Origin of the sequence: Denitromonas ohlonensis (genome assembly GCF_007625205.1) — a bacterium.
Lineage (GTDB): Bacteria > Pseudomonadota > Gammaproteobacteria > Burkholderiales > Rhodocyclaceae > Nitrogeniibacter > Nitrogeniibacter ohlonensis.
Window position 1 is genome coordinate 1 of the sequence record NZ_VMNI01000022.1, and the last position, 57,671, is coordinate 57,671.

48 protein-coding genes (1 of these 48 running past the window's edge) are annotated in these 57,671 nt (G+C 67.6%); 10 read left to right on the forward strand and 38 right to left on the reverse strand.

Annotated features, from left to right (window positions below):
* Together FHP89_RS19100 and FHP89_RS19105 are read left to right on the forward strand one after the other, a co-directional pair.
* A partial coding sequence (locus FHP89_RS19100; protein ID WP_144176057.1) for an IS3 family transposase occupies positions 1-112 on the forward strand: 112 nt, incomplete at its 5' end.
* Between the two features lie 85 nt (positions 113-197).
* Complete coding sequence (locus tag FHP89_RS19105) at positions 198-1,385, forward strand: hypothetical protein (RefSeq protein ID WP_144176058.1); 1,188 nt, start codon at positions 198-200, stop codon at positions 1,383-1,385.
* Between the two features lie 220 nt (positions 1,386-1,605).
* Here the strand turns inward: FHP89_RS19105 and FHP89_RS19110 are convergent, their stop codons facing one another.
* The 24 genes from FHP89_RS19110 to FHP89_RS19225 form a co-directional block, all read right to left on the reverse strand.
* Positions 1,606-2,106 (reverse strand): hypothetical protein, encoded by a 501-nt coding sequence (locus tag FHP89_RS19110; protein ID WP_144176059.1) that lies wholly within the window; start codon positions 2,104-2,106, stop codon positions 1,606-1,608.
* Between the two features lie 10 nt (positions 2,107-2,116).
* Entirely contained in the window at positions 2,117-5,284 is a 3,168-nt protein-coding gene (locus FHP89_RS19115) for a DUF6519 domain-containing protein (RefSeq protein WP_144176060.1), read from the reverse strand.
* Positions 5,285-5,420: 136 nt separating this feature from the next.
* Positions 5,421-7,490, reverse strand: coding sequence for a hypothetical protein (locus FHP89_RS19120; protein WP_144176061.1), 2,070 nt, complete (start codon positions 7,488-7,490; stop codon positions 5,421-5,423).
* On the reverse strand, positions 7,487-10,291 hold the full coding sequence (locus tag FHP89_RS19125) for a putative baseplate assembly protein (protein ID WP_144176062.1): 2,805 nt from the start codon (positions 10,289-10,291) through the stop codon (positions 7,487-7,489). Before FHP89_RS19125 ends, FHP89_RS19120 begins: the two co-directional genes overlap by 4 nt.
* Entirely contained in the window at positions 10,291-12,867 is a 2,577-nt protein-coding gene (locus FHP89_RS19130) for a putative baseplate assembly protein (protein ID WP_144176063.1), read from the reverse strand. Before FHP89_RS19130 ends, FHP89_RS19125 begins: the two co-directional genes overlap by 1 nt.
* A 148-nt stretch (positions 12,868-13,015) precedes the next feature.
* Complete coding sequence (locus FHP89_RS19135) at positions 13,016-13,384, reverse strand: GPW/gp25 family protein (protein WP_144176064.1); 369 nt, start codon at positions 13,382-13,384, stop codon at positions 13,016-13,018.
* Positions 13,385-13,829: 445 nt separating this feature from the next.
* Entirely contained in the window at positions 13,830-14,150 is a 321-nt protein-coding gene (locus FHP89_RS19140) for a hypothetical protein (protein WP_144176065.1), read from the reverse strand.
* Between the two features lie 352 nt (positions 14,151-14,502).
* A complete protein-coding gene (locus FHP89_RS19145) occupies positions 14,503-15,012 on the reverse strand; it encodes a phage baseplate assembly protein V (RefSeq protein ID WP_144176066.1) in 510 nt (169 codons plus the stop codon).
* Between the two features lie 298 nt (positions 15,013-15,310).
* Positions 15,311-16,453 (reverse strand): hypothetical protein, encoded by a 1,143-nt coding sequence (locus FHP89_RS19150; protein ID WP_144176067.1) that lies wholly within the window; start codon positions 16,451-16,453, stop codon positions 15,311-15,313.
* Positions 16,446-16,808, reverse strand: coding sequence for a LysM domain-containing protein (locus tag FHP89_RS19155; RefSeq protein WP_144176068.1), 363 nt, complete (start codon positions 16,806-16,808; stop codon positions 16,446-16,448). The genes FHP89_RS19150 and FHP89_RS19155 overlap by 8 nt, the downstream gene beginning before the upstream one ends.
* Positions 16,805-17,461, reverse strand: a complete 657-nt coding sequence (locus tag FHP89_RS19160; RefSeq protein WP_144176069.1) for a hypothetical protein — start codon at positions 17,459-17,461, stop codon at positions 16,805-16,807. Before FHP89_RS19160 ends, FHP89_RS19155 begins: the two co-directional genes overlap by 4 nt.
* Positions 17,462-17,470: 9 nt before the next feature.
* On the reverse strand, positions 17,471-20,092 hold the full coding sequence (locus tag FHP89_RS19165; RefSeq protein ID WP_144176070.1) for a proprotein convertase P-domain-containing protein: 2,622 nt from the start codon (positions 20,090-20,092) through the stop codon (positions 17,471-17,473).
* A 124-nt stretch (positions 20,093-20,216) separates the two neighbouring features.
* Positions 20,217-21,581 carry an eCIS core domain-containing protein gene (locus FHP89_RS21100; RefSeq protein WP_222105448.1) on the reverse strand — a complete coding sequence of 455 codons (1,365 nt, stop codon included), beginning with the start codon at positions 21,579-21,581 and terminating at the stop codon, positions 20,217-20,219.
* The gene (locus FHP89_RS21105; RefSeq protein WP_222105449.1) at positions 21,578-23,164 is read right to left on the reverse strand and encodes an eCIS core domain-containing protein; all 1,587 of its coding nucleotides are present in this window, start codon (positions 23,162-23,164) and stop codon (positions 21,578-21,580) included. Before FHP89_RS21105 ends, FHP89_RS21100 begins: the two co-directional genes overlap by 4 nt.
* Positions 23,161-25,182 (reverse strand): eCIS core domain-containing protein, encoded by a 2,022-nt coding sequence (locus FHP89_RS19180; RefSeq protein WP_222105450.1) that lies wholly within the window; start codon positions 25,180-25,182, stop codon positions 23,161-23,163. Before FHP89_RS19180 ends, FHP89_RS21105 begins: the two co-directional genes overlap by 4 nt.
* Positions 25,179-25,433: a hypothetical protein gene (locus FHP89_RS19185; protein ID WP_144176071.1), complete on the reverse strand. Its 255-nt coding sequence runs from the start codon at positions 25,431-25,433 to the stop codon at positions 25,179-25,181. Before FHP89_RS19185 ends, FHP89_RS19180 begins: the two co-directional genes overlap by 4 nt.
* The gene (locus FHP89_RS19190) at positions 25,430-27,346 is read right to left on the reverse strand and encodes an ATP-binding protein (protein ID WP_144176072.1); all 1,917 of its coding nucleotides are present in this window, start codon (positions 27,344-27,346) and stop codon (positions 25,430-25,432) included. The genes FHP89_RS19185 and FHP89_RS19190 overlap by 4 nt, the downstream gene beginning before the upstream one ends.
* A 7-nt stretch (positions 27,347-27,353) precedes the next feature.
* Complete coding sequence (locus FHP89_RS19195; RefSeq protein WP_144176073.1) at positions 27,354-28,664, reverse strand: DUF4255 domain-containing protein; 1,311 nt, start codon at positions 28,662-28,664, stop codon at positions 27,354-27,356.
* On the reverse strand, positions 28,661-29,455 hold the full coding sequence (locus FHP89_RS19200; protein WP_144176074.1) for a hypothetical protein: 795 nt from the start codon (positions 29,453-29,455) through the stop codon (positions 28,661-28,663). The genes FHP89_RS19195 and FHP89_RS19200 overlap by 4 nt, the downstream gene beginning before the upstream one ends.
* Positions 29,452-30,162, reverse strand: coding sequence for a hypothetical protein (locus tag FHP89_RS19205; RefSeq protein WP_144176075.1), 711 nt, complete (start codon positions 30,160-30,162; stop codon positions 29,452-29,454). The genes FHP89_RS19200 and FHP89_RS19205 overlap by 4 nt, the downstream gene beginning before the upstream one ends.
* A 4-nt stretch (positions 30,163-30,166) precedes the next feature.
* Positions 30,167-30,691 carry a phage tail protein gene (locus FHP89_RS19210; protein ID WP_144176076.1) on the reverse strand — a complete coding sequence of 175 codons (525 nt, stop codon included), beginning with the start codon at positions 30,689-30,691 and terminating at the stop codon, positions 30,167-30,169.
* Between the two features lie 15 nt (positions 30,692-30,706).
* Positions 30,707-32,296 (reverse strand): phage tail sheath family protein, encoded by a 1,590-nt coding sequence (locus FHP89_RS19215; RefSeq protein WP_144176077.1) that lies wholly within the window; start codon positions 32,294-32,296, stop codon positions 30,707-30,709.
* Between the two features lie 667 nt (positions 32,297-32,963).
* Entirely contained in the window at positions 32,964-33,557 is a 594-nt protein-coding gene (locus tag FHP89_RS19220) for a DUF3306 domain-containing protein (RefSeq protein WP_186300244.1), read from the reverse strand.
* Positions 33,538-34,038 carry a DUF3305 domain-containing protein gene (locus FHP89_RS19225; RefSeq protein WP_186300245.1) on the reverse strand — a complete coding sequence of 167 codons (501 nt, stop codon included), beginning with the start codon at positions 34,036-34,038 and terminating at the stop codon, positions 33,538-33,540. The genes FHP89_RS19220 and FHP89_RS19225 overlap by 20 nt, the downstream gene beginning before the upstream one ends.
* A 98-nt stretch (positions 34,039-34,136) precedes the next feature.
* Here FHP89_RS19225 and FHP89_RS19230 point away from each other — a divergent pair, with 98 nt between their 5' ends.
* Together FHP89_RS19230 and mobA are read left to right on the forward strand one after the other, a co-directional pair.
* Positions 34,137-35,015 carry a formate dehydrogenase accessory sulfurtransferase FdhD gene (locus tag FHP89_RS19230; RefSeq protein WP_144176080.1) on the forward strand — a complete coding sequence of 293 codons (879 nt, stop codon included), beginning with the start codon at positions 34,137-34,139 and terminating at the stop codon, positions 35,013-35,015.
* A complete protein-coding gene (gene mobA, locus FHP89_RS19235) occupies positions 35,012-35,608 on the forward strand; it encodes a molybdenum cofactor guanylyltransferase MobA (protein ID WP_144176081.1) in 597 nt (198 codons plus the stop codon). The genes FHP89_RS19230 and mobA overlap by 4 nt, the downstream gene beginning before the upstream one ends.
* Positions 35,609-35,653: 45 nt before the next feature.
* Here mobA and FHP89_RS19240 read toward each other — a convergent pair whose 3' ends face one another.
* The 12 genes from FHP89_RS19240 to def form a co-directional block, all read right to left on the reverse strand.
* Positions 35,654-36,649: a formate dehydrogenase subunit gamma gene (locus tag FHP89_RS19240; protein WP_144176082.1), complete on the reverse strand. Its 996-nt coding sequence runs from the start codon at positions 36,647-36,649 to the stop codon at positions 35,654-35,656.
* 10 nt (positions 36,650-36,659) lie between these two features.
* Positions 36,660-36,884 (reverse strand): hypothetical protein, encoded by a 225-nt coding sequence (locus FHP89_RS19245; protein ID WP_144176083.1) that lies wholly within the window; start codon positions 36,882-36,884, stop codon positions 36,660-36,662.
* Positions 36,881-37,510, reverse strand: a complete 630-nt coding sequence (gene fdh3B / locus FHP89_RS19250; RefSeq protein WP_144176084.1) for a formate dehydrogenase FDH3 subunit beta — start codon at positions 37,508-37,510, stop codon at positions 36,881-36,883. Before fdh3B ends, FHP89_RS19245 begins: the two co-directional genes overlap by 4 nt.
* Positions 37,511-37,522: 12 nt before the next feature.
* Positions 37,523-40,423, reverse strand: coding sequence for a molybdopterin-dependent oxidoreductase (locus FHP89_RS19255; protein ID WP_144176085.1), 2,901 nt, complete (start codon positions 40,421-40,423; stop codon positions 37,523-37,525).
* A gap of 11 nt (positions 40,424-40,434) precedes the next feature.
* Positions 40,435-40,671, reverse strand: coding sequence for a formate dehydrogenase (locus tag FHP89_RS19260; protein WP_144176086.1), 237 nt, complete (start codon positions 40,669-40,671; stop codon positions 40,435-40,437).
* Between the two features lie 46 nt (positions 40,672-40,717).
* The gene (locus FHP89_RS19265) at positions 40,718-41,350 is read right to left on the reverse strand and encodes a TorD/DmsD family molecular chaperone (protein ID WP_144176087.1); all 633 of its coding nucleotides are present in this window, start codon (positions 41,348-41,350) and stop codon (positions 40,718-40,720) included.
* Positions 41,347-43,437 (reverse strand): 4Fe-4S binding protein, encoded by a 2,091-nt coding sequence (locus FHP89_RS19270; protein ID WP_144176088.1) that lies wholly within the window; start codon positions 43,435-43,437, stop codon positions 41,347-41,349. The genes FHP89_RS19265 and FHP89_RS19270 overlap by 4 nt, the downstream gene beginning before the upstream one ends.
* Before the next feature lie 203 nt (positions 43,438-43,640).
* The gene (locus tag FHP89_RS19275) at positions 43,641-45,749 is read right to left on the reverse strand and encodes a sensor histidine kinase (RefSeq protein WP_144176089.1); all 2,109 of its coding nucleotides are present in this window, start codon (positions 45,747-45,749) and stop codon (positions 43,641-43,643) included.
* Complete coding sequence (locus tag FHP89_RS19280) at positions 45,728-47,098, reverse strand: sigma-54-dependent transcriptional regulator (protein WP_144176090.1); 1,371 nt, start codon at positions 47,096-47,098, stop codon at positions 45,728-45,730. The genes FHP89_RS19275 and FHP89_RS19280 overlap by 22 nt, the downstream gene beginning before the upstream one ends.
* Before the next feature lie 108 nt (positions 47,099-47,206).
* The gene (gene htpX / locus FHP89_RS19285) at positions 47,207-48,043 is read right to left on the reverse strand and encodes a zinc metalloprotease HtpX (protein ID WP_144176091.1); all 837 of its coding nucleotides are present in this window, start codon (positions 48,041-48,043) and stop codon (positions 47,207-47,209) included.
* A gap of 69 nt (positions 48,044-48,112) precedes the next feature.
* Complete coding sequence (gene fmt / locus FHP89_RS19290; RefSeq protein ID WP_144176092.1) at positions 48,113-49,051, reverse strand: methionyl-tRNA formyltransferase; 939 nt, start codon at positions 49,049-49,051, stop codon at positions 48,113-48,115.
* A gap of 19 nt (positions 49,052-49,070) precedes the next feature.
* On the reverse strand, positions 49,071-49,574 hold the full coding sequence (def, locus tag FHP89_RS19295; RefSeq protein WP_144176093.1) for a peptide deformylase: 504 nt from the start codon (positions 49,572-49,574) through the stop codon (positions 49,071-49,073).
* Between the two features lie 171 nt (positions 49,575-49,745).
* Between def and FHP89_RS19300 the strand changes: the two genes are divergently transcribed.
* The 5 genes from FHP89_RS19300 to FHP89_RS19320 all read left to right on the forward strand — a co-directional run bounded on the left by FHP89_RS19300 (position 49,746) and on the right by FHP89_RS19320 (position 55,578).
* Complete coding sequence (locus FHP89_RS19300; protein WP_144176094.1) at positions 49,746-50,774, forward strand: LysM peptidoglycan-binding domain-containing protein; 1,029 nt, start codon at positions 49,746-49,748, stop codon at positions 50,772-50,774.
* 8 nt (positions 50,775-50,782) lie between these two features.
* Entirely contained in the window at positions 50,783-51,886 is a 1,104-nt protein-coding gene (gene dprA / locus FHP89_RS19305) for a DNA-processing protein DprA (protein WP_144176095.1), read from the forward strand.
* Between the two features lie 15 nt (positions 51,887-51,901).
* The gene (locus tag FHP89_RS19310) at positions 51,902-52,366 is read left to right on the forward strand and encodes a DUF494 family protein (RefSeq protein ID WP_144176096.1); all 465 of its coding nucleotides are present in this window, start codon (positions 51,902-51,904) and stop codon (positions 52,364-52,366) included.
* A 115-nt stretch (positions 52,367-52,481) separates the two neighbouring features.
* Entirely contained in the window at positions 52,482-54,980 is a 2,499-nt protein-coding gene (locus FHP89_RS19315) for a DNA topoisomerase III (RefSeq protein ID WP_144176097.1), read from the forward strand.
* Between the two features lie 7 nt (positions 54,981-54,987).
* A complete protein-coding gene (locus FHP89_RS19320) occupies positions 54,988-55,578 on the forward strand; it encodes a DUF924 family protein (protein ID WP_144176098.1) in 591 nt (196 codons plus the stop codon).
* A gap of 50 nt (positions 55,579-55,628) precedes the next feature.
* On the opposite strand, the gene FHP89_RS19325 is transcribed toward FHP89_RS19320, so the two are convergent.
* Both FHP89_RS19325 and FHP89_RS19330 read right to left on the reverse strand, forming a co-directional pair.
* Positions 55,629-56,099, reverse strand: a complete 471-nt coding sequence (locus FHP89_RS19325; protein ID WP_144176099.1) for a Dps family protein — start codon at positions 56,097-56,099, stop codon at positions 55,629-55,631.
* A 105-nt stretch (positions 56,100-56,204) separates the two neighbouring features.
* Entirely contained in the window at positions 56,205-57,143 is a 939-nt protein-coding gene (locus tag FHP89_RS19330; protein ID WP_144176100.1) for a hydrogen peroxide-inducible genes activator, read from the reverse strand.
* Between the two features lie 223 nt (positions 57,144-57,366).
* Between FHP89_RS19330 and FHP89_RS19335 the strand changes: the two genes are divergently transcribed.
* A protein-coding gene (locus FHP89_RS19335) for a DegQ family serine endoprotease (protein ID WP_144176101.1) crosses the window boundary here: on the forward strand, positions 57,367-57,671 show its start. The gene runs 1,171 nt beyond the window's last position; the window shows 305 of its 1,476 coding nt (coding positions 1-305); the start codon lies at positions 57,367-57,369; its stop codon lies off the right edge, out of view.

Consider the following 57,671-nt stretch of genomic DNA (forward strand, 5'->3'; position numbering starts at 1 on the left):
ACGGGATATCTTCAATTACATCGAGATGTTCTACAACCCGAAACGACGTCACGGATATGCAGGCGACGTTTCTCCGGTAAAGTTCGAAATGCAGTATTTCAACAGGCTGTAGGGCGTCTACTGGAGCCGGGGCGATTCAGTCTAAGTGGATAGATAAATTCAACACGCACGCTCTGGTAGGCGTGTGGGCAAATTTGATGGCGGTAGTTCAAGATGAAAGTCTTGATGAAGGCGCCACGGAGGACGCCATTGAAGACATTGCGAGACTGAGGAAGGTCATTCTGTATTTGCAAGGCATATATGAAAACATCGATCCAGAAGTAACTCCTTTTAGTCATTTGCCGACGATTCAGAATAGCGCCCAAAATTTAATTAATGAAATCAATGCATACATAGGAAACAAAAACCCTGGGCATTTAACAAACGCGAATAATCACGCAGACTCGCTTCTTCTCCAGTTTCAACAAACCCCAGCATCAATATACGCCGCCAGCGCCGAAAGCATCAAAGATACTGTAACCGCATATTCTGAAACCATCGGCACTTATATATCAAAATACAGAGTAGAAACCGAACAATCTGTCGCCGATCTTGCTAGTCGCATTAAGAACTTAAACGATGTCATCAATGAATTTGAAACCAAACTTATAGAACTGAGGTCACAAATCGGGACCGTCGAACAAACAATCCAAAAACAAACCACAGAATTTAATACTCAGTACCAGGCAAGTGAAAAAACGCGGTCAGACAAGTTCGACAAAGAACTAGATGACTATTCCAAGCAGTCAGAAAATAACATAGAAAAATATTCACACAAGGCAGATGAAGAGTTCAAAAACCTCTTCACAAAATCAGGAAAAATAATTGAGGTATTAACAAAACTCCAAGATGATGCCTCGAAAGTCTACGGCGTTACAATCAATACGCTACAAGCTGGCGCCTACTCATCTTATGCAAACGACGAAGGGAAAGTCGCAAACAAATATCGATCGTACGCTTCGATTTTGATGTTAATTGGCGTTTCTTTCTTGGTTTTCCCTGAGCTACGGCTAATAATTGGAAATGGAGACTACACTTTTGACTGGTTAAAGGTAGTTGGTCGAATCCCACTTTCTCTAGTTGTTTTCGTTCCTGCATTCTATTTTGCCAAAGAGTCTGGAAAGCACCGCACGAACGAAACCAGTAATAGGCGGCGCCAACATATTCTCACAACTCTTGATCCATATATTGAATTAATGGATCCCGAAAACGCAGAGACCCTGAGAGTTCATGTAGCCAAAACAGTCTTTTCTGAGAGCCTTCCGTCTTCGGAGCATAAAGACAATGAAACAGGAAATATTCTGTCTCAGCTTGCAAACCTGGCAAAACAAATAAAGGGAAACTGAACTTAGAACTCGTAGATTGGGCTGGCGAAATTGGGTTAAGCAAGCGTAGGTTGGGCTGACGAAGGAAGCCCAACACTCGGCGTTCCACAATTGCGCGGCTGAATGTTGGGCTTCGCTGCGCTCAACCCAAGCTACATGATGCCGTCGCGCACTTGCGGGAGACGGGGTCGGGTCGAAAGGCGTCAGCCACCCCATCCGCGCAAGCTCACTGCCACCTGCCTTAACGCTTGCCCACATCCAGCGCTGCAACCGCCTGCTTGATCGCCGCATCAACCGCCTTCTGACGGTCACCCAGGCCGGCGGCGCGGGCGTCGAGCGCCTTGGCTGCCTCTTCGGCCACGGGCTTGAGCGCCGGGGCTTCGTCCATGGCCTTGCGCAGTTCGCCACTCTTGAGCACGGCCATCTGCGCCTTGGTGTCTTTCTGAACGGTCTTGAAGCGCTCGCCGAGCCGATTGCCGTAGCTCGACACCGCGTCGGCGATGTTGCGGGCGATCTGGGCGTCGGGGTTTTCGAGGCTGCGGTTGGTTTTGGCGCGCAGTTCGGGGAGGTCGGGCACGCGCAGGATGGCGCCTTCGCGCACCGCACTGAGTTCGCGTAGCTGCGGGTTCTCCTTGATCAGCGCGGCTTCGGCCTTTTCGCGCTGTTTGGGTGTGAGTTTGACGAAGAGTTTGTCGGCAATGGCGGACACAGACTTTTCGCCACGGAAGGTTGCTATAGCCATGATGGGGTCCTCACATTCCGATGATGTTGGTCAGACTGATGTCGGCGGGCACGGGCGCGCCGCTCTGCACGCGGATGTTGCCGGTGCTGGTGTTGCCCATGACGATGGCGAGCTTCTGCTGCGGGTGCAGGTGCAGGGTGTCGAGGTCGCCGAGTGCGATCAGCCGGTTGTTGCTGACGTTGAGGGTGCGCCCGCCGAACTCGCCGAGCAGGGGTTCCTTGCCGCCTTCACCCACCGTCTGGCAGTGATTGTTGGCAAACAGCAGGCTATCGACGCCGCCGCACTGGTTGAGGGGCGCCGCCGTGGCCTGCCCACGCAGCTGGTTGCCGCGGATCGACACCGCGGCCGGGCGCAGCAGCACGGCAAAGGCGCGGCTGGCGGTGAGCAGGTAGGCGGACTCTGCCGCGGCAAAATAGCCGGCGGCGACGAAGCCCGGCACCGCGCCGGCCGGGTCGGGCGCGATGTTGATGGCCCGCCATTCGATCACGATGGGGTTTTGCCCGGCCTCGCCGATGCGCTCGACGCTGTTGTCGTCGATGGCCGCGCGGTCGAAGGGCGGCAGCACGCGGATGGCGGCGACCGGCGCGCTGAGGCGATCCGGCCCGATGCCAAAGAAGCGGTTGCCGGCGATGCGCACCTGCCCCACGGCGGCGCAGCGCAGGGCGTCGATGCCGGGGCTGGTGAGTGCCGAGCGGGCGACCTGGGCGATGACGTTGTCGAGCACATCGCCGCGTTCGACGCGGATCAACTGCACGGCCACAAAGGCGGCATTGTCGTTGCCCAGCACCTGGCCGAGCCGCTGGCACTGGTTGCCGGCAAAGCGCAGCAGGCCGGCGCCGGCGCCTTCGCCCATGATCAGCGCGCCCAGGCCAATGCTGTCGAGCTGGTTGTCGGTGATGATCGCCTCGTCCACCTGCTGGGTGACGAGGATGGCGTTGCCGCGCAGGCCGAGCAGGCGGTTGGCGTGGATGCGCACGCGGTCGATGGCGACCGGGTCCAGCCCCTCTTCGAGCACGATGCCGTGGCCGCTGCGCTCGCCGAAGCCGAAGATCTCGTTGCGCTCGACGGCCAGCCCATCGACCCCGGCCCGCACGCCGTCGCTGGCGGTGTAGATCACGTTATCGGCCACCGCAAAGCTGGAGCCCGCCAGCACCGCGCCGGTCGCGGTCACCGCGGCCTGGGTGCCGACCAGCATGAAGTTGCCGTCGATGCGGGTGTTGCCGTAATGCAGGCTGGTGCCGTCGAAGCTGACCGCGCGCTGGCTGCAGAAGAACAGGTTGCGCGCCATGCGCAGCTCGCCGGTCAGCACATAGTTATTGTCGCCGCCGGCCACCGCCGCCACGCCGCGCTCGGCGACGATGGCGCAGTCGCTGATGCTCACGCCGAGCATGTTGCCGCTCAGGCCAATGCCCACACTGGTGCCGTCGCCCACCGCCAGGCCGAGCACATTGATGTGTTCGGTGCGCAGGTCGGTCACGCCGCGCGCGGCGATCATGGCGGTGCTGCCCGAGGTGGCGGCCGAGCCGATCACGGTGAGGTTTTCGAGCGCCACGCCGGCGCTGTTCTGAATCTCGAACACGCTGCCCGGCTCGGCGCCGACCAGCAGCGTCGCCCAGCCCTGCCCGCGAAAACGCAGCGAACGCGCGCCATCGACTACCAGCGGCGCGCCGATGCTGTAGTTGCCGATGCCGAGGCAGATGGTGCCGCCCTCATCCTTGATGCTGTCGATGGCCTGCTGAATGGTGGCCGTGCCGTTGTTGTGGTTGTCGGCGCTGACGCACACCGTGCAGTCGCAGCCCTCGCCCTCGGCAATCGGCGGCCACAGGGTGCGGCAGTCGGTTTCGCCGTCCGGAAAATTGACGATGGCCAGCCGCGCATAGTGGTGGTGGATGCCCAGCGGCGGCGCGTTGGTGAGGATCTCGACGCTGGCGTCGACCGTGCGCGCGGCGAACACCCAATAGTCGCCGGTCTTGAACTCGCCGCCGGCCGGGTCGAGGCTGAAGTCGACCAGAATGCCGTGCTCCAGAAACAGCCGCGTGGTGCCGCCGGGGATGGGGATCTCGCCGGTGGTGCTGGTGTCGAGGTTGGTGGCCACCGTGCCGCTCTCGCGGCGCACCTGGCCGGACTGGTCCCAGCGGCGCACGCGGGTGTTGCGCGCCGGCAGCGTGGCCTGCTGCGCGTCGGTGGGGAAGAGGCCGGCCGACAGCGCGATATCAAAGCTCAGCGTGCGGGCGGTGTCGTCCACCCCGCCGGCCACGCGGATGCGGCGCAGCTCGCCGGGCAGGCCGTGCAGCTCGCGGTGGTCGTCGGTCACCTCCACCCAGTCGCCGTCATGAAAGCGCAGCACGTCGTCGCGCCCCACCGATTCGACCGTGATGCGGTCGCGCGCGGGGTTGATGTGGCTGACCCGCGAGGCCACCGTGGCGTTGTCGCGCGACCACTTGAAGGTGGCCGTGCCAATCGGCCCGCCGGTGTGCACCTCCACGCGGTAGGTCTGGTTCTCCAGCCCGCGATAGCCGGCGGCGGGCGGCACCTGGCAGGGGTTGGGGTCGAAGGCCGGGTCGCCGGTGTCGGTGCTCAGGCGGCCGGCCGAGGGGGCGATGACGGCCTGCCAGCCGGCGATGTCTTCATCGTCGGTGGCGCAGGTGGCGTTGCCGACGTTGGGCAGCACCTTGACCTGCCACACGGTCTGCAGGCGGCCGGTGGTGTCCACGCCCACGGCGGGTTCGATAAGGCCGGGGTCGTTGATGGCACTGATGTCGCGCTGCCACACGTCCACATACACCAGCGCCGCGCCGCTGGCCGGCAGGGCCGGCGGGTTGGGATAGTAGGGCTGGGCGGTGTAGGCCAGCGGCGTGGTGCCGGTGAGTTCGGCCAGGCGCGGGTCCCAGGCGTCGGGCGTGCCGCCGTGGTTCTCGGCCAGCAGGCCGTCGACATAGATGCGCCCCGGGCCGATGCTCAGCGCGCCGCCGGCCGCCTCAATGCGGAAGCCGTCCGGCGTGATGCGCGGCACCACGTTGCCATTGAAGGTATCCAGCGTGCCGGCCTGCAGGCGCCGGCCAAGCTGGGCGACCCACTCGTTCCATTCGGCGTCCAGCTGCACGCGGCCCTGCTGCACGACCAGTCCGAAAAAGTCCTTGCGGGCGTCGAAGCGGATACGGCTCAGATCGAAACTCATGATGTGGACTCCCTCGCGTGTTCGTTATGGACGGCGGCGGTCGTAGGGCGGGTTTCAAACCGCCTCGTGATTACGGTGTGGCGGGTTGAAACCCGCCCTACGGGGTGCGTCCGTCTTTCGGTTGTCGGTTGGTATTTCATGATTCGTAAAAGATGCCGGCGCGCAGGCCGACCCGCAGGTATTCCGCAAGGCGGATCCGCAGGTTGGTTTCGCGCTGGGCACCGTAAAGGTGATGGAACACGCCCATTTCGCTTTCGTCGTCCGCGCCGCGCAGGATCTCGACCGGCGTGGCGGTGGTGAGCTGGCCGTAGGCCGGCGTGCCGTAGTGCAGGGACGTGAAGCGGGGCGCGATGTGGCGGGCAGCCTGGGCCGAATCGGGCTGGCAACGGTGGCGGGCCGGCACGATGGATTCAAACGGCAGCCACGAGAAACGCACGCAGCCCACCTGCTTGCGCGCCGCGCGCACCGGCGCGACGCCAGCGGCCGCCGTGGCGAGCAGGATGCTGTTGGAGATCAGCCCCACCTCGGCGGTGTGAACGGTGCCGACCACGGTGCAGGCCACCAGCGACAGCGCGGCGCCGGGGGCGACACCGTCCATGGCGGCAAAGGCCACGCCCTCGCGCGCGGTGGCATCGATCAGGCTGTCGGTGGCGCGCAGCGTGCTGCGTTCATGACTGCGGATGCCGCCGAGGATGCAGCGGTCAATCTCGACCTCCAGCCCGGCGATGGCCATTTGCAGGCTGGGCACGGCCGGTTGGGTGGGGCTGCCGTCGGGGTTGAGGGCGATGCCGGGCACCAGGGTGCAGTGGATCAGGTTCAGCCGCGCCAGTGCGTTGCTCACTGCATCGGGCACGGCCAGCGGCGCGCCGGTGATGAGCAGGCCGTTGAGCGTGCAGGCGGCGTTGGCGGCGCCGGTGACGGTGAGCCCGCCCAGCTCGAGCACCGGCCGGCGGCCGTTGGCGGCGCGGATCTCGACCGCGCCATCGGCAATCACGTTGATGCTCAGGGTTTCACTGTAGCGGCTGCTGTCGGTGATCTCGACCACGCCGTCGCCGGCAATCGCGGTCAGCGCGGCGGCCAGCGTGGCGTGGTCGTCGGGCACCTGCACCACGGTGACGCTGGCCGGCGGCACCGGCAGGGTGGCGCCGCGCTCGTATTCGCCGCCGCCGATATCGGCCGAGAAACCTTCGCGCCAGCTGAGGCGTACATCGGCCGGGTCGGGCGCGTCGGCGGGCAGCGCGATGCGGCCGAGCACCGGGTCAATCGCGTAGATGCCATTCGGCGGCGGGGTGTGCGCCCAGCTGCCGGCCTCGTCGCCGAGGTGGCAGATGTGGATCTGGTCGCGCTCGATGACGGTGCCGTCCACAGCCAGGATCAGCGCCGGGTCGGGGTTGTCCAACGGCGCGCCTACCGTGGCGCGTTCGCCATAGTGGCGGGCCAGGTGCGTGGCGAGGCGGCGGCGCGACAGCGGCCAGGGCACGTTGTCCGGCTCGGCCAGATGGATGATGTCGTCTTCGGCCAGTGGGCGGTTATAGAGCGGCAGGTCGTGGCCCAGCGGGCTGGCCCGGTAACGGCGCACGCCGGCGCGGGTGGTGGGCGATTCGCGGTGCGGATAGGCCTGGATGCGCCACAGGTGCAGGCCGATGTTGGGGATGTTGTGCCGCCCACGGCCGGACTCGATACGCCGCACGTCCACGGTGCGGTTGGCGGTCTCGAAGGCGGTACCGATCCATTCCAGCGGCTCGGCGCGGCGCAGATCGGGCGTGTGCAGGTTGGCCGGGCGCAGGTGGTTCATGTACTGCGTGGTGCACAGGCGCTGGAAGTATTCGACCGCGCGGGCGTCCCAGCCGGTCACGTCGCGCGCCAGCTGTTCGAGCACCAGCGCCGTGCCCTTGCGCCGGCGCAGGGCGATGGTGTGCGCCACCTCGGCGCGCGCGCTGGCGGCCTCGGGCGCGGCCTGGTGCAGGGCGCGATAGCCGATCAGGTCGCCGATATAGGGCACGGCCCACTCGGCGCAGGTCTCGATGAAGAGGTCGTCGTAGAGCTGTTCCAGGCTCTCGTCGGCCACGGCCAGCTGCTCGGCCAGCACACCGATGAGTTCTTCGAGCGGGCCGCGATCCAGCCCGTCGGCGGCGGCCTGCTCGGCGTCGCGGATGCGGTGGATGGCCGGCAGCAGCTCGAACAGTTTCTGGGTATCGGCACTCATGGCAGCACCTCCAGTTCGATCGGGTCAGCGGCCAGCGTCAGCAGCTCGGCGGCCAGCGGCACGCCGGTGAGCGAGGCCACCGGCAGCGCCGCGAACAGGCGCGGCACCACCACGGTCGGGCTCTGGCCGACGCGGTAGAGGCGGGTCACGTGCACCGCGATCACCCCCGGCACGCCTTGCGCCACGGCGGCTACTTCGTCGATGGACACGGTCTGGCCGAAGGCGCGGCGCGCAAAGCTGAAGGCCTCGCGCAGCGCCGCCTCGACCGCCGCCAGCACGGCATCGAGCTCGTAGGCCTTGTCGCGCTTGATCGACAGCCGGCAGCGGAAGCGCGCGTCGCGGAAATTGAGCAGGCGCAGCGGCACCAGCGGGTCGCCGTAGGTGACCAGCGCGTCGCGCAGGTTCTTGTAGGTGTCGTCGCTCTCGGGCACCAGCGCGCCATCGATGCCGGCGATGCTCAGGAACACGCCGCGCGCCGGCCCGGCCGGAATCCACAGCGCATGCGCCTTGTCGATGCCGGCGAAGGCGCGGGCGAAGTTGGCGTAGTCGTCGATGGACACCGCGCGATCGAGCGTGAGCACGGTGAGCGGTGCGTTGTCGCGGGCGCGGGCCAGGGTTTCGGCGTCTTCGCCGCCGGTGGCCGGCGAGGGGTTGACCGCGCCAGTGACGCCGAGCGGCCGGCTGAGCAAGGTGGTGAGCTTGCCGGCGGCCAGATTACCCGCCGCGCCCAGGCCCTTGCGATAGCGCACCCGCAGGTTGGTGCTGCCGCTGGGCAGGCGCGCGCCTTCGGTGCCGTCGCCGAACAACACGGTGCTGCGACCCTCGTCGTCTTGGGTGGTCTCGTACACCCGCGCGTCGGGCGCGGCGGCGTGCAGGGTCGGCACCTCGGTCCACAACACGTCGTTGACCCGCAACTCCAGCGACGAGGCCCGACCGCTGGTGGTGTTGGCGCTCACAAAGGTGAGCGGCGCCTGGCCGAGCGCAAAGCGCTGGTTGGCCGTGCTGCCGTCGCCGCTGCCGAGGATGGCCTCGACCGTTTCGCCGTGCGTGGCCGGGGCGACGTTGGCGTTGATGCGCAGCGCGTCGCGCGCATACACCTGTTGCAGCGGCGCTTTGAGCTTGAGGTGGGTGTAATCGCGGTCGAGGATGATCGGGTCGTTGGCGGTGCCGATGAAGGCGATCTCGCTCACCGGCGCGTCGTCCTTGCGGCTGTCGGCCAGGCGCAGCTCGCTGCCCTTGGCGGTGAGCGTGCCGGTGCGCCCGTCGCGGTCTTCGAGCGCCAGACGCAGCATCACGCTGGCCTTGCCCAACAGCGCGGCAAAGCTCTCGGCGCTGAGCGCCACCGGCGTACTGCCAAACAGGCGCACGGCTGGCGCACGCATAAAGAGTTCATCGCCCTCGGTCAGCGCCACGCTGCCGCCGCCGTCCACACTCAGCGACAGCCCCGCCGCACGCGGCGCGATGGCGATGCGCTGACGCGGGCCGGACAGCGCAATCGGCTGACCGGGCTGCAAGTCGGCCACCCGCTGGCCGAGCGTGATCGCCTCGCCATACACCGGGTGAAAGACGGGCGTGTCGACCGTGTCCAGCTGCTCGCTTTGTGCCAGCACCAGCGTGCGGCGCAGCGGAAAACGGCTGGCGGTGAGGTTTTCGGTGGTGTCGGGCGTGACCCGCGTGACCTTGCCAGCAATCGCGAAGGCGTTGCGGCTGCGGTGGATGACCTTGCTGGCGCGGTACAGCTCGGTGTAGCCGGGCAGCGCGGCGCTGCCCAGGCCGGGCTCGTTGGAGACCAGCGCGAACCAGCTGCCGGCGGTGATCTTGGCGTTGTCGGTGTCCAGATCGAGCGCCGAGGTGTCGAGCGCAAAGTTGTGCCACTGCCAGCTGCTGCCGGTCTTGTTGATCAGGGTGGCGACGTTGGAATCGTCATTGCCCATCAGGTTGGGGTCGGGCGCGTTGTGGCCGAACAGCGCGGTGCGTTGGCGCAGCGCATGCACCTGCACGCCGAGGCTGCTCGGGCTCATGGCCGGGAAGGCGCTGCCCAGCGGATGATCCCAGCGCACGCGGGTGCGGCCACGGGTGTTGTCGGGCGTGACGCTGGCGAGCACGCGCACATCCCAGCGCTCGCTGCCGGGGTCGCTCATGCGCTCGCTGCCGACGATGAGGATCGCGTCGCCCGGCTGCAAGCCGGTGGCCAGGCCATCGAGCCACAGCTCGGTATCGCCGGACTTGGGCTGCCAGCGCACGCGGGTCTGCACCGGCAGGGCGTTCCACTCGGCGCGGGCGGGCGTCGGCGCCACGGTTTCGAAGCTCTGCGCCTGTTCGTCCTGCCCCGGCACGCTTTGCACGCGGGTGCCGACGGGGATGGTGATCGGCTCGGCCGGCGCGCCGGGAATGGTTTGCAGCGTGAAGGCCAGATGGGTGCCGGCGGCCACGCCGGGGGCCAGCTCGTAGCCGATCAGCCGCGCCATCTCGCGCACCGACAGGCGCTCGGTGGCGGTGCGCAGGTAGTGCTCGTTGGCGAAGCGCTCGGTGTAGAAGCTGAGCACGTCGAGCGAGGTGGCCAGCGCGTCGGTGATGGCGAGGGTGAAGTCGCTGGCCTCGCGGGTGGTGAGCGCGGCCAGCGCGGGGCGGTCGGCGCTGGACAGGCGGGCGCGCATGGATTCAACAAAGTCGCCATGCCGGCCGATGCGGTAGGCAATCTGCGACAGGCCGGGCGGGTTGCTGATGCGCGCCGGGGTGACGGCATCGATGCCGGCGCAGCAATCGCAGTCGGTACTCGGGGAGACGCGGGCGGTGCTCATCATTTGCCTCCGTGCAGTTCAAGGCGCAGCACGCCGTGCTCGGGGAAGTTCGGGTCGTTGTCGAGCCGCGCGATCTCCAGCCGGCCCAGCGGCATGAAGCCGTCGGCCAGCGGCGTGGGGTCGGGCTGGCCCTGACGCTGGAAGCGGGTGACCTGCACCGAGGCGACGCCGGCCACGGTGCGCGCGGCGGCGTAGAGCGGGCTGAGGAACACCGTTTGGCCGAAGCTGAAGTTGTCCGGGTGGAACAGGCCGCGCGTGCCATCGGCGCGCACCCGGCTGCCCAGCACGTCGAGCAAGGCGCGGCGCACATTGCTGCGGAAGGCCTCGGGCTGGACGCACACCAGCAGGTCGATTTCGAGCGAGACATGGATCGGATCGGTGATGTGCAGGTCGTGCCCGGCCATGCGGTAGCGGTCGAGATGCTCGACGGCGGTGAGCGCAAAGTCGGCATCCACCGGGTCGCCGCCTTCGCGGTCGACGGTGACGAACACGGTGTGCCAGCTGCCGGTCCAGCGCAGGCCGGCGGCGGCGCGCTGCACGCCGGCGAGGCGCTCGGTGACTTCGGCGTAGTCGGCCGGGGTGACGGCGCGCTCCAGCGTGCGGAAGGCTTGCGGCGCATGGCGGCGAACATCAGCAGCCGTTTCGGGCGCCACGCCACCGCAGGCCGGCAGCGGATTGGTGACGGCCACGATGCGCCCTTCGGCCGTCACCACATGCGCAATGGCGTTGGCGCCGACATTGCCCTCCGGGCCGTTGCCGATGCGGTAGCTCGCGGTGAAGCCGGTGCCGGTGTCGGGGCGGCGGCCGTGGCGGTCGTCGCCAAAACGCGGGTGGGCGCTGCCGTCGTTCTCGGTTTCGAGCACGAAATGGGTGTCGGTGGCGCGGCTGGCGAGCAGGTCGCGCCGGGCGGTCCAGGTCTCGACGCTGCTGCCGAAGCTGCTCTCCAGCGTGACCGCCGGGATGGCGTCGGCGGTGCGCCAGGCCAGCGCGGCGCTGGCCGAGGCGTCGGGGTCGAAGGCCAGCCGCTCGCTGCGGCGCAGGCCGTGTTCGACAGTGGTCTTGAGCACCATGCCCTGCCGGGTCACCGGCGCCTCGGCCAGCGTGGGCGAGAAGCGCGGCGGCAGCGGCTCCGGCGCGTCGCGGTCGCAGGCATTGCCGGCGGCGGGCGGGAACTGCAGGCGGGCGGCGGGCACGCTGCCGAGGGCTTCATCGGCAATGCTGCGGCCGTGATCGACCAGAATGTTGTTGCCCAGCACGATGCTCACATCCTCGATCAGCACGCTGCCGTGGGCCTCGTCGGTCTCGGCCGACAGGCATAGCGGGAAGGGCAGCGCGTCGTCGGCGTGCCAGCGGATCTCGGTGATCTGCGTGCCATCGAGCGGGTCGGCCAGCGGGCTGCCGCCGTCGAGCGCGCGCACCGCGGTGAGGCGCACGACGTGGCGACGCGCGGGGTCGGCGTCTTCGGCCACACCGCTGAGCGGGCCGAGCACTTCCTGGAAGATCAGCACATCGCCGACCGCCAGCTCGGGCCAGTGGCCGCGCAGCGTGGCGGCGGTGGCGCCGACTGGCAGACAGCAGCGCGCGTCGCCCCAGGTGTAGAAGGCGAAGTCGTTGTGATCGATGCGCAGCGTGGCGGTGTGCATGGGCTCGAAGACCAGCGGCGCGGCCCGCAGCGCGGCACGCTCGTCGGGCGAGTCGGGCAGGATGCGCGCCGGCACGCCGGGCACGCGGGTGTAAAACCGCAGGCCAGCGGGCAGCGGGAAAGGCGCGCCGCTGACCTCGACATGCAGCCAGGTGCGGGCGTTGCAGCCCTCGTGCATGGCGTAGTCCACCAGCAGCGCGTGGCGGCGCAGGCTGCTGCGTTTGCGCGCGGTGTGCAGGTAGGCCTCGGTGGCGATGGCGTCGAGCTGGTAGTGCTGCAGGTCGCCCACGTAGGCGATCAGCTCGGCCAGCGTGGTGGCCATGTCGGCCGGGCTGCGGTCGCGCCAGCCGGGCATCTGGCGGGTGAGGCGGTCGATCACCAGCCGGCGCAGGCTGGCGTAGTCGCGGGCCAGGTAATTGATGTCGGGCGCGGGCGGCGGGTCTTGCGGGCAGTCGTGAGTCGGCGCGCAGTCGAAGTCGCTGGGGCATTCGACCTTGAAGGCGAAGTCCACCGCCGACAGGCGCGGGTCGAAGCCCGGAAGCGGCGCGTCGTTGCCCAGGCCTTGCACCAGCTGCAGGCGGTAGGTGGAGAAGTCGCCGGCGGTGTCGGTACGTACCAGCAGCACATGGTCGGCCTCGGGCAGCGCGGTGAACAGCGCCTGCTCGGCGGCATTGGCCTCAGCCGGCGGCGCGCTGGCGATGCCGATCCACTCGATACCGACGCGGCGGATGCGCTCGCCGCCGGTGACGCGCACGTTCTCGATCATGAGCCCGGCCGGCACCGGCTTGAGCAGACGCAGCATCAGCGTGCGCTGGCGCGGGCTGCCGGCGGGGGCGTCGAGATCGAACACTTCGAGGTAGTCGATGCCGTTGAGCGTGGGATGCGCGTCCACCGCCGCGCGTCGGTTTTCTTCGCAGCAGGTGTAAGTACTCATTGGACAACCCTCCTGTCGCAATCGCGACGGTGGATCGGCTTTGCACAGCCGATCCGTTTCGCAAGCGCGGCGCAGTGCTCCGCGAAACCCTTGCTCCACCCTCCCCGAGGGAGGTTCGCGCGCCCTTCGGGCGGCCGGGCGAGCGCGCTCATATCGCCCCCCCTTGCACAAAGCTGTCGCGCTGGCGGGTTTCGGTGCGGCGGATGAGGTATTGCACGGTCACCGACAGGCGCGAATCGACGGCTTCGACCTCGACCGCCTCGACGGTAATCAGATCCACCAGCCATTGCTGCAAGGCGCCCTGCACAAGGAATTGCGTGGTCGCGGCCAGCTCAGGACTGTTGGGCGCGAACACCAGCTCACGCAGGCCGCTGCCGAAGTCCGGCCGCATCACCCGCTCGCCGGGCGCGGTGAACACCACCTGCTCGATCAGGCCGCGAATCCAGGTGGCTTCATCGTCGTCCCGCGTGCGGCCCCGGCCGTCGAACTGGTAGGGGAAGTGGAGTCGGGTGGTCATGGCGCGCGCTCCTCAATGTGTAGGGCGGATAAGCCGCAGGCGCATCCGCCGACCGTGCCCCGGCCAACGATGGCGGCGGATGCGCTGCGCTTATCCGCCCTACGGGGTGTGGTCATGCCAATGGCCGTAGGGTGGGCAGCTTGTCTGCCCACCAGCGACGCCCCGCGCGAGGGATGGATGGTGGGCAGGCGAGCTGCCCACCCTACGGTTGAGTCATGTGATCGCCCCGTCGCTGGCGGAAACGAAGTAACGGGAAGCGCAACAGACGACATGCCAGACCGGAACGCCGCATGTTGGGCTTCGCTACGCTCAACCCAACCTACGCGCGTTTCCCGTAGGGCGGATAAGCCGCTACGCGGCGTCATCCGCCACCCACGACCGCCGCATCCGGCGGATGGCGCCTGCGGCTTATCCGCCCTACGGAAAATCGTCATGATGTTCATCATCAGCTCCCGATCACCCGCGTCTGCGCCGCGACAGGCAGCAGCGGCGTGCCGTTGGGCGCGCACACGGCCTGGCTGTCCATCAACACCAGCGGCTGGCCGTTGGACATCACGCGCGTGGCGGCGACCACCCATTGCCCGGTCACGCAGGGCACCGGGCTGCCCGAGACATTGAAAGGGCAGCCGGCCACCACATAGGGCGCGGTCATCAGCACCGTCGGCTGGCCGCTGACCAGCACGCGTGGATTCGGCGCCGTCGGCGTGGCGCTGCCGCCGTGGGCACACAGCACCGTGGCACCGAGATGGAGGAGGGGGCCGGGCATGGTCAAGGGCCCCCACGCTCACTTCGTTCGCTGCCCCCCGAGGGGGCGGCGCCCGCCCTTGGGGCGGCCCGACGGGCGGGCGGGGTGCCCCAATGAGGCGTAGGTTGGGCTGACGCAGCGGGCGTAGGTTGGGCTGACGAAGGAAGCCCAACATGCAGCGTTCCTGTCTGGCACTTCGTCTGTTGGGCTTCGCTGCGCTCAACCCAACCTACGTGGTGCACCGCGATCCGTAGGGCGGATAAGCAAAGCGCATCCGCCGTCGCCCCGGCATCTCTGTGGCCCGCGCCCGCCGAATGGCACACGGGTCGGCGGAGCAAAGCCGACCCTTCGCGAACGTTTGCGTGGGGGCTGTTCATATGACCGTCAACGCGCCGTTGTTGATCGTCACGGTCGGGCCGACCAGCGTGATCATCGCGCCCTTGCCGTTCTGGATGTAGATGCCGGTGTCGTTCACGATCAGCGTGGCGCCAGTGGCGCTCTTGAGCATGATGCCGCCGGTCGGGCCGGGCATGTCGGAGATGGTCAGGCCGTTCTGCGCGAAGGTCTGGAAGGTGATGGCCTGGAAGGGCGGCGGCGTGGCGCGGGCGAGCACCGGCACTTCGGCGGCGCTGCCCCAGTAGCAGCCGACCCAGATCGGCTTTTCGGGGTTGCCCTGTTCGAACTCGATCCACACGCCGGAATTCATCTCGGGCAGCGCGAACATGCCGTTCTGGGTGCCAGCCACGGGCACGCAGGGCATGGCCCAAGCGGTGGGGATGAGGCCGCCCACATCGAGCACTTCGACGAAAAGCCGCCCCTCCTGCATGGGGTCGATATTGGTCACCACGCGGCCGCGATATTTTCCGTAGAACTTCTGGCTCATCGTCCCTCCTTGATGCGTCGCCCGTTCTGGCGTAGCCCGGATGCAGCGCAGCGGAATCCGGGGACACCGGCCCGATCGGGCACACCGCCCCACATCGAAACATCGTCCCCGATCGCCACACCGATCCCGGATTCCGGCCTTTGGCCTGCATCCGGGCTACGCCAGAGCGGGTGGCGGTCGTGTCTCAAGCCGGCATGGTCGAGATCCGCACGTAGCCCCAAGGCAGCGCTGCCCGTTTGAACCGGGGTCCCCGGATTCCGCTGCGCTGCGTCCGGGCTACGCGGGAAGCGGTCGTGTCTCATGCCGGCACCGTCGGTGTAATCGAGATCAGTCCGTTGCGCGTCAGGTTGAAGCTCTGCTTGAACTCGCCGCGCTTGAGCGTGCTGGTGACGCTGCTCACGTAGTACAGGCCGTCGTAGGCGATGCCGGCGCCGCGCACGCCGACCAGCTTGCGGGCCTTGAGCATGCGGCCGTAGCGCAGCACGTCGAGCGAGCCCGAGCCGCTGACCGAGTCCTGCGATTTCTTGGCTTCAGCGAGGCCGCGCGAGATGGCCTGCATGGGGTTCATGCTGGCGGTGTCTTTCATCATCTTGATATTGGCCAGTGGCGTGCTGAGCACGCCCAGCGGCGGTTGCAGCGGGTTGAGGTTGGGGATGGGAATCGGGATCGGAACCCGCGTCATCTGGTTCTGAATGAAGACGATCGGCAGCACGCCCTTGGTCGGGTCGAAGCTGAAGTTGAGCGACTCGACATTGGTGTGCGCGTCCATGTCGATGTTGAGCGCCGGCTGCGGCGGGCCGACTTTGATCTCGGGCCCGAAGTAGGCGATGTTGGTCATCGGCACCTCGCCGGGCTCGATGTAGAACACATGCCCGACCTCCTCGGCCATCTGCTGGATGTAGGCCAGATCAGTGCCCTGCTGCGCCGGGATGCGCTGGATCGGGATCGGCACATCGGGGAAAAAGGCCGGAATCGGCAGCGGAATGATGCCGAAGGCGGCATATTTGGCGCAGATGAGCGCAAATCGCGCCTCCAGCGGCATGGCCGGATAGGGCAGACCGGAGAAGTCGATCATGTCCATCACCTTGGACAGATCCTCACCCGTCACGGTGATGCTGCCCGGCTGGCCCTGACTGCCGGCCTGCACCTCCACATTGGTGACCACGCCGTCGAACAGCGGCTGCGGCCGCCCGCCGAGCGTGACGATCAGCACCACGCGCAGCGGCGGCGTGCCGGCCGAGGTGTTCTGCCCCACGGCGATCAGGAAAATGGTGTTCAGCTCGGACTTGCTGTTGATCTTGAAGCGCAGCTGAAAGCCGCTGGCCGCGCCCGCCGAGGTGGTGGCGGTGACCGATTCGAGCGCGTCGATCATCATCGCCGGCACCGGGATCGGGATCACCGGGCCGATCAACAGCGAGAGGTGAATGGCGCTGCTACTCACCGCTGCCTCCCGGCACACCCTCGGGCAGCGTGATGCGCAGCCGCCGGCCGACGGTATCGGTCAGGTCGTCGGGGCGCACCGCGCCGTTGCCATCGCACAGGCGCCAGTACTGCTGTGGATCGCCAAGGTACTGGGCGGCGAGGTTGTCGAGCCGGTCGCCGCTCTCGACGCGGTGTTCCTGCAGCGTCGCGAAGTTATCGGGCGGCGGGATGAAGCGGCGGCGCACATAGGTCACCGCCTCGCCGTCGGGCCGGGTCCACTGCGCGGTGTCGAGGCCGTGATAGCGGCTGTCGGGCGCAAAGCTCGGCGCGGTCAGCGCATTGGCCTGCATGAAGGCCTTGAGCGGATCGGTCATGGCAGTCCTCCAATACCCAGGGCGTCAAAGCCGAAAGTCGCGGCCTTGCTCGCCAGTTTTTCGCGCGATTGCAGATAGGCCATGAACAGCCCGCCGCCCTTGTGATCGAAGCCCAGGTCGTCGATGGACAGCACGCGCAGGCTCAGATTGACCTTGGCGTTGATCGGGTTGAGCGCGGGGTCGAAGGCCTCTTCGGAGATGGAAAAATCAGTCACCCGCACCGGCGCGATGCGTTGCGCGCCCCACACGAACAGCGCCAGCGCCGACTCCATGGCCGCGATCTCCAGCGTGCCGGCGGCGGCCAGCGCCTTGCCCGCGAGCAGGTCGGCGGCGGTCGGGTTGACCAGCGATTCGAGCACCGCCAGCTGTGGCGCAATACCGGCAGCGACCACGTTGGCATGCTGGTCGGGGAATTCGAGCTGGTCGGCGGCGTCGATGTCGGCCTCCAGGCGGAAGGTCTCGATCGCCGGGCCCTTGAGCCGCAGCGCCTCCGAGCGTTCCGCCCCCTCGCCCGCGCCCTGCACCTGCAGGCTGCGCGAGAGTTTTTCGGGGTTGTACTGCAGCGCGATCACCCGCCTGACCTGCGCGGACTGCGGGTCGATCAGCACGATGCCGCCTTTGACGATACGGGGAGACTGGCTGTAGCCGCTCATGATGGTTCCCTATTTGGCCTTCGCCTTGGCGCGCTTGGGCTTGGTGGCTTTGGCGCGGCTGGCCGATGCCTTGGCCGGCGCTTTCGCCTTGGTGGCCGCTTTCTTCTTGGGCCGCGCGGTCGCAGGCGCCGCCGCCTGCAAGGTGATGTCGAGCGACCAGCGGTTGAGCTTGCCAACATCGCGCGCCGCCAGGTCCTGCACCTGCAACTTCCAGGTGCCGGCGATGGGCTCGCCGGCCAGCGCCTGCAACACGGCCACGTCGGCCGAGGCATAGGTGGCGCGCAGGTTATCGGTGCCGCCGCCGCTGCGGCTGTGCAGTACCACGGCGGTGCCGCCCGGCGAGTGCAGGGTGACGCGCAGATCGCCGATATAGGTGTGGGTGATGTCGAGCGCCACCGCGATGGCGGCGATCGCGCCTGCCTCGCTCACCGCCAGCGTCCGTGTGATGCCGGCCGCGCGGTTGTCGGGAATCGCCATGCCCGGCGCGTCTTCGACGAACACCGTGCGCGGCGGTACGAGCACGCCCAGTTCCAGCGACCATTCCTCCAGCCGGCCGGTGTCGACGGCCGCCTCGTCGCGCACCGACAACGTCCACGCCCCGGCCGCGTCCTCGCCTTCAAAGCCGCGCAAGGCTGGCAGCGTCGCCGCCTCCCAAGTGGCCGCCAGATCGTCGCGGCCGCCGCCGGCACGCTCATGCAACACCACCTCGTGACCCGAGGGCGCGCCCAGCGTCACCACCAGATCGCCGATGTAAGAGTGGCGGATATCCACCGACACGCGCACGAAGCTGACCTGGCCAACGGTGTCCACCTGCAGGGTGTCGGCGATGCCGCCGGGGCGGTTGTCGGGGATCGCGATGCCGGGGCGCGAGCTCCAGCGGTTGTCGGGCGCGGGCGCGGGGGTCTCGCCCCCGCCGCGCAGTTGCAGGGCCAGCGCCACGGCCTGCTCGGCATCGACCCGGCCATGGCCAAACCACGGGCTCCAGCTGCCGTCGGCATGGCCGATGTCGACAAAGTCGCCGCTGTCGAAGGGGGCAATCGGCGACACATCCCAACTCGGATTGGGGTCGAAGTTGGCCGCAGGCGTGCGCGGATAGGGCGTGGTGTCGAGATCCTTGGCCGCCGTGCGGCGCAGCACCGAGCCCAGCTCCAGCGCGCTCAGTTCCGGGTGGGCCGACAGCACCAGCGCGGCGATGCCGGCCACCAGCGGGGTGGCGCTGGAGGTGCCGCCAAAGTCATGGGTGAGCAGTCCGCTCTCGCCGGTGGCGGTGGTGATGCCCCGGCCGGCCACCGGCATCCGGAAATAAGCGTGGCTGTTGCTCGACGGCGCGCAAATCTCGATGCCGGTGCCGTAGTTGGAATAATGGCTGCGCTGCGCGGTGCTGGCCAAGGCCGCCACATGCAGCAGGCCCGGTACGTCGACCATGTTGTTAACAAAGCGGCGCGTCCTCGCCGGCCCGGCCCAGCGCCACGCGCCGTTGGCAAACTCCCAGCCGTGCGTATAGGGCACATCGACATCCGCCTCATGCTGGATCGGGCAGTTCTCGTTGCCCGCCGCCCACAGCAACAAAATACCCCGCCCGCGCCGCCCGCCGCTGACCGCCAGCTGCGACAGGCGGTTGATGACGGCGGTGGCAAACAGGAAACGCGGCACGCTGCCCCAAGAGTTGGACAGCACATCCACCTTGTCGGCCACAAAGCTCAGCGCCGACAGCATCTTCGAATCATTGATGAGCAGCGACGGGCCTTGCGACTCCCACTTGATCGGCAGCAACCGGCAGCCCGGCGCCGCGCCCACCGTGAGCACCGCGTCGGCCTCGCCGGCAATCACGCCCGCGCAGGAGGTGCCGTGGTTGGCGCCGGTCTGATACATGCCCGCGGGCTGGGCATCGACATCGCGACTGGTAACCAGCCGAGTGCCGGCGAAGTAGCCCCAGGCGGCGAACTTGCCGGGCGAGTCGAAATCGGGGTGGTCGAGCTTGCAGCCATCGTCCGTCACCCCGACCACCACCTCCGGGCTGCCGAAGCTGTCGAGCAGATGCCATGCCGCCTCGCAGCGCGCATTGGCGCGTGGATCGACCTCGGGGTGGAAGAAGTGGCCATGCAGATGCCACTGGCTGGCGTAGTCCGGATCACTCGGCGGCGACAGCTCGTATTTGGTGACCAGATAGTTGAGGTCGTTCTCGGCCAACGCGACGCGCGCGTCGTTCTCGGTCAGCTCGACCACCAGCTTCACCGGGTTCATGCCGGTATGCTCGGTGAGCTGAAAAAGATAGTCGCGCTCGGTGTAACGCTCGCGCAGCAACAAGCCGTAGCGCCCGGCAAACTCGGCCACCTGATCGTTCGTCAGCGCCGTCTTGAAAGTGACGAAAACGCGGTCGGTGATCAGGAAGTCCTCACCCGTGTCCGCCATCTGGTAGGCGTGGTGGGTCGGCCCCAGCGCCCGCGACCTGGCCATCATCGCATCGAGATCCTGCGCCCGGGCCCGCACCCGCGAAGACCCCGAAGACACCTGCTCGGCATCGTCAGCAATGCCCGCCCGCTGCAGCGCGTCGGGCAGCGCCCGCGCCACGAAGGCGTCGGGGCGCTTGGCCAGTTCGAGTTTCTGGCCGCCGCGATAGGTATAGGTCATGACGTCCCTCCTTCAGGCCCGCAGTTGTTCAGCGCGGCACGTCCGCGCGCCATGACAGCGCCGGCCGACGCGATACCGCTTTCGACGAGTTGGGGAGATGGGCTGTGGTCGCGCATGGTGTCTCCTAGAAGCGAAACCGCAGTGAGCCGCCGATGAAGTTGGCCGGCGGCAAGCTGCCCGGCGTGGGTGGGGTATCGGGCGTGGTCAGTTGGCCCTGCGCGCCAAATTCGAATTCGGCCACCGGCACCTCGCGGCAGGGCGCGCCAACGCGCTCGATCTCGGAATGCACATTGGCCATGGCAGCGACCACCTCGGCGTAGCGCGCCTGCGGGGCGAAGGTGCGCGACAGCTCGCTGGCCTCGGGGTCGGGTGGCGGTGGGGTCTGCACTGCCTGGATCGCGTCGCGCAGGCGGGTGCCGGCCGCCTGCAGCGCCGAGCGCGCGGCGGCCGGGTCCACGGCCCGGCACACGGTGCGCGTGGTCTGCACCGTCAGCCCGGCCGAACCCCGGCCCTCGGTGGTCATGCTGGCGCGGGCGATGATGCGCACATGCGGCACGGCATTGACGGTGACGCTGAAGGAAAACTCACTGGGGCTGGCGTTGAGCGAGAACACCACCCGCTCGGCCCCGCGGAACGGCACCGGCAGGCGCACCGCCAGCGACGCCGGCAGGTCGATGGTGACCGCCGCCGCGCCGAGGTTGAAGGCGATGGTGGTCGAGGGCAGCGACAGCCCGCCGCCGGTCGCCGGGGCCGGCGCGCCACCGGCCGGCGGCGTGGTGCCCGGTGCGCGGCGCGGACCGGGCGCCACCGGCCCCGGCCGTGAGCTGCGCGGCGGCAGGCCGAAATTGGGCGTCAGGCAGGGGTTGCCGGCCACCAGCGAGGCGAGGCTCACGCCCGGGTGACAGGCACGGTAGATCTGCAGCAGGCGGGTGCGGCTCACCGCCTCGGGCGAACGCAGGCTGAGCCGGCACAGGGTGCCGATGTCGCAGGTGGCCTCGGCCATCGAGGCCTGGAAGGACGCGTCATCTTCCGTGCCCGGCACCGGATCGCGCGACACCGCCGGGCTGGCGGCGCTGATCGTCGGCATCGGCGCACCGGTGACCACGCTGTGCGCCGCGCGCCGGGCCTCGCCCTCGCGCTGGGCGGTGCTCAGATCGGCGCCACCGCCCTGGCGCTGCTGGATCGCGTGGGTCAGCTCATGCGCCAGCCGTTGCCGGCCGGCCGGGGCGTTTGGCGCATAGCCCTCCGGCCCGAACACGATGTGCCGCCCCACGGTGTAGGCCCGCGCCGACAGGGCCTCTGCGGACTGTGCCGCGGCGGCGTCGGTGTGCAGACGGATATCGCCCAGATCGGTGCCGAAGCGCTGCTCCATGGCCGCCCGGGTGAGCGCATCGAGCGGCCGCCCGGCGCGGCGCAGCACGTTGGCGGCGACAGCCGGTACGGCCGCGTGGCCGGTGCGTTGCACCCGGGTGTGGGCCGGCGCGCTCATCGCCCCCTCCGTCGGCCACGGCCACCCCGTGCGCGCGGCACGGTGATCGTCACCGCCGGCAGGCCGCCGGCGATGGCCGTCTCCCAGGTCGATTGCTGGCCAGCGTTGCAGCCGTGATTGGTCTGGCGGTCGTAGAGCCGCTGCTGGCGCGACAGCGTGGTGCGCGCGGCGCGCAGCAGGGCGTCGAAGTTGGGCGCGGTGGACAGCATGCCGTTGGCCTTGCGGGCCATGGCGCAGGTGAGGTTGAAGTGGCCCTGCTCATGGGCCAGCAGACGACCCGACTCGACGCCGGCGCGGTCACTGCAATCGCGCGCCACGACGGTGGCGCACTCGGCGCGCGAGGTGGCCTGGTCACCCCGCGCCCGCGCGCTGGCCGGGCAGGTCCGGCTGGCCGCGCTGCTCATGCCGAAGGTGCCGCCGACCCGCCCCGCCCGCGCCTCGCGGTCGAAAAAGGTCTGGCAGCTGGCGACGGTGCGATTGCAGCCGTTGTGCGCCGGGTCCGACGCGTTGGCGAACTCCGGCTTGACCCAGGATCGGCCCGGTGTGAAGAAGGCCTGCACGCCGCGGGTGTTCGGCTGGGTATAGGGGGCGCAGCGGCTCAGCGCGGTGTTGATGGCGCGCTCGCGCAGCCCGGACGCTGTCATGGCCCCGAAGCGGCTGCGCCGTGGCGCCCGGCCGCTGAAATTGGCCCAGGTGAGGGCCGTTGCCGGATCGCATTCGGCCGGGTCGGGCGCTGCGGTGGCCAGGCAGGCGCGTTCGGCCTCGACAGCGTCGCGCTCGACGCCCATCGGCAAGGGCGCCCCCTCGAGCGAACTGTCGAAGGGTGCGGCGTAGCGTTCGCTGATCGGGCCACCGATGCCCCCGGCGGCATGCGCCTCGGCGGGCTCTTCGTCCATGGGCTCCGGGGCGCGCGGTTCTTCGTCCTCCGGGCGGTTGCTGCGTGTTTCCGGCTCGGGCGCGGCGGCGCTGCGCTGCAGGGTGCCGCTTTGCTGCACCACATGGGCCAACTCGTGCGCGAGCAAGCCCTGCCCGGCCGCCGTGTCCGGCGCGTAGCGGCCGGTGGCGAACACCAGATGATGGCCAACGGTGTAGGCGTGGGCCGACACCTCACGGGCCGAGGCGGCGGCCGCGCTGTCGCGATGTACGCGGACGCGACTGAAGTCGTGACCGAAGCGCGGCTCGAAGAAGGCGCGAGCACTCGGGGCCAGCGGCTCGCCGCTGCGGCCGAGGGTGCGATCCACACTGGCCGGGACAGCGCCGGCACGGGCGCTGGCCGTCTGGCCACGCCGGGTAAGCCGGGGCGTGCCGGTGCGCGAGATGGCGCCCTCGACAGCGCCCATGCGCATCACCTGGTCGGCGGCGCGATCGGCCTCATGCTCCAGCGGGTCGTGGCTGGCGCCGATGCTGAGCCGCGCCTGCAAGCCGACGGCCTCGCGCTGCTTGCAGGCCTCGCATTCGCCGTCCGCGGCGCTGGTGCTGTTGCCGCAGGCGCACTTGCGCTGCAGGAAAGGCGCCGAATGCGAAGCCGAAGTCGTCGTTGCCGCCGGCCGGGCCGTTTTGAGGGGGGCGAGTGATGTCGTCATAGCTGTCCCATGCCGCCCCGTGTTTTGGCCAGATCGAGCACGAAGGCGTCGAGTCCGGCGATGGCCGGCTCCTCGTCGAGCAGCGCGCCGAGCACCACGGGCAGCTGCGCGCCGACCGGCTGCTTGCGGAAGCTGCGCCAGTCGGGGATGGCCACCTCGATACGCTTGTCCGGCTTGTCGAGCACGAAGCGCCGCCCGAGCACCACTTTCTTGTCGTGGATGCCCGTGCTCAGGCGCGTGAAGGCATCGACGAGCACTTGCAGCCGCGCCAGCGCGACGGCATCGGGCTGGCCGAAATCGGTCTCCTTGCCCAGCGTGGTCAGCGCGGTGACCACCTGCTGCGACAACGCAGGGAAGAGCGACCAGCCGCTCGACCCGCCCTGCACTGACTGGACTTCCGTCAGCAGCACGCCGAGCCGCTCGCCGGCCTGGGCGATCGCCTCTTCGGCCAGCGCCACGCTGAGGCGCGCCCGGCGGCGGCCGAGCACCGGTCGCACGGTGAGCTTGCCGGAGAGCTGTTCGGAGTCCTCCAGCGCCGCCTCGGCGCCCGGCAGCGCATTGCCGCCGTCTTCGGCCACCACGCCGCGAAACGCGAACTGCACCAGGCTGTCGGGGTTCTGTAGCGCCAGCGGCGAGAGGTCCACATCGAGCTTCTTCGACCCCGCGCCGAGGAACTGGAACAGGCGCTCGTTGGTGTAAATATCGACAATGCCAGGCTGCACCACGTGATGGATGGCCTCGTGCGCCATCACCGCCGTAAGCCGGGTGGCAAAGCCCGCGTCGGAGGCGGCCTGGGCGGCCTCGGTGGCTGATGCATCGGGCACCTGGCGGACGCCTTCGGTGCTGCCCACTTCGCCCTCGGTGCGATAGACCGTGGACACCTCGGGCGGATTGAGCATCTGCTTCGGCGACGGATTCTCGCTGCACACCACGATATGGCCCTGGCCGTAGTGGGCAGAGGCACCGGTGGCGCACAGGTCGGTGCTGTTGGTCGGGTCGCAATGCACCGTGCCCGAGCCGGGCGGATCGGACACCGTGCTCTGCCCCAGAAAGCTGGCCGCGGCGCGGTAACGGTCGGCGGTATCGGTGCGGGTTTTTGCGCTGTTGCTGCCCGACCCGAAGCTGTTCTCGAACTGCCGCTCGATGACCGGCGAGGGATTGGCCAGCAGGTCGGCGGCGCGTTCGAACACGCCCTGGGCCTTGCGGCGCGCGGCATCGATGCGCGTTACCTGATCGGCGGTGCAGGCGCAGGCCGGGCACACGGCGCTGGCCGGCACCGGCGGCGGTGCGCTCGGCGTGGCGGTGGGCGGCATGCCGGGGATGCGACCGGGTGGCAGCGCCGGCGTGCCGCCGGGGACCCCCGGCACACCACTGGGCACCGGCGAGGGGGCCGGCGCGCGGCGCAGCACGGCGGCCCCGCCGCGCTGCTGGACGACATGGGTCAGCTCATGGGCGAGCAACTGCCGCCCGGCGAGGGTGCCGGGCGCGTACTGGCCGCCGGCAAAGGCGACATGGCGGCCCACCGTGTAGGCCCGCGCCCCCACGGCCTGCGCCGAGGCGTGGGCCTGCGCGTCGGTGTGGATGCGGACATCGCCGAAGTCGCGGCCAAAACGCGGTTCGAAGACGCGCCGCAGCGACGGGTCCAGCGGGCGGCCGGGCGCCGCGAGGGTGCGGTGCACCGCCGGCGGCGCAGCGCCTGTGCCTGCCGGCGCACTCGCCCGGCGCTGGATGCGCGGTGTGGTCAGGCCACGGGTGGCCGGCTGGTCATGCCCGGGGTGACGGGGCGCGGGCGGGCGCATCACTTCGGCGGCCACGCGGTCGGCCTCGGCTTCGAGCGGGTCGTCGCTGCGGCCGATGGTCAGCTTGCGCTGCAGGCCGAGCGCCTGCTGGCGGGTGCAGTCTTCGCACGCGCCGCTCAGCGGCCCCGCCGCCGCGCCGCAGGCGCACTGGCGCTGCAGCACGCCGGTGTTGTCCGGCGTCGCCGAGGGCGTTGCCTGCAGGGCGGTGGTGTGGTTCATGGCTTGACCCCCCGCGCGATGCCGCCGGCAATCGCCTGCCCCGTGGCGTAACCGTTGCCGCCATGGGCCACGGCCACGCGACCGGCGCCGATGCGCGCTCGATCACCTCCGCCCGTCAGCGTGCCGAGCGCACCGGGCTGGGCGAGCAGGCGCTGCAGCTCGGCCTGCACACCGGCGGCGACGGCGTCGGCGTCATGCCGGTCGATACCGGTGAGTACCAGGCGGTCGATGTGGAGGACGAGGCGGGTCATACCCACCCCCGTGTTTCGGCGTCGGTGGGGGACTTCTCACGCTTGGCCGCTTCGAGGTGGGCGGCGCGCAGCAAGTGGGCCATGCTCACCGGGGTGCCGGCCTCGGCGGCAAGGAAGGCCGCCGACAGCGCGATGTTGCGGATGTTGCCGCCGGTAGCGTTGAGGCGCGCCAGTTTCACGAAATCGAGATCGCCCAGCGGCGTGGCGGCGGGGAAGATGCTGCGCCAGATGGCTTCGCGCTGGACGGCGTCGGGGTAGGGGAAGTGCACCACGAAGCGCAGCCGGCGCTGGAAGGCGGTGTCGAGCGCGGTCTTGTGGTTGGTGGTGAGAATCGCCAGCCCGCGGTAGGCCTCCATGCGCTGGAGCAGGTAGCTGACTTCGATGTTGGCGTAGCGGTCGTGGCTGTCCTTGACCTCGCTGCGCTTGCCGAACAGCGCGTCGGCTTCATCGAAGAGCAGCAGCGCGCCGATGTCTTCGGCGGCGTCAAACACCTTGCGCAGGTTCTTTTCGGTCTCGCCGATGTATTTACTGATCACCGCCGACAGGTCGATGCGGTACAGCGCGAGACCAAGTTCGCCGGCCAGCACTTCGGCGGCCAGGGTTTTGCCGGTGCCGCTCTCGCCGCTGAACAAGGTGGCAATACCGAGGCCGCGCGCACCCTTGCCGGCAAAGCCCCAGTCGTGATGCACGGTGATGCGGTGGCGCGCATGCACGGCGAGCTGTTGCAGGGTGCGGCGCTGGGCGTCGGGCAGGATCAGGTCGTCCCAGGTGGCGCAGGGCACGATGTGCTGCGCCATGTCGCTCAGCGCCGTGCCGTCGCCGCGGCTGAGGCGGTGCAGCGTGGCGGCAGCATCGGCCGGATCGCTGCGGTCGACCTGACGCGCGCAGGCGGCGATGCGCCGGGCGCCGAGGCGGTACTGGCTGGCGAGGCTGTCGAGTGTGTCGGCGAGCGTGTCGGCGGCATCACCGAGGGCGGCTTGCCAGAGCTGACGCTGGCCGGGGGCGTCGAGTTTGCTGACCGAGTAGTGCAGGCTGTCGCCATCGATGCGCGGGGCGTGGGCACCGCTGACGACGAGCAGCCCGTCGATCTGCGGGATGAAGCGGCTGAGCGCGGCCGAGGGGGCATCGTCGCCCTGCACGATCAGCAAGCCCGCGCCGAGCAGGGCCGCTTCGCGCTGCCACAGACTGACCAAGGAGGCCTGTTCGTGCGGCGCGGCAGGGATGTCGGCGGCGCGCAGCGCGAACAGCGCCACGCCGAGCGTCTGGGCCAGCGTGGCAGCGACATCGCGCTGGCCGTCGGTATCGTCGCCGGAGAGCATCACGGTCGGCAGGCGGCCGGCCTGATCGGCGAGTTGGTCGGCCGCGCGTTCGGCGATGTCGCGGTGGGCCTCGGCCATCAGGCTGGCCGGCGGCACGGCGTCTAGCAGGGCGGCCAGACGGTGGTCGAGGTAGTTGAGGCCGGCGATGAAGTGCAGCACCCGCTCGTCGAGCCGCAGGCGGCCGGCGGTGAGGCCGGCGCTCTCGTCGACCTCGATCAAGCGCCAGCGCCGCAGCGGTGCGACCGGGGTGAGCGCGCTCCAGTGCGGGTCGGGCAGCACTGCCAGCGCGAGGCCGAAGCTGGCCCAGGGCCGCATCGGCTGGCCCGCCGCCTCGCCGCACAGCGCCGCCACGCGGGCATCCATCTCGGCGCCGGCCACCAGCAGGAGCAGGTCTCGCTCGAAGTCACTGAGCTCGAACAGCGTCACCAGGGTGTCGATGGCCGACGGGCTGGGCAGGCAGTTCGCCGCGCTTTCGACTTGTTGCTCGGCCTCGGCCACATCGCCCTCGCCCAGCCGCGCCCTGAGCCGGGCGAACTCAGCCACCAGCAGGTGCTGGTTGGCGGTGGTCCAGTCGAGGTCGAGTGGGGCGTTCATGGCCGGATCAGGTGATGGTGATGCGGTGGTTGAAGAAGGTCGGCGGCGTGGTGCTGCGGTCGGCCACGGGGCTTTCGATGCCGTCGATGCGCAGGCGCGCCAGCGGGGCGCCGGGGTCGGCGTCTTCGACGATGAAGTCGAGCGTGGTGGTGGGCGCGACGAAGCTCTCGGGGCCGACTTCGACCTGGCCGATGAGCAGCGACACGGTCTGCCCGGGGCGCAGCGCGGGGGTGAAGTTGAGCGTGATGTGCGCGTCGCCGGCGCCGTCGCGCGCCACCGCCTGCGGCAGATTGGTGATGTTGGGCGCGACGATGGCGGCGAGGCGGTTGGTTTCGCGGGCGATGGTGTCGCCCGGGCGGATGACATGGCCGGTGACGTCATACACGCCCACCGGGAAGTCCGCCGCGCGCGACACCGGAATGACCAGCACCATGCGATCCGAGGCGTTGGGGCCGCTGGCGGCGATCAGTTCATCCACACCGAAGCGCTCGTTGCGCAGATGCACCTCGCGCGCCGTGCCGTCGAGGTGATGGCCTTCGAGGCTGGTCGATTCGCCAAGGCGCACCACCGGCTGGTGGCCGGCCGGCACCACGGCTTCGAGCATGGGCAGCGGCGGAATCAGGCTGGGGGTGACGACCACGCCGCGCTCACGGCCGGAGACCGGATCGACCTCGCCGCGGCTGAGCACCGGCAAACCCGGGCGGGTCGGCCGGGTGGCCTCGATCAGCACCACGGAAACCTGGTAGGCGGCTGTGGGCCGGTAGTTGGCCTGGGTGGCGGTCCACAGCTTGGACATCTCTTCGGTGTTGAGGAACTGCGGGGTGATCTTGAGCTGCTCGACCTGGTCGGCCAGCCCGCACTCGGCCAGCGCACGCAGCGCCGGCGGCAGATCGACGCCGACATCGGGCGAGGGGTTGAGCGCGGTCTGGATCATCTCGCGCGTCAGCACCGGGAACTCGTGCATGAGCTGCATGGCGTAGCCGAGCAGGATTTCGGCGTGCAGGTCGCCGCCGCTGTAGGCCGAGATGAGGTAGTGCAGATCGAGCGCGAGCGGGGCGTTGCTGAGGCGGTGGCGACCGGAGGGGTCGCGCGAGGGCAGGCCCTCGTTGCGCCAGCCGATGTTGGGCGTGACCTGGTAGAGGAACAGGTTGAGCCCGCTGGCCTCGGTGCCGCCGGTGGCAACCACGCGGTCGGGCGGCAAGACGGTGACCGACACGGTGCTGCCGGTCATGCCGGCCACATTGTGATTGACCAGCCCATCATTGAGCCGGTCGCGCAGCACGGCGGTGACGCCGGCAATGGCCAAGGCGGTACTCATGAGGGGCTCCGCTGGCGCTTGGCCAGATAGGCGTCCAGCGACATCGGTGTCTGGCCGCTGCGCACCGGGCGCTTGGCGGGCGCGGGGGCCTGCACGGCGGTGACTTCGATGCGACCGATGTGGACGTGGACTTCGGTGGGTTCGGCGGCGACGGGCGTGGGCCGCACGGGCTCGGTGGTGCGCGGGGCGACGGTGGCCGCATGCGCCGGCAGCAGCGGCTCGGGCAGCGCGTCAGGCGTCGGGCTGCCGGCCGGCGTACTGCCTTCGGCACGATGCGGACTAGCGCCCCGCGGGGCCGATGTAGCCAATGTGGCCGGCGCGGCGCGGTCGAGCAGGCGCTCGGGCGTTGCCGACGGGGCGGACCATGCGTCGTCGCCCGCATCGGCCGGGTGCGGATACTGACGAACCGGCTTCGGCTGGGCCGCCGGGGGCGGATCGGACAGGCGCCCTGCGGTTTGTGGGGCATTCGTTGGCGCCGGCACCAGACGCTGCGCTTCCGTGGGCTCAGACGAGTCGGCCACCGTCCGCACATCGGCCGGGGTGCGCGTTTGCACGGCCGGGCGCCTGGGCGCGTCATGTCGCGGCGGGGCGACGCGGTCACGGCTGGCGACGGCCGATACCCTGCTGGCAGGCGAGTCGGTCGTATCGCCCGTCGCCAGCAGCGCCCCCGCGCCATCGTCCGTGGGCAACACGGGGGGCGGCGCCTGGAACGGCAGCCGGGCCATGGCATGCACCGTGGCCACCGGCTGGCCGGTGGCGTGGCGGGCGAGACGTCGGAACAGGCCGCTCATGGCCGCACCCGGGCAAGGTAGGCGGCGCGGCGGGTGTCGCTGAGCGCGAGGACCTCGGGCTCGGTCCAGCCATAGGCAGCGGCCAGCGCGTGGATGTCGTCGAGCAGGCGCCGGGCGTGGCTGTCGAGCTCTTCCCATAGATAGCTGGCGATGTCGAAGCTGGCCTCGGTCTGGTGCGCGCAGGCGGGGCAGACGACGGCCAGCGAGAGCTCGGCCCAGGGGTCGGCGGCTTCGATGGCAGCTTCGGCGGCGTCGAGCAGCTCGGCCAGCGCGGCCTCATCGTCCGGCAAGGCTTCGGCCGATTCGGCGCACTCGCGCAGCAACTGGCGCGCGGCCAACTCGGGATCATCGGCATTCACCAAAGCGGCCAGATGGCGGCTGCTCGGGCGACGGAAGCGGTGGCCGCCAACCACGATGGGCTCGGTGCTGAAGGGCGGGGCGGGCGGCAGATCGGCCGCGTCGAGCGCAAATTCCATGCGCTCGCCGCAGGCCGGGCAATCCACCCAGGACGCCAGATGCCCGCCGAAACTGGCCCGGCGCAGCGCCATCAGCGCGGCGTTACGCGCGCCGATGGGCATATCGGCCAGACGGTCGGCCGGCTGCTCGGGCGCGGCCAGGGCGTAGAGCAGCAAGGCGCGATCGATCGGATGGCGTCGTGCGCCCTGCTCCCAGACCGACAGGAGGCGTTCCGGGCGGATGGCGAGCATGGTCTCAGGCCGGTTCGGTGAAGCTCGGCTCGGTCGGCTCGGTCACGTCGTAGTCGCGTTCCCAGCCCTCGTTCTCCAGCTTGAGCGTCTGGATGGCGACGGCGTTGGCGTTGGCGTCCAGATCGGGCAGGGCCTGATATTCAGACACCCAGCAGCGATACACCTTGTAGGCCAGCACGAGCTGCCCGGCCTCGTTGTAGACCTCGATGATGAGGTCCTTGCGGAAGTCCTTGAGCGAGACCTCGGCGCCCAGGCCGGAGCCGAAGTTCCACACCTTGTTGGCCCACTGCTCGAACTCGACATCGTGGGTCACGCCGCGCTCGAGCGTGATGGCCTCGAACTTGGTGCGCCCCGGCGACTTGCGCGAAGTGCTCGGGTCGCCGCCCTCGCGATGCTCGACCAGCTCGGTGCTGCGCTTGAGCGCCCCGACCTTGCTGACGCCGGCCACGTAGCGGCCGTCCCACTTGACCCGGAATTTGAAGTTCTTGTACGGGTCGAAGCGCTGTGTGTTGACGCTGAACTGTGCCATCTGCGTTCTCCTTGATCAGGTCTCGATCTGACCGGCCATCTGCTGAATCTTCAGAACCACGAACTCCGCCGGCTTGAGCGGGGCGAAGCCGACGAGGATGTTCACCACCCCGCGGTCGATATCATTCTGCGTCGTGGTCTCGCGGTCGCACTTGACGAAGTAAGCCTCGCGCGGGCTGCTGCCCTGGAAGGCGCCCTGGCGGAACAGGGTCTGCATGAAGGCGCCGATGTTGAGGCGGATCTGCGCCCACAGCGGTTCGTCGTTGGGTTCGAAGACCACCCACTGCGTGCCGCGATACAGGCTCTCTTCCAGGAACAGCGCGAAGCGCCGCACCGGCAGGTATTTCCACTCCGAGGCCAGCAGATCGGCGCCGGCCAAGGTGCGTGCGCCCCACACCAGATGGCCGGTGACCGGGAAGCTGCGCAGGCAGTTGAGGCCGATGGGGTTGAGCTGACCGTTCTGCGGGTCGGTCATGGTGTAGGTCAGGCCTTGCGCGCCGGAGAAGCTCGCCGCCAGCCCGGCGGGCGCTTTCCACACCCCGCGCTGCACATCGGTGCGCGAGATGATGCCAGCCACCGCGCCGCAGGGGGCGAAGTCGGCGAGCCGGTTTTCGGACAGCGGATCGGGCATGCGCAGGCGCGGGAAGTAGGCCGCGGCGTTGATCGCCGCGTCGTTGCCAATCGCCCCGCGCAGCGTGTTGACGCCGGTCACGGCGGTGGCGATGGCGGTGGCCGGGTTGGATGTCCAGGCCGCCGGCGGATCGACGATCAGCATCGCGCGGCGGGTCTGGCAATAGGTGGCGGCCGCGGCCCAGGTGGCGTTCGCCAGATCATTGGTCGGCGTGCGCGGCGGAATACACAGCAGGTTGAACAAGTCGGCCGACTCCAGCGCGAAGATGCCGGTGCGGGCGTTCTGGTCGCCGGTGATCTGGGCGTCGGCAATCGGGTTGCCGTCGCTACCCAGCGTGCCGGCGGCGGTGGCGGTGCCGTCCGGGTTGGCCACCGACACCGTAGCGTCGGTCGGGCTCTCGGTGGCCGGCGCCGAGGTTCGCACATTGACCAGCGCGGACTGCTCGTTCAGCACGGTATTCACGAAACGCGGGCTGGTCGGGTCGACCGACACATTGCGGAACTGCTCCGAGGCAATCGCCCGCGTGCCGCCGGGCCGGTCGAGCTCTTCGACAAGCAGGTTGAACAGCAGGGTGTCGGCGGTGTCGCGGGTGAGGTGATCCACCGTGGCGCGCAGCGCGCTGCCCCAGGTGCCGGGGCTGGCCGCTTCGAGCACCAGCGAACCCCCGGTGGTGGCGAGGGTGATGGTCGCGGTGCTGGTCGACACCGTGCCGTTGAACACCCGCACGATCAGCGCATCACTGCCGCCGTGCTGGAAAAACTGATTCACTGCATAACTCAGGGTGCTCGGTTGCCAGAGCCCGCCGAACAGGCGCGAGTACTCGGCAAAGCTCTGCACCCGCACCGGTGCGTTGACCGGCCCGCGCAGGGCGCGACCGATGAAGGCGGTAATGGAGGTGGCAACCCCGGTGATGGTGCGCACCCCGCTGGGCACTTCTTCCACATAGACGCCGGGATAGGTCAAGGCAGACGGCATGGTCGTGACTCCTCTGTGCTGAGAAGCCGGCAAGCGCCATGGCGACAACTTGCCGGCCCGGTTCTCTATCAGCCCGGCGGGCTCGCGGAGGCCACGGCCACGCGATGCCACTCGGACGGTTTCCCAATCGACGCAGACGACAACGGTTGCCGCGACGGCACGTGGATTAACGCAGCCGGGTCGCGGTGACGTCCTGCCCCGAAACGTCGCTGCCTTGTGTGGCGTCGACGTGGGCCGAACGGGTGATTCAATGCCTTTTCAATCTAGAAACGATGCCATTCGAATGCAACCTGCAAGACTGAAAAACAGTCGCCGGCGCCCGACACGCGACTCAGCGGCACTTCAACAAAATGCTGTTGGCGTAACAAATGCCGCCATTGACCACGTTAAAGAATGTGTCGACAAATCCGGCAGATAGCGAGGGGCATCGGAACCCGCAGGCTGCATGGACATGCAATACGGATGCACGACCGAGCCGGGCATCCGCTTCACAATTTCGTTTGCAACAAGATGTTTTCTTCCGGCCTGGGCGGCGATAAAAAAACGGGCGTGCCTTTAAAAGGCACGCCCGTGAGCGATTTTCAGGCCGCTCGCCCTTGGCGAAACGGCGTGCGACCGGCGTTACTTTGCGGCTGCGGCAGCCACCCGCCGGTCCGCCTGCGCTGGCTTACCCATCGTCCGTGGTCGGCCGCTCGGCCGGCGCGTCGGAGTCCGCAAGGGGTGTGTCATCCGTCGGCGCCACTTCGGGGGCGACCTCCGCGTCTGGCCCGGACGGGTCTGCCGCGGCCTCACGCGCTGCTTGCGCAACGGCAAGCGCCTCGTCTTCCATCTCGGTGAGCGTTTTGGCGGGCGTGGGGTCAAGCACGGCCCGAGCATGGCGAAGCAGGCTGCGGTCGGCGTCGTCCATGTCGGGGATGAGATTGTAGTCATCCATGTAGACGTCCAGGCCATCGACCTGATTGAAATGCGCATGCGAGAAGAGCTGTGCCATGGCCTGGCGCTTGAGCGCGGCGGGCACTTTGGGGCGCAGGAAGGCGCTGAAGTCATCGGCCAGGGTGAGCGACGCGGGGTCGGGCAGGGGCCGTTCGTCCCGCGGGTCGGGCGCCGGCACGGATGCGCCGACGGGTGCCGGCGCAACAACCGGCTCGGGCGGCGCCTCACCACGCGCGATGGCTTGCTTGCGCTGCGACCAGCGACGCAGAAAGCCGCTCTCCTCGGCGGTGGGCGCGGGCGCGGGCAGTTTAGTGTCCCGGTCGGTCACGGTGGTCTCCTGTGGCCGCGTAGCGCTTGCCACGCTTTTTCTCGGGCTCGCGCCAGTGGGCCCGCGCAAAGGCGGCGATGATCTCGCACCAGCCATCGGGCAGCGGCAGGCGCTCGACGCTCTCACCGGCGTCCATCCAGCGCGCCGCCTCGTAGAAATTGGCGCTCACCGCCACCACCGTCGGCGGTCCGTCGGGCTGGTCTTCGTTGGCGGGCCGCAGCATGAAAAACAAGGAAGGCTCATCGGCACAGGTGTTCATGTGATAACCCTCGGCTTCATCCCCATGCAGCTCGAGCTTGAGCCCCGAGACCACCACCTGGTCCGGCCCGTCGGGCTGCGGCACCTCGCCGAAGGCCAGACCAACCAGCGCCCAGCGGTGGTCGATCCACGGGTTGCCGTCCACCGTTTGGCGCGCGAAACACACGGCCAGCTGGTCGGCGCCGTTGAGGGCTTCAACACCTGGATTCGGTACGTCTGACACGATCGCTTCTCCCGACAGCCTGTTCACGGCGAACAGGCCCTAAAATACGCCTTCAAACATAAACCGAGACGGCCCGGTTCCGCCAGGGCGCCCCCGACATGACGGAGACACCACCCATCGACACCGATGCCCCCATCGACATTCCGCTTGGCAGCGGACCCGATGCGCCGCGCCTGTCGACTACCCGCGCGCGGCGTCCAGCCACGGCCACGGCGCAGGTGCTTGACCATGAAGGCCTGCCGCGCGAGGTCGAGGTGCCGGGCGAGCACGCGCTCACGGTGTATCTCGACAAGCACGAGGTGGTCACCCTGATGACGCTCGGCCAGGCGCCCGAAGCCTTGATCATGGGCTATTTGCGCAACCAGGGTCTGGTCGAATCGCTGACCGACCTGTGTTCGGTGCATGTGGACTGGAGCACCGGCGCCTGCGCGGTCACCACCCGAAGCCAGCGCCCGCCCACCGAGCGCATGGCCAAACGCACGGTCACCACCGGCTGCGGCCAGGGCACCATGTTCGGCAACTGGCTGGAGGAATTGCGCCCACTGGACACCGACGCGAGCTTGCCCGTCGCCACGCTTGACGCGGCACTGGCCCGCATCCTCGCGCTCGACACCATCTACAAGCGCTCCGGCTCGGTGCACGGCTGCGCGCTGCTGCACAACACGCCCGAGGCGCCGCTGCTCTATCACGTCGAGGACGTGGGCCGGCACAACGCGGTCGATGCCATTACCGGCTTCATGTGGCTGGACGAAGAAACCGGGCAGGGAAAAATCTTTTACACCACCGGCCGACTGACCTCCGAAATGGTCATGAAGGCCGTCCAGATGCGCGTTCCCTTCCTGGTGTCGCGCTCCGGGCTGACCCAGATGGCGCTCGCACTGGCCCAGGAAATGGGCGTGACCTTGATCTGTCGGGCGCGCGTGGGTCGTCATCTGGTCTACACTCATCCGCACCGCATCACGAGAACCCCTGAATGAGTCACCCACGTATTTCCGGCCTGGTCCTGGCCGGCGGACTCGGCCGCCGCATGGGCGGGGCCGACAAGGGGCTGGTCATGCTCGATGGCCGCCCGATGGTCGACCATGTGCTGGCCCGCCTGCACCCGCAAGTCGACGCGCTGCTGATCAACGCCAACCGCAACACCGAGGTCTATTCGCGCTTCCGCATTCCGGTGCTGACCGACCGCCACAGCGGTTTCGTCGGCCCGCTGGCCGGGCTGGATGCCGGCTTCGCGCATCTTGGCCAGGCCGACGGCTGGGTGGTCACCTGCCCCTGCGACTCGCCCTTTGTGCCGCGCGATCTGGTCGCCCGGCTGCTCGATGCCGCCGACGCGGCCGATGCCGACGTGGCGATTGTCCGCTCGGACGATCAGCTGCAGCCGGTGTTTTTGCTTGCGCACACCCGCACCGCCGCTGCCCTGCACGCCTATCTGGCGGCGGGCGAACGCAAGATCGACCGCTGGGTGTTTACCCAGAAGCATGTAGTCGTCGACTTCGACGACTGCCCGGAAGCCTTCGCCAATATCAATACGGCCGACGAACTGGCACAGCACGGCCGGACCACCCCCTGATCAATCAACCGTGGCGCAACACGCACCACGGTTGGTTTCCATCGCTCAGTGCGCGGTCGATGGCCGCCCCGCGCCGGACGCGACCGGTGCCGCACCGCTGCCGCCCTTGGCTTCGCGATACCAGTACTCGTGGTGCTCCCTGGCCCAGGTTTCGTCCACATAGCCGGTCTTCATCGACTCCAGCGCACCTTCCATGCCGACGCTGCCGATGTAGATATGGCCCAGCGACAAGGCGATGAAGATGATGGCGCCGCTGGTGTGGATGATGTGCGCCAGCTGCATGTCCTGACGGATCTGGCCGTAGCCCGGGAAGTCGAGCACCAGCCCGGTGATGCCGACCGTCAGGCCAAGAATGACCACGCCAATCCAGAACCAGGTCTTCTCGCCGAAGTTGAAGCGCCACGAAGGCACATGCTCACCCGAGAGCAAGCCGCCGGCCTTGCGAATCCACAACGCATCGATGGCCTGCCACACGTTGTCGCGCGCAAACAAGGCCATCATCACCAGGGTCGAAGCGAAGAACAGCGGGCCAACAAAGTTGTGCACGTTCTTGCCCAGCGCCGCGATCCACGAGAAGGCGCTGTAACCGATCACCGGGATGACCACATGCTTGCCGAACAGCAGCGTCAAGCCAGTAATCGCCAGCAGCACAAAGGTCAGCGCCACCGTCCAGTGGGTCATGCGCTCGACGGTTGAAAAGCGCTGGATCAATCGCCCGGTGGGCGGCCCTTCCAGCACGATCTTGCCGCGAACCAGGCGAAACAGCACCAGCGCAATGAACACGCCGGCCAGCAACCAGCCGCCGATCTGGGTGATCGGGCCGTTGCGCCACTGTCGCCAGGTCTGGCCTTCGGACTGGATCAGCGTGCGATCGGCCGGGGCGGTGAAGGTGATGGACTGGGCCGTGCCGTCGCGCACGGCGCGGTACACGTCGGCGTTGTTATCCGGCGGCGCGGCCACCGCGGGTGCGGCGATCCAGCCCAGACCGAGGACGGCCGCCAGCAGCACGGCCCGCAATGTCACGATGAGGTGTGCGCACATGGTGTCCTCCTCAGCCCGGGGGCATGCGGCCGATTTCGGTCTGCTTGCGGGCGCGAGCGCGCATGTCACTCTCCCACTTTGCCTTGTCGCCACCGTAGGCGGCCGACTCCCAGGGTCGGGTGTCGGGCTTGCCCGAGTAGGTGCCGGCCTCGTAGTGGGTCACCTGCGGCACTTCGCTGCAGGCGGCCAGGGCCATCGCGGCACCGATCAGGAGCACGGCTTTCATGGTGTTCATTTGTCACCTCCGCGATTCTGCTCACGCTTTTGCTCACCAGCGCCGTAAGCGGTGTTCCAGCCGATCATCTCGGCGCCGCTGCCACCACGGCGGACCACCCGCTCGCGGAAGATGTCGGCCAGCGCCGTGCCGTCGCCGCCGAGCAGCGCCTTGGTCGAACACATCTCGGCGCACATCGGCAGCTTGCCTTCGGCGAGACGGTTCTTGCCGTACTTCTCGAACTCGGCGTCCGAGCCGTCGGCTTCCGGGCCACCGGCGCAGAAGGTGCATTTGTCCATCTTGCCGCGCTGGCCGAAGGTGCCGGTCTGCGGGAACTGCGGCGCCCCAAACGGGCAGGCGTAGAAGCAGTAGCCGCAGCCGATACAGGCGTCCTTGTCGTGCAGCACCACACCGTCTTCGGTGCGGTAGAACACGTCGACCGGGCACACCGCCATGCAGGGCGCGTCGGAGCAGTGCATGCAGGCGACCGACATGGATTTCTCCTGCCCGACCACACCGTCGTTGATGGTCACCACGCGGCGCCGCTGGATGCCCCAGGGCACTTCGTGCTCGTTTTTACAGGCGGTCACGCAACCGTTGCATTCGATGCAGCGCTCGGTGTCGCACAGGAATTTCATTCTCGCCATGTTCGTCTCCCCTTAGGCCTTCATCACCTGGCACACCGTGCTCTTGGTCTCTTGCATCATCGTCACCACGTCGTAGCCGTAGGTGGTGGCGGTGTTGACCGCCTCGCCACGGACGATTGGCGCCGCACCTTCCGGGTAATACTTGAGCATGTCCTCGCCCATCCAGCGACCGGAGAAGTGGAAGGGCAGGAAGACCGTGTCCGGCCCCACCCGCGGCGTGACCAGTGCGCGCACCTTGAGCTGTGCGCCGGTCGGCGATTTGACCCACACCCAGTCCTGATCGACGATGCCGCGATCAGCCGCGGCGCGCGGGTTGAGCTCGACAAACATGTCTTGCTGCAACTCGGCCAGCCAGGGGTTGGAACGGGTCTCCTCGCCGCCGCCCTCGTACTCGACCAGGCGGCCGGAGGTCATGATCAGCGGGAAGTCCTTGCCCACGTCGTGGTACTTGTCCTGCACTGACTTGAACAGCGTCGGCAGGCGCCAGTGGGTTTTCTTGTCCTCGTGGGTCGGGTATTTGTCGACCAGATCCGGCCGCGTCGAATACAGCGGCTCGCGGTGCTTGGGCACCGCGTCGGGGAAGTTCCACACCACCGCACGCGCCTTGGCGTTGCCGTAAGGCATGCAGCCGTGGTTTTTCATGATCACGCGGATCATGCCGCCGGACAGATCGGTCTTCCAGTTCTTGCCCTCGGCGGCGGTCTTCTCGGCGTCGGTGAGTTCTTCCCACCAGCCGAGCTTCTTCATCAGCACATGATCGAACTCGGGGTAGCCCATCTTCAGATCGGCATCGAGCGAGGAGGAGCCGTCACCGGCAAGCAGGGACACGCCATCCTTTTCCACGCCGAAACGCGCGCGGAAGTTGCCACCGCCGTTCATCACATGGCGGGTGGTGTCATACAGGTTGGGCGAGCCCGGGTGCTTGAGCTCGGGGTTGCCCCAGCACGGCCACGGCAGGCCGAAGTAATCACCATCGCAGGGGCCGCCTTCGGCCTTGAGCGTGCGCGGGTTGAAGGTGCTCATGTTTGCCATGTGCAGCTTGAGCCGCTCGGGCGACTGGCCGCTGTAGCCGATGGTCCAGGTGCCGAGGTTGATCTCGCGCAGGGTGTCTTCGACATCCGGCTCGTCCCAGCCCTTGGCATCCTTGGCGATCTTGATGTTCTTGCAGAACTCGTTCGCAAAACCGAACTTCTTGGCGAAGGCGTACATGATGGTGTGGTCGGGCTTGGACTCGAACAGCGGCTCGATGACCTTCTCGCGCCACTGCAGCGAGCGGTTGGAGGCGGTCACCGAACCGACCGTCTCAAACTGCGTGGCCGCCGGCAGCAGATACACGCCGTCGGTGCGCACCGACGCGGCCATCGCCGCCGTCGCCGACGGGTAGGGATCGACCACCAGCAGCAGCTCAAGCGCCTTCATGGCTTCGAGCATGTCCTTGCCGCGGCTTTGCGAGTTGGGCGCCATGCCCCAGAACACCTGAGCCTTGATGTTGGTGGCCTGATCGATCAGCTCGGGGTTTTCGGTCACGCCGTCGATCCAGCGCGACACGGTGATGCCCGGTTTTTCCATCATCGCCTGGCTGACAAAGCGGCCCTTGAGCCACTCGTAATCGACACCCCACACTGCGGCCCAGTGCTTCCAGGAGCCGGTAGCGATGCCGTAGTAGCCGGGCAGCGAATCGGGGTTGGGGCCGACGTCGGTGGCGCCTTGCACGTTGTCATGGCCGCGGAAGATGTTGGTGCCGCCACCGGCGACGCCGACGTTGCCCAGAATCAGTTGCAGCACACACATCATGCGGGTGATCGCGTTGCCGACCGTGTGCTGGGTCTGGCCCATGCACCAGACCACCGTCGAGGGGCGGTTCATGGCCATGGTCTCGGCGATCTGACGCACCTCGGCGTCAGGCACGCCCGTCGCCTCAAACACCTTGTCGGCGCTCCATTCCATGGCCTCGGCGCGAATCTGCTCCATGCCGTACACCCGGTCTTCGATGTACTTGGCGTCTTCCCAGCCGTTCTCGAAGATGTGGCGCATGATGCCGTAGATCAGCGGAATATCCGAGCCCGAGCGCAGCCGCACATACTGATCCGACTTGGCGGCCGTACGCGTGTAACGCGGGTCGGCCACGATCACCTTGGCGCCGCCTTCCTTGGCATGCAGGATGTGCAGCATCGACACCGGGTGCGCTTCGGCGGCGTTGGAGCCGATGAAGAAGATCGCCTTCGAGTGCTGCATGTCGTTATAGGAGTTGGTCATCGCACCATAGCCCCAGGTGTTCGCCACCCCCGCCACCGTGGTGGAGTGGCAGACCCGCGCCTGGTGATCCATGTTGTTGGTGCCGAACATGCTGACAAACTTGCGGAACAGATAACTCTGCTCGTTGGAGTGCTTTGACGAGCCGATCCAGTGCGTCGCATCGGCGCCGTGCTTCTCGCGGATCGCCATCAGCGTGTCGCCGACCTCGGTGATCGCGTCTTCCCAGCTCATGCGCACCCACTTGCCGCCCGACAGCTTCATCGGCGTACGCAGGCGATGCTCACCGTGACCATGCTCGCGCACCGAGGCGCCCTTGGCGCAGTGCGCGCCGAGGTTGATCGGGCTGTCGAAGACCGGCTCCTGGCCGACCCACACGCCGTTCTTCACTTCGGCGTCGATGGCACAGCCGACCGAACAGTGGGTACAGATGGTGCGTTTGATTTCGATCTCGCCCGCGCCGGCGGCCTTGGCCGCCTCGGCCGGCTTGACCATGGCAAAGGGCAGGCTGGCGCCGATGGCGCCCGCGCCGGCGGTCAGGCCGGAGCGCTTGAGAAAGCTGCGTCGATCGAGTCGCTTCGGCGTGGCACGACCACTGAGCGCTTCATTCAGTCCGCTGCCTGCGGGCGTCGCGGCCCGGTTGGATTTTTTTACCAGCATGGTCGTCTCCCTTACAGACGGGTGGAGCGGTAGTAACGGGTCACGTGCGCCGTTTCGCGGTAGCCCGAGGCGCTGCCATCGGGTTCGCTGAGCGCGTCAGCCACGGCGGGCGTGCTCGTGCCCATGCCGGTGACTGCCGCCACGCCGGCGGCGCCGGTGCCGGCCGCGGCAAACAGAAAACTGCGGCGGCCAAAGCTCGATGGCGCGCTCTCCGGTTCGCGGGTGGGCGTTTCGCGTGTCTCACTCATTTTTATTTCTCCCCGATTGGCGCTGTGTGCGCGCATGGCTCTTGGTTCAGGTCTCGAAACTCAGCGCCCGCGCCTCGACGGCGAAGAACGCTGCGGCAAATGCGCCGACCGCGCGGTAAAACTGCGCATCGGCCGCCACCATCAGGTCGGCACAGCAACGGCCGATCCAGCGCTGAAGATGGCGTTGAAAAAACGGGTACTGCACCTCAATGCCGTGCTGGCCGTCGCTGATCAGCGCGCGCATGGCGTCGCACAGCGCGGCCAGATGGTCTTCCGGCTCGCCGCATCCGGTCTCGCGCGCCAGGCCAAGCGCGGCCAGATCGTCGCGCACGCGGGCCAGCGGCTTTTCCATCAGGAAACCGGTTTCGTAAAAGGACGCATACGGCAGCACCGGCGGACGGCCGGTACCACAGAACAAGGCATTCCATTCGGCGCGCACACGCTCGCCGTCGCATTGGCCGGCGAGATCGCACAATTGCTCCCAGGCCGTGGCCAGTGTTTTGCCTTCGGGCACATCGGCGTCAGCCTGCAGGCGGTCGGCCCCGGCCAGCGCCGCCAGCAAGGCATCGCTGGGCGGCGCGGCCATCAGATTGGCCAGCACACCGTAGAAGCCGGCGCGGTCGGCGTCTTCAGGCAACAACTCAAACACGTCGGCGAGAGGGGCGGTGGCAGCGCTCATGACAGATCCTGGATGGTGGTTTCGCGCTGACCGTCGGCCGGCGACATCATGTCGATGACCCGGCAGTCGCCGCACATCTGCAAACGGCGACGCTGCTCGGGCGCGGCGAAATGCGGGTTGCCGATGAGGCGGTCCATCAGCGTGCGCACCGTGGCGCTGGAGCCAAAGGCCTTGCCGCAGCGCAGGCAGGTGCAGGGCGTGTCTTCGTGCAGCACGGCGGGTTGCTTGGCGGCCGCGGCGAGATTGAGGCGCGGCACCAGTGTGATCGCGTCTTCCGGGCAGGTGGCCACGCACAGGCCGCACTGCACACAGCTCGCTTCGCGGATGCGCAGGCGCGGCGCCTCGGTGTCGTCCATCAGGGCCTGCGCCGGACAGGCGCTGGCACAGGACAGGCACAGCGTGCATTTGTCGCCGGCGACCGCAACGGTGCCGTAGGCGCTGCCAGCCGGCACCGGCAAGGGCTCGGCCAGCGCCTCGGGCGCGGCCAGCGTGGCCAGATGGGCAAAACACAAATCGAGCGTGGCGCGCTTGTCGAGCTGTGGATGGAAACGCGCCGGGGCACCAATGGCCGGCGCGGTGGCGCTCAGGTGGGCCATCAGGTCGTCGGCATCGGCGGTGACCGACGCAAAACGTTGGCCGGTTGTCGTCAGGCCCAGGCCGGCGACCACGGCATCGGCAAAACGCACCGCCCGCCCAGCCGAGGCCTGATAGGTGGCTGGCGCGTCGGCGCTTTGCCAGATCACCACCCGACCGGCACCCGCGCACAGCGCGTAGAGCAGCAGGTCGGGGCCAACGCTGGCCGCGTCATGCACCGCCAGCGGTAACACCGACGCAGCGAGCGACTCGGTTTCGGTCCAGATCTTGAGCGCGCTGGCCTGATCGCGACCATGCAGGAGCAGGGTCGGCGCAGCGCCACCGGCCTGCGACCAGGCCGTCAGTGCGGTGCGAATCTGCAGGCCGATCTCGACCACCGAGGGGTAGTTGTAGCGCATCGCGCCGCTCGGGCAGACGCTGGCGCAGGCGCCACAGCCCATGCACAGGTGCGGCTCGACGAACACGCCATTGCCGTCGGCGCGGATGGCTGAGGTGGAACAGGTGTCGATGCAGCGCGAACAGGCGTCGATGCGGTTGCGCGAGTGGGCGCACTTGGCGCGGTCGTAATCGAAGAAACGCGGCTTGTCGAACTCGCCAACGAGCTCGGTCAACGCGAGCGCGGCCTCGGCCTGGGCCAGCGCATCGCTGCCGGGCGCGAAATAGCCCTGCGGCAGATGCGGCATGGCCAGACGCGGGAGGTCGGAGAGGTCGAGCACCAAATCGAAGCGCGCGCTGCGGGGGGTGAAGCTGAAATCGATGGCGCCAACCTCGCACACCTCGATGCAGCGGCGCTTGTCGTTGCAGCGCGCGGCGTCGACATAAGCGGCCACGCCATCGCGCACGATGGCGTCGGAGCTACAGGCGGTGAGACAGGCGCCGCAGCCGGTACAGGCCGAGGCATCGACGGCATTGCCGGGCGTCCAGGCAATATCAAACGCGCCCAGCCAGCCCTCGACGCTGATCTGCCGCGCGCGATGCACCGGCACCCGGCGCGGGCTGGCGGCGGGCAGGGGCTGCTCGTCGTCGGCAAACACGGTGACTTGCAGCTGCCCGTCGGCCTTGCCGTGCAGGCGTTGCGCCCAAGCCATGGCCAGCGGTCCATTGCCAACAATGGCGAGGCGGCCGGCGCTGGTGTAGCTGACGGAATCAACCGGCGGCGGCTCGGGCAGGCGGGCCATGGCGATCAGCGCGGCCAGACGCGGTGCGTCGGCCATGCCGCCACTGGCGTATTCACGGGCGGGGAAGAAGCGCAGGGCGCGGTCGGTGGGCGCGGCGGCTTCGATCATCGGTGCCTCGCGGGTACAGCCGATCTGGCGCACCGCCTCGGGCAGGCTGGCCGACCCGCCATTTCGGCACAGGCCGTCGGTGATCGCGATCCGCGCATCCGCCGCGACGCCGTCGATGGCTGCGTCGGCTACCCGGCCCTGGCAGCGGCACAACACGGTATCGCAGTCGGTCGCCGCAGGCGCGCCCTTGCTTGTCTTGAAACTCACCTTGTCCCCTTTTGGCGTTATGCAGTCCGGCGGATAACGCTTGTCGCGCGTCAGGCCGGCTGTGATGCCGTCATTTGAGAAGATTTAAGGCAGTTTTCGTGCCAAACAGGAAAACCCTTTCCAGCGAAGGGTTTAGCGATTTAGCGCGGCGCAGCAAATGAGACATTTTGTCTCATGCCGGCGGCCACCACGGACAAAATGTCTCACTCGGTCGGACCAAACCAACGGGCCCGGAAGCCCGGCGCGTTGGGGCTCTCGTCGTATTCGGGCGTGCTGCGCAGCCAGATGCAGAAGGTCGTGCCATGGCCGGGACGACTATCGACGGTGATGCGTCCGCCGTAGCGCTGAACCAGGGTCTGGCTGATCGACAGGCCCAGACCGGTGCCGTGCCCCTTCTTGGTGGTGAAGAAGGGGTCAAAGATGTGCTGCAGGTCGGCTTCGCGGATGCCGGCGCCGGTGTCGGCCACGCGCAGGCAAACGCCGACGCACTCGCCGCCCTCGACCCAGTCCTCGCTGCTCAGCGTCAGCTGGCCGCCCTCGCCCATGGCCTGCACGGCGTTGACGATCAGGTTGATCAGCACCTGCTGCAGCTCGCTGCGGTTGATCTCGACATCCAGCGTGGCCGCATCGTGCCGCTGCACCTCGATGCCGCGCTTGTCGAAGGTGTGGCGCGCCAGCACCAGGGAGTCGGCGATCAGCGTGGCCACGTTCACCCGCTCGGTGTAGCCCGCAAACTCGCCCGGCCGCGCGAACTGCAGCAACTTGGTGACGATCTGGCGGATGCGGTCGGTCTGCTGGTGAATGAGGCGAATCTCTTCACGCACCGGCACGGCCGACTCACCGAGGATGTCGGTGAGCACATCGAGGTTGCCCTGGATGACGGCCACCGGATTATTGATTTCGTGCGCCACGCCGGCGGTCAGCTCGCCCACGGCGGCCAGCTTCTCGCTCATCACCAGATGCTCTTGCGCCTTGCGCAAAATGGCATTGGCCTCGGCCAGTTCGGCGGTGCGCGCCGCCACCTTGCGATCGAGTTCGTCAGCCCAGCGCTGCAGCTCTTCGCGCTTGCTGGCCAACGTATCGAGCAGGTGGTTGAACTCCAGCGCCAGTCGACCGAGCTCATCCCGGCTGGCGAGCGGCCCGACGCGCGCCGCGGCATCGCCCTGCTCGACGCGCTGGATCACCGCGTTGATCCGCTCGATGGGACGAAAAATACTGCGTGCCCAGCGCAGCGACAACAGGCTGCCAAGGACCGAGATCGCCACGAAAATAGCGAACAGCACGCCCATCACCGCCTCTTTGGCTTCGCGGAAGGGCGTCTCGAGAAAACCGACATAGAGCATGCCGACCCGGTTACGGTTGCCGTCCAGAAAGGGCTCGTAACCGGAAACATAGAAGTCATTGACCACGAAGGCGGTGTCCAGCCACACCTGGCCGGTGTCGAGCACCTGGGTGCGCACCGCGTCAGACACCCGCGTGCCGAGCGCGCGCACGCCTTCGAACAAGTGCACATTGGTCGTCACGCGGGTGTCGTTGAGAAACAGCGTGGCCGTGCCCTGGCTGCCCAGTGGCAGTGAGCCCTCACGATAGACGATGGCGTTGATGCGGTCGACCATGCCGAGGTTGCGATTGAGCAAGATGCCGCCTTCGAGCACACCGATGAAGCTGCCCGTGCGGTCATAGATCGGCGCGGCCGCGTGGATCATCAGCCCGCGCTCTTCGCTGGCGCGGTCGTCCGGCCGCGCCGCCGGGGTGGGCACCAGCGTGATGTGCGCACGCCGCCGCAGCGCCGGGTCAATCGCCTCGAGCTCTTCCGGGTTGAACACCTCGATGCTGGTGTGTGCCGCCCCCGACACCGCCGCCGCGACCGCCGACCAGCGCGTTCGATCGGGCAACGGGCCGAGCGGTGCGCGCGCCGACGCCATCGGCCGCCCCCGCGTGTCCAGCAGATGCAGGAAATCCAGCCCGTAGCGTACGCCCATGCTGGCGAGCAGTTCCGTCATGGCCTGCGGCGTGCCGTCGGGAAAATCGGCGGCAAGGCGGCTCGAACCGGCCAAGGCCTGCAGATCACGGCCGACGCCTTGCTGCACCCGATCGAAATACTCGTGGGCGATCACCAGATCGGCCTGAACCTTGGCCTTGAGCAGGCGCTCGTAAGTGTCGTTGCCCCAGGTCCACACCAGCGCCAGCAGCACCGGCACGCCAATCAGCAAGGGCGCCAGCACCAGCGCCAGCAATTTGGCTCTGACCGATGCTGAAAAGCGCGCACGCAGTGCGCTGAGCGGATTCGTCACGCGGCGTCGGTCGCCCATTCGGCGCACTTGCGCTCCAGCGTCTTGCGCGAGACGCCCAGCAGCTCGGCCGCGCGGGTCTTGTTGCCGTCACACTGACGCAGCACCGCTTCCATGTGCCGGCGCTCGACCTCGGCCAAGGTCAGCGGCAGCACCTCGCCGCCCAGTGCCGCCGGCGCCTCGACCGGGAAATGCCCCAGAATCAGCGCCCGCTCGATGAAGTTGCGCAGCTCCCGGGCATTGCCCGGCCACGCGTAGCCGACCAGCCGGGCCGCCACTTCGGGCGTGATGGGCAGCGGCGGCAGGCCCAGGCGGGCCGCCAGCTGGCCGTTGAAGTGCTCGGCCAGCGGCACGATGTCGTCCGTGCGCTGACGCAGCGGCGGGATGGTGACGGTGAGCACTTCGAGACGATAGAACAGGTCCTGCCGAAAGCGCCCGGCGGCGACTTCGATGCGCAGATCGCGGTTGGTAGCCGCAACCACGCGCACATCCACCGGGATCTCCTTGGTCGAGCCGACCGGCCGCACGCGCTGCTCTTCGAGCGCACGCAACAGCTTCGTCTGCAGGGCCAGCGGCAGTTCGCCGATCTCGTCAAGAAACAGGGTGCCGCCGTTGGCGTAGGTGAACAGGCCGCTGCGGCTCTCGCTGGCGCCGGTAAACGCCCCTTTCACATGCCCGAAAAGCTCGCTCTCGATCAGCTCGGCCGACACCGCGGCGCAGTTGACCGGCACAAAGGGGCGCTCGGCACGGGCGCTCATCTGGTGCAGCGCGCGGGCGGCGAGCTCCTTGCCAACGCCCGATTCCCCCTGGATCAGCACCGTGGTCGGCGTGGGCGCCACCCGTTTGATCAGGCTCCACACCTGGCGCAAGGCCTGCGACTGGCTGACCAGGCCTTCGGTGCCGCCCGCCAGGCCGGCCACCTCGCGGCGCAGCACGTAGTTCTCGCGCGTCAACCGGCCGCGCTCGAAACAGCGGGCCAGCGAATTGATGATCTGATCGACCCGGAAGGGCTTGAGGATGAAGTCCGCCGCGCCGGCACGCAGCGCGTCGATGGCGGTCTCCATGTCGGCAAAGGCGGTGATCAACACCACGTCGCCCGAAAACGCGCCGGCGCGCAGCTCGCGCAGCCAGGCAATGCCGGCCTTTCCGGGCAAGGCGATGTCGAGCACGATGACGTCGAAATGGGCGTCGGCCAGCAGCATGGCCGCCGCCTCGGCGCTCTCGACCACCTCCACAGCGCAGCCGCGCGCGCTGAACGCCCGCTGCAAGAAGCTGCGCATGCCGGCTTCGTCATCGACCACCAGTACCGCGTAGTCCGACCATTCCGAGCGCGCCTCGGCCGATTTGTCACTGCGCTGCCCTGCGCCCATGCCCACATTCCCCCCGATCGAAGAGCCTGATTAGAGCATGCGGAGCGATCAAAAAAAATGCGCGGCCCGAAGGCCGCGCACACGGTAATGATTCGATCGAGACGAAAATCAGCGCATGGCGCGCAAGCGGGCAATGCGCTCTTCGGTCGCCGGGTGGGTGGAAAACAGGCCTTTCAAGCCGCCACCCGAGAGCGGGTTCATGATCATCATCTGCGCGGTTTCGGGGTGTTCATCGGCCGTATGCATGGGAATGCCCCGCGCGTAGGCGTCGATCTTGGCCAGCGCATCGGCCAGCGCGGCCGGATCGCCGGAGATCTCGGCGCCCCCCCGGTCGGCCCCGAACTCGCGGGTCCGCGAGATGGCCATCTGGATGAGCATGCCGGCAATCGGCGCGAGGATCATGATGATGATCGACACCACCGGATTGGGGCGATCCTCGCCGCGCCCGCCAAAGAACATGCCGAACTGCGCCAGCGCTGAAATCGCGCCGGCCACGGTGGCCGAAATGGTGGAGATCAGGATGTCGCGGTTCTTCACATGCGCCAGCTCGTGCGCCATCACGCCGCGCAGTTCGCGTTCGGAGAGCATGCGGATGATGCCGGTGGTAGCAGCCACGGCAGCGTGCTCGGGGTTGCGGCCCGTCGCAAACGCATTGGGCTGCGCCTCGTCGATGATGTACACCTTGGGCATCGGCAACTCGGCCCGGCCGGCCAGCTCGCGCACCATGTTGTAGAGGTAGGGCGAGGTGGCGGCGTCGACTTCGCGCGCCTTGTACATCTTGAGCACCACCTTGTCCGAGAACCAGTAGGCCCAGACGTTCATGCCGCCGCCGAACAACAGCGCCAGCAACATGCCCTGCTGACCGCCGATCATGCCGCCAATCACGCCGAACAGCGCGACGATGCCGGCCATCAGCAGAGAGGTTTTAATCCAGTTACCGAACATTGAGCGTCCTCGTCATCAAGCGCGGAGCACACCTCCGCGCACACTTAGATGGGGGTCAGTCAGAAAGATTCAATGCGCCGATGCGAGCGCCAGCTGCGTCCCCGCCACGACGGGGCTGGCCTGCAAGAACGCCGCGGCGGACACGCGCCGGCCACCCGGCTGCTGCAACACCGTCACCCGCAAGGCGCCCTCGCCGCAGGCAATGAGCACACCGTCGGCATCCGCCTTGAGCACCGTGCCGGGCGCACCCGCAGCATCCGTGACGGTGGCTTGCCAGAGCTTGATCAGCCGTCCATCAAATTCAGCTACCGCCCCGGGAAACGGATCAAAAGCCCGCACCTGACGCGCCAGTTCGACGGCCGGACGACGCCAGTCGAGGCGGGCTTCGGACTTGGCAATCTTGTGCGCATAGGTCACGCCTTCGTCCGGCTGGCGCTCGCCTTCGAGCGACTTGATGGCGAGCCGGCAGATGGCGTCGACGATCATCTCGCCGCCGAGCGTGGCCAACGTGTCATGCAGGCTGGCGGTGGTGGCGTCGGGCGGAATCGGCACGGCCTGGCGCAGCAACATGTCGCCGGTGTCGAGGCCGGCGTCCATCTTCATGATGGTGATGCCGGTTTCGGTATCGCCCGCCTCAATCGCACGATGAATCGGCGCCGCCCCCCGCCAGCGCGGCAGCAAGGAGGCGTGAATATTGAGGCAGCCGATGCGCGGAATATCGAGCACCGCCTGCGGCAGGATCAGGCCGTAGGCCGCCACCACCAGCACATCGGGTTCGGCAGCACACAGCGCGGCCTGTTGCTCGGGCGTGCGCAGCTTCTCGGGCTGATCGACCGGGATGCCGTGCGCCAGCGCCACCTGCTTGACCGCACTGGGCTGCAGTTTCATACCGCGCCCGGCGGGGCGGTCCGGCTGGGTGAGCACCAGCACGACCTCAAAGCCACCGTCGATCAGGGCAGTGAGCGCCGTCGCGGCGAACGCCGGCGTACCGGCAAAGGCAATTCTCATGAAGGGGTCCGCCTCGCCGTCAGGCGGTGATGCGCGCGCGCTTGGCCAGTTTGTTCTTGATGCGGCCTTGCTTGAGCAGCGACAGGTATTCGACGAACACCTTGCCATCGAGATGGTCGAGCTCGTGCTGGATACACACCGCCAGCAGACCGTCGGCCTCAAGCTCGAAGGATTCGCCCTTTTCGTTCAGCGCCCGGACCTTCACGCGCTCGGCGCGCACCACCTTGTCGTAGACGCCGGGCACCGACAGGCAGCCTTCTTCGCCCACCTGCTCGCCGGAACGCTCAAGGATCTCGGGGTTGATGAAGGCCTGAAGGCTGGACTGGTCTTCGCTCACGTCGATGACCACCACCCGCTCATGGACGTTGACCTGCGTGGCGGCCAGGCCGATGCCGGGCGCCTCGTACATGGTTTCGGCCATATCGCGGATCAGTGTGCGAATGCGATCATCCACCTTGGCAACCGGGACCGCCTTGGTGTGAAGTCGTGGATCAGGAAAATGTAGTATTGGGAGTAGTGCCATAAAAGCTTGCCGCGTTATGGGATTACGTGCAGAATTTCAAGTAATTTGCCATCCCCGATGATGCACGTTTGTCATCGGAACGCTCAACTTCCGGGATATATGACCGTCATTGATGGTACGAATTCCCGGCAGGGCGTCAGAATGCCGCCTGCATCGAAACGGAAGCGAGTGATGATCCGCATTATATTCTCTCTAGTCATTGGCGTCGCCGCCCTCGTCCAACCGGCCCTGGCCGCCTCGCCAGTCGAGCTGGCGCAGAACGCGCCAGACAGCCATACGGTGCGCAAAGGCGACACCTTGTGGGACATCTCCGGCAAGTTCCTGCGCGAGCCCTGGCGCTGGCCGGAAGTGTGGCAGCTCAACAAGGACCAGATCCGCAACCCGCATCTGATCTATCCGGGCCAGATCATCGTCCTCGACCGCAGCGGCCCCTATCTGCGCCTGGGTCGCCGGGTCGGTGACGGCAAGCTGCAACCGCAGATCTACTCGGAAGCGACCGACCAGGCGATTCCCAGCATTCCGCAAAACGAGATTGCCCCCTTCCTGACCCACCCGCTGGTGGTGGACGAGAAGCGCATCCTGAATTCGGCCACCATCGTCGCCACGCAAGAAAACCGGCTCTACACCGGCCAGGGCGACACGGTGTTTGCCAAAAACGTGGCGGCTGGCGTCAATACCTGGCACATCTACCGCCCGGCCAAGCCGCTGACCGATCCGCTGACCAAGAAGATTCTCGGCTACGAAGCCGTGCATCTGGGCACCGCCGACGTCACCCAGCCGGGCGAGCCGGCCGCGCTCGAGATCGCCATGGCGCGCCAGGAAATCGGCACCGGCGAACTGATGCTGCCGGCCGACCGCCCCGAACTGCTGTCCTACGTGCCGCACGCCCCAACCGCCAGCATCGAAGGCCGCGTCATCGCCATCTACGGCGGCGTCAGCGAAACCGGCCGTCAGGGTGTCATCACCCTCGGCGTTGGCCAGCAAGATGGTGCCGAAGTCGGTCACGTGCTGGCGCTCTACCGCCATCGCGGCTCGGTGGTCTACAAGGACGAAGACACCAACAAGAAGGAAACCTTCGAACTGCCGGAGCACCGCTACGGCCTGGTCTTCCTGTTCCGGGTGTTCGACCGGGTGTCCTACGGCCTGGTGGTCGATGCCACGGCGCCAATTAAAGTCAGCGATACGGTACGCACGCCCTGACCAACCGGTTGTCCCCCTCCGAACTGGCCGACTGGCTACGCCTGACGCTCATCCCCGGACTCGGTGGTGGGCGTCAGCGCCGTTTACTCAAGGCCTTCGGCTTGCCCGCGGCGGTGTTTGCGGCCCGCCAAAGCGCGATCGCCGAACTCATCGGCGACAAACTCGCGCGAGCGCTGCACGATCACGACGCCAGCGAGGCCATTGCCGCCACGCAGGCCTGGGCTGACCAGCCCGGCAACACCCTGCTGACCCTGGCCGATGCCGGCTACCCGCAGCGCCTGCTGGAGCTGCCCGACCCGCCCACGCTGCTCTATGTCAAAGGCGATGCCAGCCTGCTGAACCGGCCGGGGCTGGCCATCGTCGGTGCCCGCAGTGCCACCCCCCAGGGCGAATCCAATGCCGCCGCCTTTGCCGGCGCGCTGGCGCGCGCTGGCCTGGCCATCATCAGCGGCCTGGCGCTGGGGATCGATGCCGCCGCCCATGCAGGCGCGCTCGACGCCGACGGCGCCACCATCGCCGTAATCGGCACCGGCGCCGATCGCATGTATCCGGCGCGCAACCAGGCCCTGGCCCGGCGCATTCTCGAGCGCGGCGCCATCGTCACCGAGTTCCCGCTGGGCACCCAGGTCGCCGCACACAATTTCCCGCGTCGCAACCGCATCATTTCGGGCCTGGCCCAAGGGGTGCTGGTGGTCGAGGCCGCACTGAACAGCGGCTCACTGATCACCGCGCGACTGGCCAGCGAGCAAGGTCGCGAGGTCTTCGCCATCCCCGGCTCGATCCATTCGCCGCAATCCAAGGGCTGCCACCGGCTGATCCGCGACGGCGCAAAACTGGTCGAAACGGCCGAGGACATCCTCGAAGAAGGCGTCTTTTCGGGTTACGCCAGCGCGCCGCCCATGCCCCTCGACACCCCGGCCGAACCGGCGGCCGAGACCGACGAAACCACCGACCACCTGCTGGCGGCGCTCGGCCATGATCCCGTGAGCCTTGATACACTCGCGGCCCGTACCGGCTTGACGGCCGATGCGCTGTACGCCATTCTGCTTTCACTGGAACTGGACGGTCATCTGGCGCGATTGCCCGGCGGCCGCTTCCAGCGACTCACATAGAGCCCCCACTTATTCATGTTTGATGTTCTCGTTTATCTCTTCGAAACCTATATCCACGCTGAAGCCTGCCCGGCGCCGGAGCAATTGGCACGCCGACTGACGGCCGCAGGCTTCGAAGAAGACGAGATCAGCGACGCCCTGGAGTGGCTGTCGGATCTGAACCAGACCGCCAGTGAGTACACCGCCTTCAGCGCGCCAAGCGCCGGAGCGATGCGCTTGTATTCGTCCGAAGAAACGGCCAAGCTGGGGCGCGAAGGCATTGGTTTCCTGCTGTTTCTGGAAGACTCGGGCGTGCTCGATGGCGCCAACCGCGAACTGATTCTTGATCGCCTGATGGCACTGCCCGACAGCCATGTCTCGGTGTCGCGGCTGAAAGTCATCGTGCTGATCGTGCTCTGGAAACAGGCATATCCAATGGATTCGCTGGTCCTCGACGAATTGCTGAGCGAGGACGACGACATCTCGCCGGCGCTTCACTGACGCGTGCAAGGGCCTCGGCCACTTGCACCTGCCGCCGCGACATCCTTAAGATGTCGCGCTTAACCACTTGATTTTCCGGGAACCCTGACCGGCACCGCCGGTTCTTCCGCATGCCATGAGCAAACAACTGATCATCGCCGAGAAACCGTCCGTCGCGCAGGACATCGCCCGTTCACTGGGCGGATTCACTCGCCAGAAAGACTATTTCGAGTCCGACGACTACGTGCTGGCATCGGCCGTGGGCCACCTGCTCGAGCTGACCGTGCCACCCGACGAAGAGGTCAAGCGCGGCAAATGGTCTTTCGCCAACCTGCCGGTGGTGCCCTCGCGTTTCGCGCTGCAGCCCATCGCCAAGAGCGAAGACCGCCTCAAGCTGCTGACCCGGCTGATCAAACGCAAGGATGTCGACGGCCTGATCAACGCCTGCGACGCGGGGCGTGAGGGCGAGCTGATCTTCAATTTCATCGCCGAACACGCCAAAACCAAAAAGCCCGTGCAGCGCCTGTGGCTGCAGTCGATGACCACCGGCGCGATTCGCGACGGTTTCTCCCACCTGCGCTCGGCCGACGAAGTCGACGGTTTGCGTCAGGCCGCGGTGTCGCGTGCCGAAAGCGACTGGCTGATCGGCATCAACGGCACGCGGGCGATGACTGCCTTCAACTCCAAAACCGGCGGTTTCCACCTGACCACGGTCGGCCGGGTACAGACCCCGACCCTGGCGCTGGTGGTCGAACGCGAACAACGCATCCGCGAGTTCAAGTCCCGCGACTACTGGGAACTGCACGCCAGCTTCGGCTGCGCCGAAGGCAGCTACGCCGGCCGCTGGTTTGACGAGAGCTTCAAGAAGAACGACGACGAGCACGCCCGCGCCGAGCGGCTGTGGGACGTCGCCCGCGCCGAGGCGATCCGCGCCAAGTGCGACGGCAAGCCCGGCACGGTGGAAGAAGAATCCAAGCCCTCCACCCAGCTCTCGCCGCTGCTCTTCGACCTGACCAGCCTGCAGCGCGAGGCCAATGGCCGCTTCGGCTTCTCGGCCCGCGCCACGCTTCAGGTCGCGCAGGCGCTGTACGAACGCCACAAGGTACTGACCTACCCGCGTACCGACGCCCGCGCGCTGCCTGAAGATTATGTCGATACGGTCAAGGAGGTGCTCGGCAACCTGCCCGCCGAATACGCCAAGTTTGCCAACGAGATCAAACGCGAAGGCTGGGCTGGCCCGAACAAGCGCATCTACAACAACAGCAAGATTTCCGATCACTTCGCGATCATTCCCACCGGCACCGCGCCCAAGACGCTGTCCGAGCCGGAACAGAAGATCTACGACCTGGTCACCCGCCGCTTCCTGTCGGTGTTCTACCCGGCGGCCGAGTTCCGTGTCACCACCCGCATCACCCGTGTCGAAGGCGAAGCCTTCAAGACCGAGGGCAAGGTGATGGTCAAGCCGGGCTGGCTGGTGGTGGTCGGCCGCGACAAGCCCAGCGATGACGCCGAAACCCTGGCGAGCGTCGCGCAGGACGAAAAGGTCAGCACCGACGACATCGAGGTCAAGGCCCAGCAGACCCGGCCACCCGCACGCTACAACGAAGCGACGCTGCTCTCGGCCATGGAAGGCGCCGGCAAGATGGTGGACGACGAAGAACTGCGCGCCGCCATGGCCGGTCGCGGCCTCGGCACGCCAGCGACGCGCGCGCAGATCATCGAGAACCTGATCGGTGAGCAATACATGCACCGCGATGGCAAGGAGTTGATCCCCACCGCCAAGGCCTTCTCGCTGATCACCTTGCTCAAGGGCCTGGGCGTGTCGGCGCTGACTTCGCCCGAGCTGACCGGCGAATGGGAACACAAGCTGTCGCAGATGGAGCGCGGCGGGCTGACCCGCGACGCCTTCATGGAAGAGATCGCCAGCATGGCGCGCGACATGGTCGAGCGCGCCAAGCAGTATGAATCCGACACCGTGCCGGGCGACTTCGCCACGCTCGAAACGCCGTGCCCGAAGTGCGGCGGCGTGGTCAAAGAAAACTACAAGAAATTCGCCTGCCAGGCCTGCGACTGGAGCACCTGGAAGATCGTGGCCGGTCGTCAGTTCGAGATCCCCGAGATCGAAGCCTTGCTGCGCGACGGCCACATCGGTCCGCTGATGGGCTTCCGCAACAAGATGGGCCGGCTGTTCAATGCCGACATCAAGCTCAATGACGAGTTGAGTCCGACCTTCGACTTCGGCCAGCCGCGTGACGACGAAAATGCCGAGCCGGTGGATTTCTCCGAGCAGACGCCGCTGGGCGCCTGCCCGAAGTGCCAGGCCAAGGTGTACGAGCATGGCATGGTCTATGTCTGCGAGAAGTCGGTCGGACCCGACAAGACCTGCGACTTCCGCTCGGGCAAGATCATCCTGCAGCAGCCCATCGAACGCGAGCAGATGAGCAAGCTGCTCACCGATGGCAAGACCGACCTGCTCAAGGGCTTTGTGTCGAACAAGACCAAGCGCAAGTTCTCGGCCTTCCTGGTGCGCAAACCGGATGGCGGCGTGGGCTTCGAGTTCGAGCCGCGCGCACCGAAGAAACCCGCCGCCGCGAAGAAGCCCACCAAAAAAGCTGCCGCCAAGGGCGACGAGTAAGCCACCCATGCCGACGCTACCCGACGCCGCTCGCCAGGTCCTTGATTTCTGGTTCGGCGCGCCGGACAGCGCCGACTACGGCACCCACCGGCCCCTGTGGTTTGAAAAGCGCGACGACACCGACACGGCCATTGCCGGGCGCTTCGGCGCGCTGGTCGATCAAGCACTGGCTGGCGGATTGACTGACTGGGATACCACCGAGCGCGGCGCCCTCGCGCGCATCCTGCTGCTCGACCAATTCACCCGCAATGTCTTCCGCAACACCCCGCGCGCCTTTGCCGGCGACGCCTTGGCCCTGCGTGCCGCGCAGGCCCTGGTCGACCCTGGCCATGACGCACAGCTCAGGCCGGTCGAGCGGGTGTTTGCCTACCTGCCCTTCGAACACGCCGAAGATCTCGCCAAGCAGGCCCGCGCGGTCGCCCTGTTCAAGGCGCTTCACGACACCCACCCCGGCTTCGACAGCACCTACGACTACGCCTTGCGCCACCAGGCGGTAATTGCGCAGTTCGGCCGATTTCCGCATCGCAATGCGATTCTCGGCCGCGCCAGCACACCGGCCGAACAGGCGTTCCTGGCCACACCCGGATCCGGCTTCTGAAAAAAACGGCCGGGAAGCCCCGGCCGTCAATGACGTGATGCGTGCTGCGATCAGTTCGCCAGCATGCTGCGCAGCATCCACGCGGTCTTCTCGTGCACCTGCATGCGCTGGGTCAGCAGATCGGCGGTCGGCTCATCGTCCGCCTCATCCACCACCGGCATGATCTCGCGGGCGGTACGAATCACCGCTTCCTGCCCCTTCACGAGTTGACGGATCATCTCTTCCGCACTGGGCACGCCTTGCGGCTCTTCCAATCGGGACAGCTCGGCAAAGGCGCTATAGGTGCCCGGGGCCGGCTCGCCCAAGGCGCGAATCCGCTCGGCAATGGCATCCACCGCCAGCGCCAGCTCGGTGTATTGCACCTCGAACATCTGGTGCAGGGTGTTGAACATCGGGCCGGTCACATTCCAGTGGAAGTTGTGCGTCGTGAGGTACAGCGTGTAGCTGTCCGCCAGCAGGCGCGACAGCCCGTGCGCAATCGCAGTGCGGTCTTTCTTGCTGATGCCGATATCGATATCCATGGTGGCGCTCCTTGTTCTGTGGTGATCAATTCCTGATGCCTCAAGCCTACGTGCCGGGCATGACAAAATCCAATCGATTCTCCATATCCGGTCGATTGATCGGGTCTATGCGGTCACGTCCTGGCAGGCGGCGTTGAGCGGCAGCACGCCGGGCAGGGTGCAGGCGAGAATGGCTTTGCGAATCACGTCGATCGCACCGCTGCGCGGGTAGGTCACCCGCCAGGCCAGCGCGATCGTGCGCGAGGGCTCGGGCGCCTCGAAGGGGCGGGTGGCGAGCAGGCTGTTGCGCTCGGGGAGGTCATCGGCCGCCGTTGCCGGCAACACCGTCACACCAATGCCGCTGGCCACCATCAGCCGAATCGTTTCGAGCGAGCTGCCCTGCAAGGTGCGTTGCAGACCGCCGACGCCACTGCACTCGGGGCACACCTCCAGCACCTGGTCGCGGAAGCAGTTGCCCGCACCCAACAGCAGCAACTGGTCTTCGGCCAACTGGTGGGCGCCGACCGCCGTCTGCTGCGCCCAAGGGTGGGTGCTCGGCATCAGCACACGAAACGGCTCTTCGTAGATCGGCTGCACCACCAGCCCCGGCTGCTCGAAGGGCAGCGCCAGAATGGCGACATCCAGATCGCCGCGCTTGAGCGACTCGGCCAGACTGGCGGTGTAGTTTTCCTCGAGAATCAATGGCATGCGCGGCGCCAGCGCCTTGACCTGGGGAATCAGCCGCGGCAGCAGGTAGGGCCCGATGGTGTAGATCGCGCCGACCCGCAGCGGCCCGCCCAGCGGGTCTTTGCCGGCCTGGGCGATCTCCTTGATCTGACCCGCCTCAACCAGCACCCGCTGCGCCTGCTCGACAATGCGCAGCCCCAGCTGCGTCACCTTGACATCGCTGGTGCCACGCTCGAAGAGCATCACGCCGAGTTCTTCCTCGACTTTCTTGATCGCCACCGACAGCGTCGGCTGGCTGACATGGCAGCGTTCGGCCGCCCGACCGAAGTGGCACTCCCGCGCCAGCGCCACGATGTATTTCAGGTCGGTCAGCGTCATGTTTTTTCCCTTCCGGAACAGTTTGGCGATTCCATGGTCTGCTTCATCATGATTATCACAGGCTATGACGTAGCCGGCCAGTCCAGGTTCCTTGCGACGCCCGAGCACCGCTGGCCCGGCAGTTGAACCAGACCCCGACATTCCCAGATATGGCAGGATGCCGGGGTTCGCGATCCGCCCGCTTGCCCGGCGAGGTCGACACCCCGATGACACAGGAGGACGCATGAACCGACTCACCCCCCGCCTCACCGCGCTGGCCGGCGCCACCGGACTCGCCCTGGTCGCCTGGCTGAATCTCTCGCCCGGCCTCACCGAGGCCCACGCCACCGCCGCGACCCCGGTCGCCGCGATGCCCGCCACCCGCCAGACCCTGCCGGACTTTGCCGATCTGGTCTCGCGTGTCGGGCCGGCCGTGGTCAACATCAGCGTGGTGCAGCAAGTGGCCAGCCCGCTGGCCAACAGCGACGACCCCTTCTACGACTTCCTGCGCCGCTTCGGCGTCCCGGTGCCCGGCATGCCCGGCGGGCC

Excerpts from the sequence above, each read along its gene's own strand:
- FHP89_RS19105 (WP_144176058.1), top strand. The coding sequence starts at position 198 with ATGGCGGTAGTTCAAGATGAAAGTCTTGATGAAGGCGCCACGGAGGAC.
- FHP89_RS19110 (WP_144176059.1), bottom strand. The coding sequence starts at position 2,106 with ATGGCTATAGCAACCTTCCGTGGCGAAAAGTCTGTGTCCGCCATTGCC.
- FHP89_RS19115 (WP_144176060.1), bottom strand. The coding sequence starts at position 5,284 with ATGAGTTTCGATCTGAGCCGTATCCGCTTCGACGCCCGCAAGGACTTT.
- FHP89_RS19120 (WP_144176061.1), bottom strand. The coding sequence starts at position 7,490 with ATGAGTGCCGATACCCAGAAACTGTTCGAGCTGCTGCCGGCCATCCAC.
- FHP89_RS19125 (WP_144176062.1), bottom strand. The coding sequence starts at position 10,291 with ATGAGCACCGCCCGCGTCTCCCCGAGTACCGACTGCGATTGCTGCGCC.
- FHP89_RS19130 (WP_144176063.1), bottom strand. The coding sequence starts at position 12,867 with ATGAGTACTTACACCTGCTGCGAAGAAAACCGACGCGCGGCGGTGGAC.
- FHP89_RS19135 (WP_144176064.1), bottom strand. The coding sequence starts at position 13,384 with ATGACCACCCGACTCCACTTCCCCTACCAGTTCGACGGCCGGGGCCGC.
- FHP89_RS19140 (WP_144176065.1), bottom strand. The coding sequence starts at position 14,150 with ATGCCCGGCCCCCTCCTCCATCTCGGTGCCACGGTGCTGTGTGCCCAC.
- FHP89_RS19145 (WP_144176066.1), bottom strand. The coding sequence starts at position 15,012 with ATGAGCCAGAAGTTCTACGGAAAATATCGCGGCCGCGTGGTGACCAAT.
- FHP89_RS19155 (WP_144176068.1), bottom strand. The coding sequence starts at position 16,808 with ATGACCGATCCGCTCAAGGCCTTCATGCAGGCCAATGCGCTGACCGCG.
- FHP89_RS19160 (WP_144176069.1), bottom strand. The coding sequence starts at position 17,461 with ATGAGCGGCTACAGCCAGTCTCCCCGTATCGTCAAAGGCGGCATCGTG.
- FHP89_RS19165 (WP_144176070.1), bottom strand. The coding sequence starts at position 20,092 with ATGACCTATACCTATCGCGGCGGCCAGAAACTCGAACTGGCCAAGCGC.
- FHP89_RS21100 (WP_222105448.1), bottom strand. The coding sequence starts at position 21,581 with ATGAGCGCGCCGGCCCACACCCGGGTGCAACGCACCGGCCACGCGGCC.
- FHP89_RS21105 (WP_222105449.1), bottom strand. The coding sequence starts at position 23,164 with ATGACGACATCACTCGCCCCCCTCAAAACGGCCCGGCCGGCGGCAACG.
- FHP89_RS19180 (WP_222105450.1), bottom strand. The coding sequence starts at position 25,182 with ATGAACCACACCACCGCCCTGCAGGCAACGCCCTCGGCGACGCCGGAC.
- FHP89_RS19185 (WP_144176071.1), bottom strand. The coding sequence starts at position 25,433 with ATGACCCGCCTCGTCCTCCACATCGACCGCCTGGTACTCACCGGTATC.
- FHP89_RS19190 (WP_144176072.1), bottom strand. The coding sequence starts at position 27,346 with ATGAACGCCCCACTCGACCTCGACTGGACCACCGCCAACCAGCACCTG.
- FHP89_RS19195 (WP_144176073.1), bottom strand. The coding sequence starts at position 28,664 with ATGAGTACCGCCTTGGCCATTGCCGGCGTCACCGCCGTGCTGCGCGAC.
- FHP89_RS19200 (WP_144176074.1), bottom strand. The coding sequence starts at position 29,455 with ATGAGCGGCCTGTTCCGACGTCTCGCCCGCCACGCCACCGGCCAGCCG.
- FHP89_RS19205 (WP_144176075.1), bottom strand. The coding sequence starts at position 30,162 with ATGCTCGCCATCCGCCCGGAACGCCTCCTGTCGGTCTGGGAGCAGGGC.
- FHP89_RS19210 (WP_144176076.1), bottom strand. The coding sequence starts at position 30,691 with ATGGCACAGTTCAGCGTCAACACACAGCGCTTCGACCCGTACAAGAAC.
- FHP89_RS19215 (WP_144176077.1), bottom strand. The coding sequence starts at position 32,296 with ATGCCGTCTGCCTTGACCTATCCCGGCGTCTATGTGGAAGAAGTGCCC.
- FHP89_RS19230 (WP_144176080.1), top strand. The coding sequence starts at position 34,137 with ATGACGGAGACACCACCCATCGACACCGATGCCCCCATCGACATTCCG.
- mobA (WP_144176081.1), top strand. The coding sequence starts at position 35,012 with ATGAGTCACCCACGTATTTCCGGCCTGGTCCTGGCCGGCGGACTCGGC.
- FHP89_RS19240 (WP_144176082.1), bottom strand. The coding sequence starts at position 36,649 with ATGTGCGCACACCTCATCGTGACATTGCGGGCCGTGCTGCTGGCGGCC.
- FHP89_RS19245 (WP_144176083.1), bottom strand. The coding sequence starts at position 36,884 with ATGAACACCATGAAAGCCGTGCTCCTGATCGGTGCCGCGATGGCCCTG.
- fdh3B (WP_144176084.1), bottom strand. The coding sequence starts at position 37,510 with ATGGCGAGAATGAAATTCCTGTGCGACACCGAGCGCTGCATCGAATGC.
- FHP89_RS19255 (WP_144176085.1), bottom strand. The coding sequence starts at position 40,423 with ATGCTGGTAAAAAAATCCAACCGGGCCGCGACGCCCGCAGGCAGCGGA.
- FHP89_RS19260 (WP_144176086.1), bottom strand. The coding sequence starts at position 40,671 with ATGAGTGAGACACGCGAAACGCCCACCCGCGAACCGGAGAGCGCGCCA.
- FHP89_RS19265 (WP_144176087.1), bottom strand. The coding sequence starts at position 41,350 with ATGAGCGCTGCCACCGCCCCTCTCGCCGACGTGTTTGAGTTGTTGCCT.
- FHP89_RS19275 (WP_144176089.1), bottom strand. The coding sequence starts at position 45,749 with ATGGGCGACCGACGCCGCGTGACGAATCCGCTCAGCGCACTGCGTGCG.
- FHP89_RS19280 (WP_144176090.1), bottom strand. The coding sequence starts at position 47,098 with ATGGGCGCAGGGCAGCGCAGTGACAAATCGGCCGAGGCGCGCTCGGAA.
- htpX (WP_144176091.1), bottom strand. The coding sequence starts at position 48,043 with ATGTTCGGTAACTGGATTAAAACCTCTCTGCTGATGGCCGGCATCGTC.
- fmt (WP_144176092.1), bottom strand. The coding sequence starts at position 49,051 with ATGAGAATTGCCTTTGCCGGTACGCCGGCGTTCGCCGCGACGGCGCTC.
- def (WP_144176093.1), bottom strand. The coding sequence starts at position 49,574 with ATGGCACTACTCCCAATACTACATTTTCCTGATCCACGACTTCACACC.
- FHP89_RS19300 (WP_144176094.1), top strand. The coding sequence starts at position 49,746 with ATGATCCGCATTATATTCTCTCTAGTCATTGGCGTCGCCGCCCTCGTC.
- FHP89_RS19310 (WP_144176096.1), top strand. The coding sequence starts at position 51,902 with ATGTTTGATGTTCTCGTTTATCTCTTCGAAACCTATATCCACGCTGAA.
- FHP89_RS19315 (WP_144176097.1), top strand. The coding sequence starts at position 52,482 with ATGAGCAAACAACTGATCATCGCCGAGAAACCGTCCGTCGCGCAGGAC.
- FHP89_RS19320 (WP_144176098.1), top strand. The coding sequence starts at position 54,988 with ATGCCGACGCTACCCGACGCCGCTCGCCAGGTCCTTGATTTCTGGTTC.
- FHP89_RS19325 (WP_144176099.1), bottom strand. The coding sequence starts at position 56,099 with ATGGATATCGATATCGGCATCAGCAAGAAAGACCGCACTGCGATTGCG.
- FHP89_RS19330 (WP_144176100.1), bottom strand. The coding sequence starts at position 57,143 with ATGACGCTGACCGACCTGAAATACATCGTGGCGCTGGCGCGGGAGTGC.